The 57,301-nt window shown below is 74.0% G+C and carries 45 protein-coding genes (1 of these 45 only partly in view); 25 read left to right on the top strand and 20 right to left on the bottom strand.

Annotated elements, in window-relative coordinates; translation table 11 throughout:
* Nucleotides 1-602: the 3' portion of a type ISP restriction/modification enzyme gene (locus C9F11_RS09300; RefSeq protein ID WP_171075678.1), read on the top strand. The gene continues 598 nt to the left of window position 1, outside the view; the window shows 602 of its 1,200 coding nt (coding positions 599-1,200); the start codon falls outside the window, past its left edge; it ends in the stop codon at nt 600-602.
* Between the two features lie 3 nt (nt 603-605).
* Here the strand turns inward: C9F11_RS09300 and C9F11_RS09305 are convergent, their stop codons facing one another.
* Nucleotides 606-1,982, bottom strand: a complete 1,377-nt coding sequence (locus C9F11_RS09305; protein ID WP_138958809.1) for an MFS transporter — start codon at nt 1,980-1,982, stop codon at nt 606-608.
* A gap of 217 nt (nt 1,983-2,199) precedes the next feature.
* Here C9F11_RS09305 and C9F11_RS09310 point away from each other — a divergent pair, with 217 nt between their 5' ends.
* The 3 genes from C9F11_RS09310 to C9F11_RS09320 all read left to right on the top strand — a co-directional run bounded on the left by C9F11_RS09310 (nt 2,200) and on the right by C9F11_RS09320 (nt 7,081).
* A complete protein-coding gene (locus C9F11_RS09310) occupies nt 2,200-3,252 on the top strand; it encodes a zinc-binding dehydrogenase (protein ID WP_138958810.1) in 1,053 nt (350 codons plus the stop codon).
* On the top strand, nt 3,249-4,166 hold the full coding sequence (locus tag C9F11_RS09315; RefSeq protein ID WP_249401654.1) for an NADP-dependent oxidoreductase: 918 nt from the start codon (nt 3,249-3,251) through the stop codon (nt 4,164-4,166). The genes C9F11_RS09310 and C9F11_RS09315 overlap by 4 nt, the downstream gene beginning before the upstream one ends.
* A 71-nt stretch (nt 4,167-4,237) precedes the next feature.
* On the top strand, nt 4,238-7,081 hold the full coding sequence (locus C9F11_RS09320; protein ID WP_138958811.1) for a LuxR family transcriptional regulator: 2,844 nt from the start codon (nt 4,238-4,240) through the stop codon (nt 7,079-7,081).
* A 111-nt stretch (nt 7,082-7,192) separates the two neighbouring features.
* Here C9F11_RS09320 and C9F11_RS09325 read toward each other — a convergent pair whose 3' ends face one another.
* From C9F11_RS09325 to C9F11_RS09335, 3 genes are all read right to left on the bottom strand, one after another.
* The gene (locus C9F11_RS09325) at nt 7,193-7,462 is read right to left on the bottom strand and encodes a hypothetical protein (RefSeq protein ID WP_138958812.1); all 270 of its coding nucleotides are present in this window, start codon (nt 7,460-7,462) and stop codon (nt 7,193-7,195) included.
* A gap of 116 nt (nt 7,463-7,578) precedes the next feature.
* On the bottom strand, nt 7,579-8,322 hold the full coding sequence (locus C9F11_RS09330) for an anti-sigma factor (RefSeq protein WP_138966264.1): 744 nt from the start codon (nt 8,320-8,322) through the stop codon (nt 7,579-7,581).
* A 77-nt stretch (nt 8,323-8,399) separates the two neighbouring features.
* Nucleotides 8,400-8,942, bottom strand: a complete 543-nt coding sequence (locus C9F11_RS09335; RefSeq protein WP_171075679.1) for a sigma-70 family RNA polymerase sigma factor — start codon at nt 8,940-8,942, stop codon at nt 8,400-8,402.
* Nucleotides 8,943-9,149: 207 nt separating this feature from the next.
* On the opposite strand from C9F11_RS09335, the gene C9F11_RS09340 reads away from it, so the two are divergent.
* From C9F11_RS09340 to C9F11_RS09355, 4 genes are all read left to right on the top strand, one after another.
* Nucleotides 9,150-10,691, top strand: a complete 1,542-nt coding sequence (locus C9F11_RS09340; protein ID WP_138958814.1) for a DUF4331 domain-containing protein — start codon at nt 9,150-9,152, stop codon at nt 10,689-10,691.
* Nucleotide 10,692: 1 nt separating this feature from the next.
* The gene (locus tag C9F11_RS09345) at nt 10,693-12,036 is read left to right on the top strand and encodes a tetratricopeptide repeat protein (RefSeq protein WP_138958815.1); all 1,344 of its coding nucleotides are present in this window, start codon (nt 10,693-10,695) and stop codon (nt 12,034-12,036) included.
* Nucleotides 12,033-13,451: a sulfite exporter TauE/SafE family protein gene (locus C9F11_RS09350; protein ID WP_249401655.1), complete on the top strand. Its 1,419-nt coding sequence runs from the start codon at nt 12,033-12,035 to the stop codon at nt 13,449-13,451. Before C9F11_RS09345 ends, C9F11_RS09350 begins: the two co-directional genes overlap by 4 nt.
* Nucleotides 13,452-13,559: 108 nt before the next feature.
* Complete coding sequence (locus tag C9F11_RS09355) at nt 13,560-15,191, top strand: serine/threonine-protein kinase (protein WP_249402154.1); 1,632 nt, start codon at nt 13,560-13,562, stop codon at nt 15,189-15,191.
* A gap of 40 nt (nt 15,192-15,231) precedes the next feature.
* On the opposite strand, the gene C9F11_RS09360 is transcribed toward C9F11_RS09355, so the two are convergent.
* Entirely contained in the window at nt 15,232-16,053 is an 822-nt protein-coding gene (locus C9F11_RS09360; protein ID WP_138958817.1) for an SGNH/GDSL hydrolase family protein, read from the bottom strand.
* A 234-nt stretch (nt 16,054-16,287) separates the two neighbouring features.
* On the opposite strand from C9F11_RS09360, the gene C9F11_RS09365 reads away from it, so the two are divergent.
* From C9F11_RS09365 to C9F11_RS09390, 6 genes are all read left to right on the top strand, one after another.
* Nucleotides 16,288-16,644, top strand: coding sequence for a hypothetical protein (locus tag C9F11_RS09365; protein WP_171075681.1), 357 nt, complete (start codon nt 16,288-16,290; stop codon nt 16,642-16,644).
* 34 nt (nt 16,645-16,678) lie between these two features.
* Nucleotides 16,679-17,782, top strand: coding sequence for a GNAT family N-acetyltransferase (locus tag C9F11_RS09370; protein WP_138958819.1), 1,104 nt, complete (start codon nt 16,679-16,681; stop codon nt 17,780-17,782).
* A gap of 537 nt (nt 17,783-18,319) precedes the next feature.
* Entirely contained in the window at nt 18,320-19,108 is a 789-nt protein-coding gene (locus C9F11_RS09375; RefSeq protein ID WP_138958820.1) for a glycosyltransferase family 2 protein, read from the top strand.
* Entirely contained in the window at nt 19,105-20,112 is a 1,008-nt protein-coding gene (locus C9F11_RS09380) for a glycosyltransferase family 2 protein (protein ID WP_138958821.1), read from the top strand. The genes C9F11_RS09375 and C9F11_RS09380 overlap by 4 nt, the downstream gene beginning before the upstream one ends.
* The gene (locus C9F11_RS09385) at nt 20,109-20,912 is read left to right on the top strand and encodes a polysaccharide deacetylase family protein (RefSeq protein WP_138958822.1); all 804 of its coding nucleotides are present in this window, start codon (nt 20,109-20,111) and stop codon (nt 20,910-20,912) included. The genes C9F11_RS09380 and C9F11_RS09385 overlap by 4 nt, the downstream gene beginning before the upstream one ends.
* A gap of 148 nt (nt 20,913-21,060) precedes the next feature.
* On the top strand, nt 21,061-24,858 hold the full coding sequence (locus tag C9F11_RS09390; RefSeq protein ID WP_249402155.1) for a lipopolysaccharide biosynthesis protein: 3,798 nt from the start codon (nt 21,061-21,063) through the stop codon (nt 24,856-24,858).
* Nucleotides 24,859-24,907: 49 nt separating this feature from the next.
* On the opposite strand, the gene C9F11_RS09395 is transcribed toward C9F11_RS09390, so the two are convergent.
* Entirely contained in the window at nt 24,908-26,329 is a 1,422-nt protein-coding gene (locus tag C9F11_RS09395; RefSeq protein ID WP_138958824.1) for a xylan 1,4-beta-xylosidase, read from the bottom strand.
* A gap of 133 nt (nt 26,330-26,462) precedes the next feature.
* Here C9F11_RS09395 and C9F11_RS09400 point away from each other — a divergent pair, with 133 nt between their 5' ends.
* Nucleotides 26,463-27,557, top strand: a complete 1,095-nt coding sequence (locus tag C9F11_RS09400; protein WP_138958825.1) for a DUF5925 domain-containing protein — start codon at nt 26,463-26,465, stop codon at nt 27,555-27,557.
* A gap of 41 nt (nt 27,558-27,598) precedes the next feature.
* Here the strand turns inward: C9F11_RS09400 and C9F11_RS09405 are convergent, their stop codons facing one another.
* Entirely contained in the window at nt 27,599-27,982 is a 384-nt protein-coding gene (locus C9F11_RS09405; protein ID WP_138958826.1) for a GntR family transcriptional regulator, read from the bottom strand.
* A 69-nt stretch (nt 27,983-28,051) separates the two neighbouring features.
* Between C9F11_RS09405 and C9F11_RS09410 the strand changes: the two genes are divergently transcribed.
* From C9F11_RS09410 to C9F11_RS09425, 4 genes are all read left to right on the top strand, one after another.
* The gene (locus tag C9F11_RS09410) at nt 28,052-28,984 is read left to right on the top strand and encodes a GNAT family N-acetyltransferase (RefSeq protein ID WP_138958827.1); all 933 of its coding nucleotides are present in this window, start codon (nt 28,052-28,054) and stop codon (nt 28,982-28,984) included.
* Nucleotides 28,965-29,495 (top strand): DUF402 domain-containing protein, encoded by a 531-nt coding sequence (locus tag C9F11_RS09415; RefSeq protein ID WP_138958828.1) that lies wholly within the window; start codon nt 28,965-28,967, stop codon nt 29,493-29,495. The genes C9F11_RS09410 and C9F11_RS09415 overlap by 20 nt, the downstream gene beginning before the upstream one ends.
* Before the next feature lie 62 nt (nt 29,496-29,557).
* Nucleotides 29,558-30,127 (top strand): TetR/AcrR family transcriptional regulator, encoded by a 570-nt coding sequence (locus C9F11_RS09420; RefSeq protein WP_138958829.1) that lies wholly within the window; start codon nt 29,558-29,560, stop codon nt 30,125-30,127.
* Between the two features lie 197 nt (nt 30,128-30,324).
* Entirely contained in the window at nt 30,325-31,503 is a 1,179-nt protein-coding gene (locus tag C9F11_RS09425; protein ID WP_171075682.1) for a GDSL-type esterase/lipase family protein, read from the top strand.
* A gap of 20 nt (nt 31,504-31,523) precedes the next feature.
* Here the strand turns inward: C9F11_RS09425 and C9F11_RS09430 are convergent, their stop codons facing one another.
* Genes C9F11_RS09430 through C9F11_RS09445 form a run of 4 tightly spaced genes read right to left on the bottom strand, consistent with a single transcriptional unit; the run spans nt 31,524 to nt 35,107 of the window.
* Nucleotides 31,524-32,009: a GNAT family N-acetyltransferase gene (locus tag C9F11_RS09430; RefSeq protein ID WP_138958831.1), complete on the bottom strand. Its 486-nt coding sequence runs from the start codon at nt 32,007-32,009 to the stop codon at nt 31,524-31,526.
* Nucleotides 32,006-33,553 (bottom strand): tripartite tricarboxylate transporter permease, encoded by a 1,548-nt coding sequence (locus tag C9F11_RS09435; RefSeq protein WP_138958832.1) that lies wholly within the window; start codon nt 33,551-33,553, stop codon nt 32,006-32,008. Before C9F11_RS09435 ends, C9F11_RS09430 begins: the two co-directional genes overlap by 4 nt.
* A 1-nt stretch (nt 33,554) precedes the next feature.
* Nucleotides 33,555-34,115 (bottom strand): tripartite tricarboxylate transporter TctB family protein, encoded by a 561-nt coding sequence (locus tag C9F11_RS09440; protein ID WP_138958833.1) that lies wholly within the window; start codon nt 34,113-34,115, stop codon nt 33,555-33,557.
* Entirely contained in the window at nt 34,112-35,107 is a 996-nt protein-coding gene (locus C9F11_RS09445; protein ID WP_138966269.1) for a tripartite tricarboxylate transporter substrate binding protein, read from the bottom strand. The genes C9F11_RS09440 and C9F11_RS09445 overlap by 4 nt, the downstream gene beginning before the upstream one ends.
* A gap of 163 nt (nt 35,108-35,270) precedes the next feature.
* Here C9F11_RS09445 and C9F11_RS09450 point away from each other — a divergent pair, with 163 nt between their 5' ends.
* Entirely contained in the window at nt 35,271-35,957 is a 687-nt protein-coding gene (locus C9F11_RS09450) for a response regulator (protein WP_138958834.1), read from the top strand.
* A 152-nt stretch (nt 35,958-36,109) separates the two neighbouring features.
* Complete coding sequence (locus C9F11_RS09455; RefSeq protein WP_138958835.1) at nt 36,110-37,036, top strand: lytic polysaccharide monooxygenase; 927 nt, start codon at nt 36,110-36,112, stop codon at nt 37,034-37,036.
* A 3-nt stretch (nt 37,037-37,039) separates the two neighbouring features.
* On the opposite strand, the gene C9F11_RS09460 is transcribed toward C9F11_RS09455, so the two are convergent.
* The 3 genes from C9F11_RS09460 to dnaE all read right to left on the bottom strand — a co-directional run bounded on the left by C9F11_RS09460 (nt 37,040) and on the right by dnaE (nt 42,626).
* On the bottom strand, nt 37,040-37,912 hold the full coding sequence (locus C9F11_RS09460; RefSeq protein WP_138958836.1) for an alpha/beta fold hydrolase: 873 nt from the start codon (nt 37,910-37,912) through the stop codon (nt 37,040-37,042).
* A gap of 260 nt (nt 37,913-38,172) precedes the next feature.
* Nucleotides 38,173-39,141, bottom strand: coding sequence for a hypothetical protein (locus C9F11_RS09465; protein ID WP_138958837.1), 969 nt, complete (start codon nt 39,139-39,141; stop codon nt 38,173-38,175).
* Entirely contained in the window at nt 39,138-42,626 is a 3,489-nt protein-coding gene (gene dnaE, locus C9F11_RS09470; RefSeq protein WP_138958838.1) for a DNA polymerase III subunit alpha, read from the bottom strand. Before dnaE ends, C9F11_RS09465 begins: the two co-directional genes overlap by 4 nt.
* A 150-nt stretch (nt 42,627-42,776) precedes the next feature.
* Here dnaE and C9F11_RS09475 point away from each other — a divergent pair, with 150 nt between their 5' ends.
* The 3 genes from C9F11_RS09475 (at nt 42,777) to C9F11_RS09485 (ending at nt 45,835) form a co-directional block, all read left to right on the top strand.
* On the top strand, nt 42,777-43,805 hold the full coding sequence (locus C9F11_RS09475) for a DUF3533 domain-containing protein (protein WP_138958839.1): 1,029 nt from the start codon (nt 42,777-42,779) through the stop codon (nt 43,803-43,805).
* Nucleotides 43,806-43,911: 106 nt separating this feature from the next.
* Nucleotides 43,912-45,060, top strand: coding sequence for an AAA family ATPase (locus C9F11_RS09480; RefSeq protein WP_138958840.1), 1,149 nt, complete (start codon nt 43,912-43,914; stop codon nt 45,058-45,060).
* 340 nt (nt 45,061-45,400) lie between these two features.
* Entirely contained in the window at nt 45,401-45,835 is a 435-nt protein-coding gene (locus tag C9F11_RS09485; protein ID WP_138958841.1) for a subtilase-type protease inhibitor, read from the top strand.
* Nucleotides 45,836-45,939: 104 nt separating this feature from the next.
* Here the strand turns inward: C9F11_RS09485 and C9F11_RS09490 are convergent, their stop codons facing one another.
* Nucleotides 45,940-47,043: a hypothetical protein gene (locus C9F11_RS09490; RefSeq protein ID WP_249401656.1), complete on the bottom strand. Its 1,104-nt coding sequence runs from the start codon at nt 47,041-47,043 to the stop codon at nt 45,940-45,942.
* Between the two features lie 162 nt (nt 47,044-47,205).
* Between C9F11_RS09490 and C9F11_RS09495 the strand changes: the two genes are divergently transcribed.
* Complete coding sequence (locus tag C9F11_RS09495) at nt 47,206-50,010, top strand: M4 family metallopeptidase (protein WP_138958842.1); 2,805 nt, start codon at nt 47,206-47,208, stop codon at nt 50,008-50,010.
* A gap of 128 nt (nt 50,011-50,138) precedes the next feature.
* Here the strand turns inward: C9F11_RS09495 and C9F11_RS09500 are convergent, their stop codons facing one another.
* From C9F11_RS09500 to C9F11_RS09520, 5 genes are all read right to left on the bottom strand, one after another.
* Nucleotides 50,139-51,818 carry an ABC transporter ATP-binding protein gene (locus tag C9F11_RS09500; RefSeq protein ID WP_138958843.1) on the bottom strand — a complete coding sequence of 560 codons (1,680 nt, stop codon included), beginning with the start codon at nt 51,816-51,818 and terminating at the stop codon, nt 50,139-50,141.
* A complete protein-coding gene (locus C9F11_RS09505; RefSeq protein WP_138958844.1) occupies nt 51,815-52,807 on the bottom strand; it encodes an ABC transporter permease in 993 nt (330 codons plus the stop codon). Before C9F11_RS09505 ends, C9F11_RS09500 begins: the two co-directional genes overlap by 4 nt.
* A 3-nt stretch (nt 52,808-52,810) precedes the next feature.
* Entirely contained in the window at nt 52,811-54,586 is a 1,776-nt protein-coding gene (locus tag C9F11_RS09510) for an ABC transporter substrate-binding protein (protein ID WP_138958845.1), read from the bottom strand.
* 56 nt (nt 54,587-54,642) lie between these two features.
* Entirely contained in the window at nt 54,643-55,599 is a 957-nt protein-coding gene (locus tag C9F11_RS09515) for an ABC transporter permease (RefSeq protein WP_249401657.1), read from the bottom strand.
* A 418-nt stretch (nt 55,600-56,017) separates the two neighbouring features.
* Nucleotides 56,018-57,103 carry a S1 family peptidase gene (locus tag C9F11_RS09520; protein WP_138958847.1) on the bottom strand — a complete coding sequence of 362 codons (1,086 nt, stop codon included), beginning with the start codon at nt 57,101-57,103 and terminating at the stop codon, nt 56,018-56,020.
* Nucleotides 57,104-57,301: the final 198 nt, after the last annotated feature.

Consider the following 57,301-nt stretch of genomic DNA (forward strand, 5'->3'; position numbering starts at 1 on the left):
TGGCCTGGACCCTGGTCGCCGCGCGGGCCACGCCCGCGGGCCCCGTCGTGCCGCTCACGTCCGCCGCCGACGCCTGGGCGCGGGGCGTGGAGCTGGGGCGGCGCGCGCTCCGGCTCCAGCTGCGCGGGGCCTCGGGCGAGCGGCCGAAGCTGCCCGGCGGGCGGCGGCCGTACGTGCGGGCGCCGCTGCCCGCACGGCCCTCCGGGCTCGCCTACGACGCCGGGGACGAGGCCCTGCGGGTCGGCGAGGGCGGGCTCATCTCGCCCGTGCCCGCGGGCGCGTGGGACTTCCGGGTCAGCGGGGTGCGGGTCATCGAGCTGTGGTTCGAGCGGCGGACGGCCCCGGCGGAGCCCGGCACCCTGGAGGCCGTCCGGCCCTCGGCGTGGCCCCAGGCCTGGACCTCGCAGCTCCTGGAGCTGATCACGGTCCTCGCCCTCCTCGCGGAGCTTCCGGCGCTCCCGGACCCCTCCCCCGCCGACGCGCTCACGGTCGCCGACCTGCACGCGGCGGGCGTCCTGCCCGTCCCGGCGGCGGCCCGGCGCCCGGCCTCGGTCCTCGACCACCACGAGGAGGGGCCGGAGGGGCAGTTCGCCCTGCTCTGAGGGCTAGGCGCGGCGGCGCCCCAGCAGCAGCGCGACCATGCCGAGCGCCTGGAGGACGGCGAGGAGCACGATCCCGGTGCGGAAGCCGGGCACTCCCGCGCCGCCCGTCCCGTAGGCGAGGGCGGCCACCGCGGGACCCACCGTGAACGCGAGGGTCCGGAAGGTGTTGGTGACACCACCGGCCGTGCCGACGAGCTCCGCCGGGGTCGCCTCCAGGATGCCGAGGTTCACCGGCGTGCCGAACAGCGCCTGCCCCACCCCGGTCACGGCGAGCCGCCAGCCGATGTCCCACAGGCCCGCGTCCGGTCCGAGCGTGAGCATGCTCAGCACCCCGAGCGCGGTCAGGGCGGCGCCCGCCGCGCCCACGCGCTCCTTGGGGAAGCGGTCGGCGAGCGACCCGCCGGCGGACGCGGTGAGCGCCACCGCGCCGATGAAGAACATCATCGCGAGGCCGGTCAGGGACGCCCCGGCGTCCAGGACGTCGGCGACGTAGTAGGGCAGCAGGAAGTAGGACAGGCCGGTGAAGGTGCCGCTGAGGAAGAGGGCGAGCACGGGCAGGCCCACGCCGGGCCGCCGCAGCAGGTCGAGGACGGGGCGGGCGGTGCGCAGCCGGGCCCACCCGAGGCCGCCCGCGACCGCGGCGGCCGCGGCGACGCCGGCGGCGACGGGCACGTCCGCGTCCACCCGGTCGAAGGCGACGAGCAGCGCCGTGACCGCGGCGCCGAGCACCACCCCGTCCGCGACCAGCGAACGGCTCGGCGGCGCGAGGCCCTTGTCGCCGCGCGGGATCAGCCGCGCGCCCAGCCACACCACCGCGATCAGCACGGGGACCTTCAGCAGGAACACCGGCCGCCACCCGTAGGCGTCCACGACGGCCCCGCCGAGCGACGAGCCGCCCATGGAGCCGAGCGGCATGATCGTGGCGATGAGGCCCATGGCGCGGCCCCGGCGCTCGGGCGGCACGCTCAGGGCGACCACCGGCAGGTACAGCGCGCCGACGACCGCGCCCGCCACGCCTTGCAGCACGCGGGCGGCGACCAGGACCGGCAGGTTCGGGGCCAGGGCCGCGAGCACGCTGGTCAGGCCGATCGCGGGCGTCGCGAGCAGGAAGACCGCGCGCAGGTCCACGCGGTCGCTCCAGCGCCCGGCGGGCAGGGCCAGGGCGGCGGTGGGCAACGCGTAGGCGAGCAGCACCCACTGGGTGGCGGAGGAGCCGACGCCCAGGTCGTCGCCGATCGCGGGCAGCGTCACGGCGGACAGGCTGAGCTCCAGGGTGACCATGAGCATGGCGAGGGCCATCACGACGACGGGCGCCCAGCGCGTCCGCCCACCGTCGTCGGCGGAGGGGGCACCGGTGGCCGCGGATATCTGCTGAGTCATGCCGCCGACGCTAGGAACGGCCCCGGCCGCGCCGCCTCTGTCACGTGACTGGGTTCCCCCGGCCGGGCTCCGGCGGGGGCGATCCCGGTCGCCGCCCCGGTCACCCGGCCCGGTCACCGGTCGCCCGACCCCAGTCACCCGACAGAGGCGACCCCGTGCCGCCCCCGCCTAGCGTCGGGAGCGTCATCGCCCCCTCACCGTCCGGGAGGAACCCTCCATGCACGCCATCCGACTGCACGCCTTCGGCGGGCCCGAGGAACTGCGCTACGAAGAGGTCGGCGACCCCGAGCCCGGCCCCGGCCAGGTCCGGATCGCCGTACGGGCGGCGGGCGTCCATCTGCTCGACACCGCCCTGCAGCGCGGCGCGGACGACGCCCTGCCCTTCCCGCTGCCCGACCTGCCCGTGACGCCCGGCCGCGAGGTCGCGGGGGTCGTCGACCGGCTCGGCGACGGGGTGGCGAAGGAGTGGCTCGGACGCCGCGTCGTCACGCATCTCGGCCTGGTCAACGCCGGGTACGCCGAGCTGGCCGTGCGCGAGACGGAGGCGCTCTTCCCGCTGCCGGACTCCGTGTCGTACGAGGCCGCGATCGCGATGGTCGGCACCGGCCGGATGGCGCTCGGCGTCCTGGAGGTGGCCGCGCCCGCGGCCGACGACGTGGTCCTGGTGACCGCGGCGGCGGGCGGCATCGGCACGCTGCTCGTGCAGGCGGCGCGGAACCTCGGCGCGACCGTGGTGGGCGCGGCGGGCGGCCCGGACAAGGCCGCCCGGGTCCGGGCTCTCGGCGCGGACGTCGCCGTCGACTACGACCGCCCGGACTGGGCGGACGAGGTGCGCGCCGCGCTCGGCGGCCGCGAGGTCGACGTCGTCTTCGACAGCGTCGGCGGGGCCGCGGGCCGGGCGGCGTTCGACCTCCTGGGCTACGGCGGGCAGTTCGTGATGTACGGCTGGTCGGCGGGGACGCCGACGGAGTTCACCTCCGAGGACCTGCACGCGCGCCTGCTCACGGCGACGTACGCGCTCGGCCCGCGTATCCTGCGGGTGCCCGGGGGGCTGCGCGCGCTCCAGGAGCGCGCCCTCGCCGAGGCCGCGAGCGGCACCCTCGTACCGGCCGTCACGACGTTCCCGCTGCGTGACGCGGCCGCCGCGCACACGGCGCTGCTCGGCCGCGCCACGGTCGGCAAGGTCGTCCTGCTGGCCGCCGCCGAGGACACGTCCGGCGGCAGCACCGGCAGCACCCACGACAACACGAAGGAGACGGTGGCGTCATGACCATGCGCGCGATGGCTTTCACGGAGTACGGCGGTCCCGACGTGCTCAGGCTCATGGACCTCGACGTCCCGGAGCCGGGGCCCGGGCAGGTGCGGGTGCGGGTCCGGGCCGCGGGTGTCATGCCCTTCGACACGGGCGTCCGGCAGGGGGCGATACGCCCGCCCGCTGCCGCCTTCCCGGTCGTGCCCGGCAACGAGTTCGCGGGCACCGTGGACGCGGTGGGCCCCGAGGTCACGGCGTTCGCGCCCGGCGCGGACGTGCTCGGCTTCTCGCTGCTCGGCGCGTACGCGCAGTACGTCGTCGTCGGCGCGGACCAGCTGGTCACCAAGCCGGACGCGATGGACTTCGTCAGCGCGGGCGGCTTCTCCGGCAACGCGCAGGGCGCGCACATGGCGCTCAGCGCGGTCGGCGTGCGCCCCGGCGACACGGTCCTGGTCAACGGCGCCGCGGGCGGATTCGGCACCTTGGCCGTGCAGTTGGCGCGGGCGTGGGGCGCCGCCACGGTCATCGGCACCGCGAGTCCGCGCAACCACGACCATCTGCGCGCCCTCGGCGCCGTTCCCGTCACGTACGGGGAAGGGCTCGAAGACCGGGTGCGCGCCCTCGCCCCGGGCGGCGTCGACGCGGCCGTCGACGCCGCGGGCGCCCAGGCCCTGCGCGCGTCGGTGGCCGTGGCCAAGGACCGCCACCGGGTGGCGACGATGCTCGCGGACGAGGAGGCGGAGCGCCTGGGCGTGCCCCCGCTGCGCGGCACGCGCACGGCGGAGCGCCTGGCCGAGGTCACCGCCCTGTACGCGAAGGGCCTGTTGCGGGTCCACCTCCGGGCGACGTACCCCCTTCAGGAAGCGGCGGCCGCCCACCACGCCGTGGAGTCGGGCCACGGCCGGGGCAAGGTCGTCCTGACGGTCGACTGAGACCGCCCGGCCCGGGGCGGCCCGAGCGCGGCCGGGGAATATCCACCGCCCCGGGACAGCTGACGTGAACCATGCTCGAAGGCCGCACCGAAGAACTGCACCAGCTGACGTCCCTGCTCGCCCTGGCCCGCACGGGACACAGCGCGGCCCTCGTCCTGCGCGGCGAGGCCGGAATCGGCAAGTCCGCTCTGCTCGGGGCGGTGGCGGCGGACGGCGCGGGGGCGGACGGCACGCCGTCGGCCGCCCCGTGGGGACGGGTGCTGCGCACCACCGGTGTGGAGGCCGAGAGCGAACTCCCCTTCGCGGGCCTGCACATGCTCCTGCACCAGGTGACCGACCGCGTCGACGCGCTGCCCGCCCCGCAGGCCGCGGCCCTGCGCACCGCGCTCGGCCTCGCGGGCGGGACGCACGGCGGCCCTGGCGACCGGTTCCTGACGGGCGTCGCCCTGCTGACCCTGCTGTCCGAACTCGCCGACGACGGGCCGCTGCTGTGCGTCGTGGACGACGCGCACTGGCTCGACCACGCGTCGGCGGACGCGCTGCTGTTCGCCGCGCGACGGCTCACGGCCGAGGGCGTGGTCATGCTGTTCGCGGCCCGCGAGCCGCACGCGCCGCCGTTCCCCGCCGCGGGCCTGCCCGAGCTGCGCCTGACCGGGATCGACGACGACGCCGCGGACCGGATCCTCGCCGCGCACGCCGCGGACCTGCCGCCGTACGTACGCCGTCAGCTGCTCGCCGAGGCGGGCGGCAACCCCCTGGCCCTGCGCGAGCTGCCCGCCGCCCAGCGCGAGGGGCAGCTCGTGGCGTCCGGGCCGCCGTCCGCGCCGGTGCCGGGCCCCTCCCGCGTGCAGCAGGCGTTCGCCGACCGCATCGCCGCGCTGCCGGAGGCCACCCGCACCCTGCTGCTCGTCGCGGCGGCCGAGGGCACCGGCGACCTGGAGACCACCGCGGCCGCCGCCGCCCGGCTCGGGGCCGCCGTCGCCGACCTGGAGCCCGCCGAGCGCAAGCAGCTCCTTCGGGCCGAGGCCGGGCGGCTCGTCTTCCGGCACCCCCTGATCCGTACCGCCGCCTACCGCGGCGCCCCGCTCGGCGCCCGCCTCGCCGCCCACGCCGCCCTCGCCGAGGCCCTGCCGTGCGTCGGCCAGGTCGACCGCCGCGCCTGGCACCTGGCCGCGGCCACCACCGAGCCCGACGAGCACGTCGCGTCCGTCCTGGAGCGGACCGCCGAGCACGCCCGGGCGCGCGGCGGCTACGCGGCCGAGGCCGCCGCCTTCGAACGGGCCGCGCAGCTCACCCCGGACAGCGCGGAGCGCGCCCGGCGCCTGGCGCTCGCGGCCTCGGCGGCGGCCGACGCGGGCCACGGCGACCACGCCGCCCGGCTCGCGGGCAGCGCGACCCCGCATCTGACGGACCCGGCGCTGCTCGCCCGCCTCGCACGGGTCCGCGCGGGCGTGGCCCGCGAGCGCGACCAGCTGGAGGCCGCGCACACGGTCCTCGTGGACACCGCGTCGGCCCTCGCCGAACGGGCCCCGGAGACGGCGGCGCGCCTGCTGTACGAGGCGATGACGGCGGCCTGGACGTCCGGCCACCGCACGGCGGTCGACGCCGTCGTGGAGCGGGCGGCCGCACTCGGCGTCGAGCCGTCGCCCTCGGCGCCGCCCTATCTGCCCGCCGTCACGGGCCTCGCGCGGCTCGCCGCGGGCGACACCGGCGCGGCCCTGCCCCCGCTGCGGCGCCTCTTCGACGCCGCGCGGAGCCGGGAACACGGCCTCGACCTGCGCGAGCGGGCCTCCGTCGCCGGGTGGTTCGCGCCGCTCGGCGACCTTCAGGGCGGCGTCGAGCTGGCCGCGGACCTGGAGCACGAGTGCCGCGAGCAGGGCGCGGTGGGGCCGCTGCCGCTGGTGCTGCTCCAGCGGGCCAGGGCGCGCGTGCTGCTCGGCCGCCACGGCTGCGCCCTCGCGGGCGCGGAGGACGGCGTCCGCATCGCCCGCGACAGCGGCCAGCACCACTACGCGCACCAGCTGACGGGCGTCCTCGCCCATCTCGCGGCGCTGGACGGGGACGAGGCCCGCGTCCGGGAGCTCGCCGGGCACCTCGACCCGCGGCAGGCACCGCCGGGGCGGGTGTGGGGCGCGGCCGCCCTGCCCCTGCTCGAACTGGGCCTCGGCCGCTACGAGGCGGCGCTGCGCGGCTACGAGGACCTGGCGGCGGGCCCCGCGGGCCACACGGTGGTGGCGCTGCACTGTCTGCCGGACCACGTCGAGGCGGCGGTGCGGGCCGGGCGGCCCGACGCGGCGCACGAGGCGGCACGGCGGTACGCGGACTGGGCGGAGCACACGGGCGCGGCATGGGCGCGCGCCATCGCGGCGCGCTGCCGCGCCCTGCTAGCCGACGAGGCGACGGCGCAGACGGCCCCGACGGCGACCTCGGCACCCTCCGCGCACTCCGCGTACTCCGCGTACTCCGCCTACGAGGAGGCCCTGACGCTGCACACCGGCGACGGCAGGCCCTTCGAGCAGGCCCGTACGCGACTGCTGTTCGGGGAGTGGCTGCGCCGGGCGGGCCGCAGGAGCGAGGCCCGTGCCCCGCTGCGCGCGGCCCTGGACGCGTTCGAGCAGATCGGGGCGGCGCCGTGGGCGGGCCGGGCCCGCGCGGAGCTGCGGGCCACGGGCGAGAGCCGGGCGCGGCAGGGCGGCGGGCGGGTGCCGCTGGAGCGGCTCACGCCGCAGGAGCGTCAGGTGGTGCGGCTCGCGGCGGCGGGGATGACCAACCGCGACATCGGCGCCCAGCTGTTCCTGTCCCCGCGCACGGTGGGCTACCACCTGTACAACGCGTATCCGAAGCTGGGGGTGTCCTCACGGGGCGAGCTGACCCGCCTCGGCTTCGGGGCGGAGGAGGAAGAGCTGAGCGCCTGAGCGCCCCGGAGGGGCGGAGTTGCCGGTACCCGCCGCGTGCCGGGAGTGACGGCGGGGAGAGGGGGAAGCGCGGGCACCCCAGGGCGAGGCCAGAGGCACCCGCGCCCGAGGTCAGTGGCCGCCGAAAAGCGAGCGGCGCAGTCTGCGCAGCGGTGCGAACAGCGAGACACGGCGCACCTGCGCGCGCTTGCCGCCCCGGTCGTGCGCGGCGCCACGCGAGGTGAGCTCACGCATCAGCAGGGTCGCCTCGGCCGCCTCGCGCTGCGGGACGGCGGGGCCGCCCAGCACCGAGAGATGGCGGTCGAGACGCGAACTGCTCGCGCCGCTCCCACATGTGATCGCAGGGACCCTCGCCCTGCTGCGCACTGTTATCTGTTCCATGTCACTCCCCACCCGTACGAGGGCACCCGGCCCAGGGCAGGTTAACCCTATCGCCCCACCATGACACTCGTGTATCCCGGTGGCGGGATTCACCTTCTCCACAAGGACGTTGACGGTTACTCTCCGAATCCAACTGATTCCAGGGTGAGTTGGACGAGGGGCTTACTTGTGGGCCGCGCGGAGCCGCCGTCGCGTTCGACGGTGACAGCGAGTGATTTCGCTCGCGTGCTGAGATCCTTCGCGACCACCGGCGTTTCGCCATCGAGCAGCCCGAGCGAACGGGGCGCGGCACCGGCGCGCATCACCCACAGTTGATGCGCGCGCCCGTCCGGAGGCCGGCCCAGGCCGGTGACGCTCACCACGGCCCGCCGCTCCGCACGGGACGCGATCACACCGATCCCCCGTCCCCGCGCGTCCCGGCCGGTGCTCGCGCGGGCGTCGGGCGCGGCCAGGACGTGGGCGATCTCACGTGCGGCCGCCCGCTCGTCGGACAGCTCGCCGTCGGTGCGGACCAGCGCGAGGGCGAGGAAGGCGGCCGCCACGAGGGCGAGCACCACGCCGGACGCGGCGAGGGCCAGCGGAGCCCGGCCGGTGCCGCGGCGCCGCGGCACCACCAGGGGCTCGGGCGCGGCCCGCGGCCCGGCGGGCTCCTGGGCCGTGGTGCGCACGGCGGCGAGGATGCGCTCCCGCAGATCCTCGGGGGCGGGAACGGAGGCCGCGCGCGCCAGGCGCACGGTGTCGGCGGCGAGCGCGCGCACCTCCCGCGTGCATCGGTCGCAGGTGGCCAGATGCCTCTCGAAGCGGCGCGTCTCGTCCGGGTCGAGGGCGTCGAGCGCGTACGGCACGGCCAGGGAGTGCATGGAGTGCAGCGGGCCGCCCGGCCACCGGCCGCTCGCGTACCGGCGCAGGCGGCTCAGCGGTCCGGGTTCCGCAGGGCTCATGCGGCGGCACCCAGACAGTCGCGCAGGCGCAGCAGGCCGTCCCGCATGCGGGTCTTGACGGTGCCGAGCGGCACGGACAGGCGCCGCGCCACCTCCCGGTAGGTGTAGCCGTCGTAGTAGGCGAGGGTGAGTGCCTGGTGCTGGAGGTCGGTCAGACGCTCCAGACAGCGGCGCACCCACTCGCGCTCCAGGCTGCCCTCCACCGCCTCCGCGACCTGGTCGAAGGCCGGGCCCTCGCCGCGGTGGGCCAGGCGCCGCTCGCGGTCACCGGCCGCGCGGGCGCTGCGCACCCGGTCGACGGCCCTGCGGTGGGCCAGCGTCAGGATCCACGACAGGGCCGTGCCGCGCGCCGGGTCGAAGCGGCCCGCCGTGCGCCACAGTTCGAGCAGCACCTCCTGGGCCACCTCCTCGGACTGCGCCGGATCGCGAAGGACGCGCCGCACCAGGCCGTAGACCGGCCCGGACACCAGCGCGTACAGCTCCTCGAAGGCCTGGTGGTCGCCGTCGGCCACCCGTGGCAGCAGTGCGTCCGCGTCCACAGCCGTCCCCCCACTCTCCCGGCATCCCGGGCGCTCAATTCTGGACTCGGCGGAGATTCGGGGCGAGCCCCCGGGCCGGATTGGCGCGTCGCCGCGGAATTCACCGGCCGCGGGCCAATCCACGGCCGCCCCGGCGCCGAATGGCATGCGTCAGCCGGGCCGTGCGGTCAGCGCGCGGCCCGTACCGCCGAACTGAGGACGGACGCGATGACAGCAGTCGTCACACGCCGCGCGCAGCGCCGCAGGATCCGGGGCGTCGCCGCGCTGGTCTGTGGGGCGCTGGCCGCTGGGGGGCTCGCAGCCGCCGGGGTCAGCACGCTTCGACCGGAGGCCGCGAGCGCCTCCAGCCACCGGGAGGCCCCGCTGATCTCGGGGCAGCCGCAGTACGACAACACCGATGTGTACGCCTTCGTCAGCCCCGACAAGCCCGACACGACGACCCTCGTCGCGAACTGGGTGCCGTTCGAGGAACCGGCGGGCGGGCCGAACTTCTACCCGTTCCCCGAGGACGCCCAGTACGACGTGCACATCGACAGCGACGGCGACGCGCAGGGCGACCTGCTCTACCGCTGGACCTTCGACACGCGCACCAGGAACGGCGACACCTTCCTCTACAACACCGGTGAGGTCACGAGCCTGGACGACCCGGACCTGAACGTGACGCAGACGTACGACATCGACCTGCTGCGGCTGAAGGACCAGAAGGTCGTCTCCACCAAGAAGATCGCCGACGACCTGCCGATCGCGCCCTCGCACGTGGGCAAGGCGTCCATGCCCGACTACGGCAAGCTGCGCGACCAGGCCGTGCGCAAGCTCCCCGGCGGCGGCACCTCCTTCGTGGGGCAGGCCGACGACCCCTTCTTCCTGGACCTCAGGGTCTTCGACCTGGTGTACGGCAAGGACCTGTCGGAGGTCGGCCGGGACACGGTCGCCGGGTACAACGTGAACTCGGTGGCGCTCCAGGTGCCGACCGCCGAGATACGGCAGTCCAAGGACCAGCCGACCGTCGGCGTCTGGTCGACGACCCAGCGCAAGAACGCGGCGGGCAAGTGGACCCAGGTGTCCCGGCTCGGCGCGCCCCTGGTGAACGAGGTCGTCGTCCCGATGAAGGACAAGGACAAGTTCAACGCCTCCGCGCCGTGGGACGACGCGCAGTTCCTGCCGTACGTCCAGAAGCCGGAGCTGCCGCGGATCATCGAGAAGCTCTACAAGATCAAGGCGCCGAAGGAGCCGCGCAAGGACCTGGTCTCGGTGTTCCTCACCGGCGTGAAGGACCTCAACCAGCCGCCGAACGTACGGCCCGCCGAGGCGCTGCGCCTGAACACCTCGATCAAGCCCGCCGAGACGCCCAAGCGGCTCGGTGTCCTCGACGGCGACAACGCGGGCTATCCGAACGGGCGGCGCCTGAGCGACGACGTCCTGGACATCTCGCTCCAGGTCGTCGAGGGCGAACTCCTCGGCCAGAAGAACGACTTGGGTGACGCGGTCGACACCAACGACAAGGCCTTCGGGCGCTCCTTCCCCTATCTGGCGCTGCCCACGGCCGGGTCGCGGGGACCGGTGGCGGGCAAGGACGGCACCGGTGCGCGCACCGCCCTCAGCGGTGGCGCGCCGCCCGTGGACTCCGGCTCGTCCGGCTCCACCGACACCGTGCTGATCACGTCCGCGGCCGTGGGCGGCGCCGGGGTGCTGCTCGTCGGCGGCGGCCTCCTGTGGTGGCGGCGCCGGGCCACGGCCGGGGGTGCCTGAGGTGAACCACGTCTCCGGCCGCGGGCTCCTCGCCGCCGCCGTCCTCGCGGTCGCGCTGACCGGCGGGGCGCTGGCGCTCGGCGGGGTGCCGTCGGACTCGGACAAGGGGCGGCCGTCAGCGGCGGCCGCCCCGCCCGCCGCGCGGGGCGGCGTGCCGGACGCCCTCGGGAACCGGCTGCTCGCCTCCGACCTGGACCGCGGCGTTGCCGCGCTGCGGGCTCGGCTGCGCACCCAGCCCCAGGACGTCCGGTCCTGGGCCGCGCTCGGCACCGCGTACGTCGAGCAGGCCCGGCTCCGCGGCGACCCGTCCCGCTACGCGGAGGCCGAGCGCGCCCTGGACCGCGCGCTCGCGCTGCGCCCCGCCGACGACTCCGCGCTCGCCGGGCAGGCCGCCCTCGCCGCCGCCCGGCACGACTTCGGGGGCGCCCTGCGGTACGCGGAGCGGGCGCTCGCCGTGAACCCCTACAGCGAGGGGGCGCTGGCCTCCCGCGTCGACGCGCTCGTCGAGCTCGGCCGCTACGACCGGGCGACGCGGGCCGTGCGGGAGGCCGACGCGCGCCGCCCCGGCATCCCGGTCTTCACGCGGTACGCCTACGTACGCGAGCTGCACGGCGACGTGGCCGGCGCCCGGAGCGTGCTGCGCCGGGCCGCCACGGCGGCGCGGTCCCCCGGCGACGTCTCGTACGTCGCCACGGCGCTCGCCCAACTGGCCTGGCGCCAGGGCGACTACGCCGCGTCCCTGCGCCACTGCGCGGCCGCGCTGCGAGCCGACCCCGGGAACCTGCCCGCCCTGGAGGCGCGCGGCCGGGCCCGGGCGGCGCGCGGCGAGACGGACGCCGCGATCGCCGATCTGCGCGCCGTCGTCGCGCAGCGGCCGCTGCCGGGGACGCTCGTGGCCCTCGGGGAGCTGTACGACGCCCAGGGGGAGCCGGCGCGCGCCCGCGAGCAGTACCGGCTCATCGACTCCTGGGTGCGGCTCGCCCGCGCGCACGGGGTCAATCCCGACCTCGACACCGCGCTCGCCGCGGCGGACCACGGCGACCGGGCCGTGGCGCTGCGCGCGGCGCGGGACGAGTGGAAGCGGCGGCACACCGTGCACACGGCGGACGCGCTGGCCTGGGCCCTGCACGTCAACGGGCACGACCGGGAGGCCGTGCGGTACGCGCGGCGCGCCACGAGCACGGGGGTGCGGGAGGCCTCCTTCCTCTACCACCGGGGGGCCATCGAGTCCGCCCTCTCCCCCGGCGCGGGCCACACCTGGCTGCGGGCCGCGCTGAACCTGAACCCCGGCTTCTCACCCCGGGGCGCCGGGGAGGCGCGGCGGCTTCTGGGGGTGCCGCGATGACCGCGCCCGCGGCCCGGCGCCCCCTCTCCGGCGCCCGGCGCTGGGCCCGGCGCGGCCTCGTCGTGCTCGCCGTCGTGCTGGGCACCGCCGCGCCCGCCCACGCCCACCCCCTCGGCAACTTCACCGTCAACCAGTACGACGGCCTGCTCCTGGCCCCGGGCCGCCTCCGCGTGGAGCACGTGGAGGACCTCGCCGAGATCCCCGCCGCGCAGGCGGAGCCCGCCATCGACCGCGAGGGAAAGGAGCGTTGGGCACGGGAGCGGTGCCGTGCGGCGGCCGTGCGCGGCCGGGTGGACGTGGGCGGGCGGAGCGTCGCCCTGCGCGCGGCGGCGGCCACGGCCCGCGTGCGTCCGGGCCAGGCGGGCCTGCCCACCGTCCGGGTCGAGTGCCGTCTGACCGCCCCGCTGCCGCCGGGCGCCCTGACGGTCCGCTTCCGCGCCGCGCCCCAGGCCGCCCCGGGCTGGCGGGAGATCACCGCGCGCGGCGACCGCATGACCCTCAGCGGATCGAGCGTGCCGCGCACGTCCCGCTCCGAGCGCCTCACCCGCTACCCGTCCGGCGCCTCCTCGCCCGAGGCGACCACCGCCTCGCTGCGGGCCCGCCCCGGCGGCCCCGCCCTCGCCGACGAGCCGCCCCCGGCCCCCGGCCCCGCCCTGCCCCGCGCCGCGACCGACGCGCTGACCGGCCTGGTGGCCCGGCACGACCTCACCCCGGCCTTCGCGGCGCTCGCGCTCGGCACCGCCCTGCTGCTCGGCGCCCTGCACGCGCTCGCGCCCGGCCACGGCAAGACCCTGATGGCCGCGACCGCCGCCGCCCGCGGCAGCGCCTCGGCGCGGGACGTGCTGCCCCTGGCCGCGTCCGTGACGGTCACGCACACCCTCGGCGTGGTGGCGCTCGGGCTGCTGGTGGCGGGCGGCTCGGCGGCCGCGCCCTCGGTCGTCGCCTGGCTGGGCGTGGCCAGCGGGGCCCTGGTGACGGGCGCGGGCGCGCTGCTCGTACGGCGCGCCTGGCGCCGCAGGCACCGGCCCGCGCACCACCACACACACCACCACGCGCACCCGCACCACCACGCGCACCACCACCCGCCGCCCACCCTGCGCGGCACCCTCCTGCTCGGCTTCGCCGGCGGCCTGGTGCCCAGCCCCTCCGCCGTCGTGGTGCTTGTGGGTGCGGCCGCCCTGGGCGAGGCCTGGTTCGGCCTCCTGCTCGTCCTCGCGTACGGGGCGGGTCTTGCCGTCACGCTGACGGCGGCCGGGTTCCTCGTCGTACGGCTCGGCGCGGTGGCGGGACGGCGCCTGGCTCACGGCCGCACCCCCGGCCTCGCCCGCCGCTTCGCACCGCTCGGCTCCGCCTGCGTGGTCCTCGCCCTCGGGTGCGGATTGGTGGTCAAGGGGGCTGCAACCGCGCTCGGTTGAGCTACTTTTGTGGAGAATCGCACGGCTGCGAATGGGGGGACCGTGACCGGTCAGGCGCGCGTGATCGCGGGGCGTTACCGCCTCCTCTCCCCGCTCGGCGAGGGCGGCATGGGCACGGTGTGGCGGGCCCGGGACGACGTGCTCGGCCGTGAGGTCGCGGTCAAGGAGGTCCGCGCGCCCGCGGGCCTCCCGGCGAGCGAGGTGGAGCGGCTGTACGCGCGCCTGGAGCGCGAGGCCTGGGCCGCCGCCCGCATCGCCCACCGGAACGTGGTGACGGTGTACGACGTGACGCGCGAGGAGGGCCGCCCCTGGATCGTCATGGAGCTGGTGCGCGGCCTGGCCCTGTCGGACGTCCTGGAGGCCGAGGGGCCGATGACGCCGCAGCGGGCCGCGCGCGTGGGCGCGGAGGTCCTCGGCGCGCTGCGGGCCGCCCACGGCGCGGGCGTCCTGCACCGCGACGTGAAGCCGGGCAACGTCCTGCTCGGCAACGACGGCCGCGTCGTCCTCACGGACTTCGGGATCGCGATGGTGGAGGGCAGCTCGGCCCTGACGATGACGGGCGAGGTCGTCGGGTCGCCCGAATTCCTCGCGCCGGAGCGGGCGTTGGGGCAGCGGCCGGGGCCCGAGTCCGACCTGTGGTCCCTCGGGGTCCTGCTGTACGCGGCGGTGGAGGGCGTGTCGCCGTTCCGGCAGGAGACCCCGCTGAGCACGCTGCGCGCGGTCGTCGACGAGGAGCTGCCGCCGCCGCGCGACGCCGGACCCCTGGCGCCGGTCATCGAGGGCCTGCTCCGCAAGGACCCCGCCGAGCGCGCCACGGCCGCCGATGCCGAGCGCGATCTGCGCCTGATCGCCGAAGGCCGCCCGCCGAGCGGCGGACGGGACGTTCCGTACGCGCCGACGGCGGTCTCCCACCAGCCGCCGGCCCCCGTGCCGCCGCCGCCCGGCGGCCACGCGGCCGCGCCCACGGCCGCAGCGGGCACCCCGTACGGCACTACGACCTCGACGGCCACGCCCGAGAGACCCCGCTCGCGGCGCGCGGCCGCGGCCCTCGTCGCGGGCGCCGCCGCGCTGGTGCTCGCCATCGGCGGCATCACGTACGCCCTCGTCAACGACGGCGACGGGAACGACGGCGGCAAAGACGCCGGCAACAACTCCGACGCGGGCGGCGGCAGCGGCGGCAGCACCGGAGGAAAGGACGGCGGCGGGAGCGGCGGCGGGGGCTCCGACGGCGGCGGCAGCGGCAGCGGTTCGAGCGGGGGCGGCGGCACCAACGGCGGGGGCGGCAAGGGCGGTTCGACGGACGGCGGCTCCACCCACGGCGGGGGCACGGGCGGCTCCACCACCAAGCCCCCGCCCCAGTCCGCGCGCGTCTCCCTCACCGGCAGCGGCACGGCGTACACGGGGACCTGCCCGCCCACGCAGGCGGCCTCGTTCACGGCGACGTTCACCGTCGGGCGCGTCCCGGTGACGGTCGAGTACCGCTGGGTCACCGCCGAGGGCGAGTCCGGCGACCCGGGCTGGAAGTCGCTCTCCTTCCCGGCCGGGAGCGGGAAGGTCAAGCAGGTGAACCACACGGAGCAGCCGGGCACGACGAGCGGGACGTACCACAACGAACTCAGCGTCGAGGTCCGCTCCCCCGTGACGACCGCGTCCAACGCCGTGGCGTACTCGGTGACGTGCGAGGAGGAGCCCACCACGGGCGGGGGCTCCTCCTCGTCCTACGAGGCCTTCGCGCCCTGAGGGCGCACCGGCCGCGCCGCGCTCCGGCGCGCGTCGGGCCTCAGGAGGCGTTCCTGCTGAAGACGGGCAGATAGCCGCCGGACTGTCCCGCGGCGGTCGGGTGGTACGACTCGCCGATGTTGGTCCAGACGACGCTGTTCAGCCACGGGGCTCCGGAGCAGATCTCGTGGCCCGCGAACGTGGTGGTGACGTCGCCGAAGGCGAAGCCGTGGTCGGCGGCGCGCTTGGCGACGGCCGCGTTGAGGTAGTCGGCGCCGCCGTTGATGGCGGTCCGCTCGCGCTCGGACAGACCGGCGAGGCAGCTGCCGCCGAGCTTGTAGAAGCGGGGGTAGCCGAGGACGACGACCCGGGCGGACGGCGCCTTGCTCTTGATCGCCGCGTACACGCGGTCGAGCTTGCCGGGCAGCGTCGTGTCGACGTAGGCCTTGGCCTGGTTGACGCGCGCCACGCAGGTGTCCTCGGACTGCAGGACGCAGGTCGTCATCACGTCGCTGAAGCCCGCGTCGTTGCCGCCGACGCTGATCGAGACGAGGCCGGTGCCGGAGTTGAGCGGCCCCAGCTGGTTGGCGAGCACGTCGTCGGTGCGCGCGCCGGAGCAGGCCGTGAAGCTGAACCCGGAGGGCGAGTTGGCGGCGGCCCACAGCGCCGGGAAGGCCCGGGTGCTGCGTTTACAGCCGCCGCTGCCGCTGTCGTAGCTGCCGGCCCCGACGCCGGACGAGTAGGAGTCCCCGAGCGCCACATAGGCGGGGGCCGCGCTCCGCCGGTCGCCGGAGTCGGCGTGCGCGGCGCCCACGCCGGTGAGGGTGGCGGCCGCGGCGAGGAAGAGCGACGCCGCACAGGCCGTGAAACGGGACAATCTCATGGTGCCTCCTTGAGCAGGATTTCCGCCTGGACAGTGGTAGCACCGCACCACCACCGTCGATAGTGTTCATGACAATCAATTCTTCAGTAATTCCCTTGCCCGCTCCACGAGTTCACCGATCATCCGACGGGGTGACGGCGAACAACTGCGCGCTCCCTGCGCGTCTTGACGAGCCGCCGCCGACTGCGCCACATTGAAGCCCGGCATCCGGCGCGTCGGGGGGCAAAGTCGCCAATGCAGACCATCAGGTTCAAGTCGTCGCACAGGGATCTGAGCCCGTTGCTCACGGGCGCGGCCGTCACGGCCGGGTGCGTCGGGGCGCTGTTCGCGCTGCTCGACCTCTCCTCACCGGTGCGCGGGCCCCTGACTCTCTTCTTCCTCGTCGCCGCCCCCGCCGCCGCGCTCGCGCCCTGGCTGCGGGGGCTCGACCCCTGGGGCCGTGTCCTCGCCTCCGTCTCGGCGGCCGTCGTGGTCAACCTGCTGGTCGCCCAGGCCATGCTGGCCCTGCACGTGTGGTCGGTCCGCGGTGGCGTCGCGGCGGTGGCGGGGATCAGTTCGGTCATCTTCCTGTCGGCACTGGCGCGGCGCTAGCGCCCCCGCGCCCCGAGGAGACGGACTTGAAGACGTGGAGATCACCGTCCACCGTCCCGGCGAACTCACCGCGGCGGACCGGGTGGCCTGGACCGCCCTGCAGTCCAAAGCGCATCTGAACGGCTCACCGGGCCTCGCGAACCCCTTCCTCGCCCCCGAGTTCACGCTCGCCGTGGCCCGGGTGCGGCGCGACGTGCGGATCGCGGTCGCCCGGGAGGACGGCGAGCCCGCCGCGTTCTTCCCGTACCAGAGATCCAGAACCGGAGTGGGCCGGGCCGTCGGCCTCGGCGTCTCCGACAGCCAGGGCGTCGTGCACCGGCCGGGCTTCACCTGGGACGCCCGCCGACTGCTGCGCGCCTGCCGCCTGGTGATGTACGAGTACGACCACCTCGTGGACGGCCAGCCGGCGTTCGAGGAGGGGGCCACCGGCTCCTACCCCTCGCCCGTCATGGACCTCGACCAGGGCTACGAGGCCTACCTCGACCATCTGCGCGCGTACTCGCCGAAGTTCCTGCGCAGCACCCTCGCCAAGGGCCGCAAGCTCGACCGCGCCCACCGCGAGGTGCGGTACGTGCACGACGAGCGCGACCCCGAGGCGCTGCGCACGCTGATGGCCTGGAAGTCCGCGCAGTACCGCAGGACCGGCCGCAGCGACCGCTTCGCCCAGGCCTGGATCACCCAGCTGGTGCACCAGCTCTTCCACACCCGCTCGGAGACCTTCCAGGGGCTGCTCTCCGTGCTCTACGTCGACGGGGCGCCCGTCGCCGCGCACTTCGGCCCGCGCACCGAGCGCGTGCTCTCCTGCTGGTTCCCGGCCTACGACCCGGCGTTCGCGAAGTACTCGCCCGGCCTGCTGCTGCATCTGCACATGGCCGAGGCGGCCGCCGCCGACGGCATCGCCTACCTCGATCTCGGGCGTGGCCAGAAACAGTACAAGGACTCCCTCAAGACACGGGAGCTCGCCGTGTCCGAGGGGTGGGTGGCGCTGCGCCACCCCATGGCTCTCGGACATCGTGCGCATCGCGCGCCGGTCCGGGCGCTGCGCAACACGGTCGTATCCCGACCGGAATTGTTCGAACCGGCAGACCGCCTGCTCAAGGGCCTGGGAAAGATCCGTTCCCGGCGCCGAAAAGAGTGAGAAGCGCGCAAGAAGCGCCAGGGAACGTCAGAGAAGAACCAGTGAACAGGGCACATCCAAAGTGTCCTAAGACAACAGTCAATTTATCGAAAACGCGAGACCTCGTTCCAGGTCTTGCCATACGGTCGCAAGCATCAATACCGTCGTACATCCACCCGCAACGGTTCATCGGCAGTCGGTCTAGGGGAGGGCTCAAGACCGCGATGATCCCGGTGCGGGGCGCGGTAGGGGGGTGCCCGTGCCCGGTGACCACAAGTCGTCCGGGTCACGTGCCGCGCAGTCATGCCAGCTCACCCGGGCGTGTCCCGGAGCTCACAGCACGGTGTGGGCTCCGCCATGGCCGGACGTGAGAACCCCCTCTTTCGAACCGGACCCACAACCGGACCGCCCGGGGGCGGGCGGTCCACCGGACGAGAGGGACCTAGACTCATGAGTTCTGTCGTGCGCCCGTTCAATTCGGGCCAAGATCCTTTAATCGACCCGTCACAGAACGGCTCCACCGCGAAGTCGGCACGGCCGTCGCTGACCAAAGCTGGAATGGCCGCCATTCCGAGCCAGCAGCAATACCGGCCGGTCTCCTCACATCTGGCGATTGCGCCTCCGGTGAGCGTCGTGATTCCCGCGATGAACGAAGCGGAGAATCTTCCCTATGTGTTCAAGACCCTGCCCGAGTGGATCCATGAAGTCGTGCTCGTGGACGGCAATTCCACGGACGACACGGTCAAGGTCGCGCGCGAGCTGTGGCCGGACGTGAAGGTCGTCAGGCAGCTCGGCAAGGGCAAGGGCGACGCGCTCATCACCGGCTTCGAGGCGTGCACCGGCGACATCATCGTGATGGTCGACGCGGACGGCTCCGCCGACGGCCACGAGATCGTCTCCTACGTCTCCGCGCTCGTCTCCGGCGCCGACTTCGCCAAGGGCTCCCGGTTCGCCAACGGCGGCGGCACGGACGACATGACGCTCATCCGCAAACTCGGCAACTTCGCCCTGTGCGCGGTCGTGAACGCCAAGTTCGGCGCCCGGTACACGGACCTGTGCTACGGCTACAACGCCTTCTGGCGGCACTGCCTCGACAAGATCGAGCTCGACTGCACCGGCTTCGAGGTCGAGACGCTGATGAACATCCGCGTCGTCAAGGCGGGGCTCAAGGTCCAGGAGATCCCGAGCCACGAGTACCTGCGCATCCACGGCGTGAGCAATCTCAGCGCGGTGCGCGACGGACTGCGGGTGCTCAGGGTGATCCTCACCGAGCGCTCCAACAGGCGCACCCAACGGCGGGTCACACGCACCGCCGCCGTCTCGGCGCGCCAGGGAGAGGTTTCTTGATCACTATCTCAGTGGTCATCTGCGTGTACACCGAGGACCGCTGGGAGGACATCCTCTCGGCGGTCGCCTCGGTCCGGGCCCAGTCCCGCGCGGCCCACGAGACCCTGCTCGTGGTCGACCACAACACATCACTGGGAGAACGCCTCTCCAAGGAGTACAAGGAAGCGCCGGACGTGCGGGTGCTCGCGAACGCGGGCCCCCGCGGCCTGTCCGCGGGCCGCAACACCGGCATCGCCGCGTCCGGCGGGGAGGTCATCGCCTTCCTCGACGACGACGCGGTCGCCGAGCGCGACTGGCTGCTGCGCTTCGCCGAGGCGTACGACGACTCGCGGGTGTTCGCCGTCGGCGGCGCCACCCGGCCGGTGTGGGCCTCACGGCGCCGCCCTGCCTGGTTCCCCGAGGAGTTCGACTGGGTCGTCGGATGCATGTACCGGGGCCACCCGACCGGCCGGGTGCGGGTGCGCAACGTGCTCGGCGGCAACGCCTCGTTCCGGCGCACCGCCTTCGAGCTCGCCGGGGGCTTCGCCAGCGGCATCGGCCGCGACGGCGACAAGCGCCCGCTGGGCGGCGAGGAGACGGAGCTGTGCATCCGGCTCACCCGGGCCCGGCCCGACGCCGTGCTGCTCATCGACGACCGCGCGGTCATCCACCACCGGGTGCCCGCGGCCCGCGAGCGGTTCCGCTACTTCCGCTCCCGCGCCTACGCCGAGGGGCTCTCCAAGGCCCTGGTCGCCCGCAGCGTGGGCGCGGACAAGGGCCTGGAGTCCGAGCGCCGCTACACCACGCGGGTGCTGCCCGCCGGGGTCGGGCGCGGCCTGCGGGACGCGGTCCTCGGCCGCCCCGGCGGCGCGGGCCGCGCGGGCGCCATCGTGACAGGCGTGCTGGCGGCGGCCGGTGGGTACGTCGTCGGAAGCGTTCGCGCACGCAGGGCGGGGACGGAGTTCGCCGTCGTGGACGTGACGGAGGGCCCCGAGGAGAGACGCGTGGAGGGGGCGACCGGATGACCCGAAGAGGGATCCCCATATTCATGTACCACTCGGTCTCGCAGCTGCCGAACGACGCGACACACGAGCTGTCCGTGTCGCCCGAGGCGTTCGCGGAGCAGATGGAAGTGCTCCGCGCGCTCGGCTGCACCCCGCTCACCACCGCGCAGCTGGCCCGGCTCTGGCGCCACCCGAGCCGGCCGCTGCCCACCCGGCCCGTCGTGATCACCTTCGACGACGGCTACGAGGGCGTGCACCGGCACGCCCTGCCGATCCTGACCAAGCAGGGGTTCGGCTCGACGCTGTTCATCGCGACGGGCTGGCTGCGCGGCACGTACAACACCGGCGGTGGCCTCGACACCATGCTCACCTGGGACCAGGTGCGCGACCTCGCCGACTCCGGCGTGGAGATCGGCGGCCACAGCCACACCCATCCGCAGCTCGACCAGCTCTCGGACGACGCCCTGTGGTTCGAGGTGGTCCGCTGCAAGGAGATCCTGGCCGGTGAACTCGGCGCCCCGCCCGTGTCGTTCGCCTACCCGTACGGCTACTCCAGCCGGCGGGTGCGGCGCGCGGTGCGCGGGGCCGGCTTCTGCCAGTCGCTCGCCGTGGGGAACACCCTGGCGCGCCGATGTCAGGGCCCGTACGCACTGCGCCGGGTGACGGTGCGGCGCAGTACGGGCCTGGAGGAGTTCGAGCGGCTCGCCGAGGGCCGTTCGGTCACCCGGACCTTCGCCAGGGACCGGGTCCTCACCAAGGGTTATGCGATAGTCCGCCGTTGCCAACAAGCCCGCCGGAAGGCAGCTCGCTCCCGTGTCTGACACGACCACCGCACAGGCAGAGGTCACTGGGACCACCAGCAGTACCGGCGGCACACCGTCGTCCGGCGGAAAGGAGAGAAGGTCCCGGAGGGTGCGTCTGCCAGGCGCGGGCGGGGGCAGCCCGCTGTTCCGCAACGCCTACGCGTTGATGCTGAACACCGGTATTTCCGGCGTCCTCGGCCTGGGCTTCTGGCTGGCCGCCGCCCGGTACTACTCGGAGTCGGCGGTCGGCCAGGGCTCGGCGGCCATCGCGGCGATGAAGCTCCTCGCGGGCGTCACCGCCGTGACGCTGACGGGCGCCCTCGCGCGCTTCATCCCGGTGGCGGGCCGCGCCACCGGGAAGCTCATCTTCCGTACGTACGCGGGAAGTTCGATCGTCGTCGGGTTCGCCGCGCTGATCTTCCTGAGCACGCTCGACCTGTGGGGGCCCTCGTACCGCTTCCTGCACGGCCCGCTCGCCGGGGTGGGCTTCGTCGCGGCGGTCGTGGCCTGGTGTCTGCTCACCCTCCAGGACGGCGTGCTCACCGGCCTGCGCAGCGCGGTGTGGGTGCCGGTGGGCAACACCGTGTTCTCCGTGGTCAAGCTCGTCCTGCTGATCGTCTTCGCGGCGGCCGTCCCCACGGCCGGGGTGTTCGTGTCGTGGGTCGCCGCCATCGCCCTGTCGGTGGTGCCGCTCGGCTGGCTGGTGTTCCGGCGCCTCGTGCCGCGCCACGTGCGGGCCACCGAGGGCAAGGCGAAGCCGCCCTCGCTGCGCGAGATCGGCCGCTTCCTGGCCGGTGACTACACGGGCTCGCTGTTCTCGCTCGCCGTGGTGTACCTGGTCCCGGTGATCGTCGCCTCGCAGGTCAGCTCCGAGGACAACGCGTACTTCTACATCACCACCACGATCGCGGGCACCACCAACCTCCTGGCGATCAACATGGGCGCCTCGCTGACCGTCGAGGGGGCGCACGACCCGGCGCGGCTCGCCGCGAACACCCGCGCGGCGCTGCGCCGCATGCTGCGGATCATGCTGCCGGTGTGCGCGGTCATCTTCCTGGGCGCGCCCTACATCCTGCACGTGTTCGGGCAGGGCTACTCGGAGGCGGCGACGCCGCTGCTGCGCTGGTTCGCCGTCGGGTCCGCGCTGCGGGTCGTCATGGAGACGTACTTCGCCGTCCTCAGGGCGCAGAGCCGCACGTCCGGCCTCGCCTGGCTGCAGGGCCTGCTGTGCGTGCTCGTCCTCGGTCTGACGCTGGTCCTGCTGCCGCGGATGGGCCTGACGGGCGCGGGCGTCGCGGAGATCTCCAGCCTCGCGGTGATCGTGGCGATCGCCGCGCCCAAGCTGTACGCGATCACGCACCGCACGGCCCCGGAGGCCGCGCCGGACGGCGACCTCGCGGACCTCGGCACCCCGGACGTCCCGCCGTCACCGGTGGCCCGCGCCCAGAGCACCGCCCTCAGGAAGGCCCCCGGGCACCGCCTCGGCCCGGCGTGGGCATTGCGTGACTCCCTCGACTCGGACACCCTGCAACTGGCGATCCACCGGGCCGACCTGGACCACCAGGAGCGCAGGCCGGACGTGCGGCCCGGCCCGGCGACGCCGGTGTTCGGGACGCGGCCGCGCCCGGGCTCGGGGAACGCGGACGGGGGCGGCATGGACGGGCACCGGCCCACGTGGGCCGTGGGGCGGCCGTTCGGCGGCACGCCGTCGCACGGGGCACCGGTGGAGCGCCCGGGCCCGGGCCGCGCGCCCGGTTCCGCCACGGGTGCGGCCGCCGTGCCGTCACCGGCCCCGGCCTCGCCCGGTTCACCGGGCATGAAGACACCGACACCCGTCACGGGCTCCCCGGCCGCCCGGGGCGCGTCCGGGCCCGCCACGGCGAAGCCGCCCGGGCCGTCCGCCGGTTCACCGGCGTCCGCGGCGCCCGCTCCCCCGTCGCGCCCCGCCCCGGCCCCGGACCGCACCCCGCCGGTCCTCGCGCTGCTCCTGGCGCTGGCCCTCGGCCTGTACTGGGTGCCCGCGCTCGGGCTCGGCGAGGGCGACCTCGACGCGATGGGCGGGCTCGGCCTCATCTCCGTCCTGCCGGTGCCCACGCTGGTCGGCGCGGTGCTCCTCGTGGTCGTGTTCGCCTCGCTGCTGCGTCTGGACCGGCCCCGCACCCGGCTGCTCGCGGTGACGCTCGTGGCCACCGTCGTGTCGCTGCACGCGCTGCCCGCCGTCATCGAGACCGAGCCGCGGTTCGCGACGGCCTGGCAGCACCTGGGCTTCATGGAGTTCATCGACCGGACCGGCACGGCGGCGCCCGACCTGGACGCGCGCTGGAGCTGGCCCGGGTTCTTCGCGGGCGCCTCGTTCCTCGCCGAGGCGTGCGGCGTCTCGGACCTGACCGAGCTCATCCGCTGGTGGCCGCTGACCGTCCAGCTCCTGTACCTCCCGCCGATGTTCCTGCTCACCCGGCACATGCGGGCGAGCTGGCGGGCCAAGTGGACGGGCCTGTGGCTGTTCGTCCTGAGCGGCTGGGTGGGCCAGGACTACTTCTCCCCGCAGGGCTTCACCTATCTGCTGTACATCGCCTTCGTGGCGATCCTCCTGGTGTGGTTCCGGGCGCCGCGCGTGCTCTGGTCGAAGCGGCGGCCCGGCGAGGCCGAGGTGGAGCCCGCGAACCGGCGGCAGCAGGCGGTGCTGCTCCTGGTCCTCATGGGCCTGTTCGCGGCCACGGTGCCCGCGCACCAGCTGACGCCGTTCGTGATGCTCGGCGTGGTCACGGTCCTCGTGCTCGTGCGCCGCTGCGAGCTGCGGGGCCTGCCGCTGCTCTTCGGCGTCCTCGTGGTGCTGTGGCTGGGCTTCCTCGCGGAGCCGTACTGGTCGGGGCACTTCGACGAGCTGTTCGGCGGCGTGGGCGGGGTCGGCGGCAATGTGTCGTCGTCCGTCTCCGGCCGCATCGAGGGCGGCGACCCCACGCACAAGCTGGTCCTGTACACGCGGGTGGCGCTGGCCGGGAGCGTGCTCGCGCTGGCCTGCTGGGGCTGGCTGCGCAGGCGCAGGCTGAAGTACCGCGAGGTGTCCCTCGTCGTCCTGGCCTTCGTGCCGTTCCTGGGCTTCGGCATGCAGAGCTACGGCGGCGAGATGGCGCTGCGCGTCTTCATGTTCGCGCTGCCGGGGGTGGCCCTGCTCGGCGGGCTCGCGCTGTTCCCGCGCACCGGGGCGACCGCCAAGGAGCGGGACCGCGACCGGGTGAGCCTCGCGCCGTACGCCGCGCTGCTCGCGGGGCTCGTCCTGGTGGGCGGCTTCCTGGTGGCCCGCTGGGGCAACGAGCCCTTCGAGCGCGTCCGCACGGGCGAGGTCGCCGCGATGGAGTACGTGTACGCGCACGACGACCCGACGGTGCGGCTGCTGTGGATGAGCAACGACACCGTCACCAACGTGACGCCCGCGATCCCCTGGGGCAAGCAGGACCCGGAGAAGGTCGAGTACCTGCCCACGCTCGCGCCGCCCGACCCGCGCCTGGTGTCGGGCCTGGTGAAGGCGCTCAAGGACGCGGGGCCCAACTCGTATCTGATGGTCAACCGCGGCCAGACGGTGTACCTCCAGATGGACTCGGGCTATCCGGAGCACTGGGACACCCGGCTCGTGCGGAACCTGGACCGGCGCGCGGACCTGAAGAAGGTCCTCAGCAACGCCGACGCGACGCTCTACGCGCTGCGCGAGCAGCCGAAGGGCGCGGTGCCGAAGGCGGATCCGGGAGCGGTCGGCCCCAAGGTGACGTGGACCCCGTGGTCGGTGGTCGGCGGCCTCGCGGTGCTGGCGCTCGTCCTGCTGCTCGCGGCGCGCGAGGTGGTGCGCGTCGCGGTGCCGCCGAGCATGGCGCAGCAGCGCTGGCTGCAGAGCAGCTTCTGGTTCTCGCTGCCGCTGCTCGCGGTGTTCCTGGCGTCGCTGATCCAGCGGTTCCTGACGATGGCGTAGGCCCGGTGGGCCCCGTGGGCCCACCGCTCGCGGGCGGGCGTGGAGCGGCTCAGCGCTTGAGCCACTTCACCCCGTACCCGGCGAGGTCGAACCGCTTGCCGTCCACCAGCGCGCTGATGGGCCGGTCGAGCGTGTTCACCACGAGGACGGTGGCGTCGTCGGCGAGGACCCGGACGTTCGGCACGTCGTCGTCGGCGACGGTGACCTTCTCGTACCGGGTGCCGGGCGGGAAGGCCGCGGAGAACTTCCCGAGCAGGTCCAGTATCGGCTTCCCGCGGCCGCCGTCGGCGAGCTGCGTCGAGCTCCACAGACAGCCCGCGCACTCGCCGCGCTTCTGCGGGTTCCAGTAGAAGCCGCTGGTGGTGCCGCCGCGGGCCAGGGCCATGAGTCCGGCGGCGTGCACGGCCACGCGGTGCGCCTCGGACCAGCCGTCGCGCTCGTCCTCGCCGTCGCCGGGCTCCACGTAGTACTCGGCCCACCACAGGGGCAGGTCGCCGGAGCGCTCGCGCAGCCAGCGGCTGACGTCGGTGAACTTCTCGGTGGCCGTGAACGCGTCGGGGACCAGCTCGTCGTCGACCGTGTAGGAGGCGCCGTCGACGACGACGAAGTCGGCGCCCTTCTTGTGCTTGTTCCAGTAGTCGAAGGCGTCGAGCGAGCGCTGGTCCATGGCGCCCCAGGGGCCCTTCAGCTCCTTGGAGACGCCGTCGGTCTGGCGCGGGTCGACGCTGTTCAACACGACGTACGGGCCGCCGACCATGATGTCCTTGTTGACGGCCTTCAGCGCTGTGTAGACGCGGTTGTACAGCTCGGTGTAGCCCTCGTAGTCCCAGCGGTGCTCGGTGCTGTTCCAGAAGCCCTTCAGTTCGTTCCAGACGATGAAGTGCCGTACGTCCGGATAGCGCTTGGCGACGGTGGCGGCGAGCCGGGCGAAGTCGTCGAAGTGCTCGGGCTCCGGGGCGGTCTCCAGGGAGCTCTTGCTCCAGTTCGTGTGGTCGGAGCCGGGCGTGCCGCCCTTCATCCAGTCGGGGGCGCAGCACAGGGTGACGACGGGCGTGCCGCCGGTGGCGCGGATGAAGTCGACGCGGCGGTCCATGGCGCCGAAGTCGTAGCGCCCCTGCACCGGTTCGGGGTTGCCCGAGCCCCAGCCCATGATGTGCTGGATCTGCGGCAGCGGGCGCGGCTGGCCCTTGAGCAGCTTCTCGGCGCGCGCGACGGCGGCGTCCTCGCCCTGGTCCGCGCTGTGCTGGGTGTGCGTGAAGCCCCAGCCGACCTGGGCCTCTCCCCGGGGCGGCGGGTCCATGGGCGTGCCGTGCACCTTGTCGCCGTCCTTGGTGGTGCCCGCGGTGCTGCCGCCGCGCTCGTCGGGCAGCGTGAGCACGGTCAGGACCAGGGCCAGAGCGGCCGCACCAACGCCGAGCAGAGCGGCGAGACGCCACTTCCGCGCATCCGAGTTCCACCCATGCCGTCGCATCGAGGGTCAGCGTAACGGCGACGATTCCCGGTCGGGCGCGTTCCGTACGAGTGTCCGGGACTGGCGCGTGGCGTTCGGGCGGAGTACCGAAACCGGGGTGCACAGGGGCGCGTCCGTGGCGGATCATGGCGGCATGTCTGCGAACCCTCAGGACGCCCTGCCGATCCGGCTCAACGTCGACGACAGCGACTCCCCGTCGGACGTCGTCGACGCGCTGTTCCTCGGCCGCTTCGCGACGGGCGAGCAGCCGTACTCGCACAGTGCGAACATCGACCGGGTGAAGGCGGGCTCGACGCTGCTGCCGCCGGACGCCCGCGTGCTGCGGGCCGCCCGCGACGACGACCGCAGCGCGACGCTCGCCGAGGGCGAGGGCTGGACGCTGCTCGTCTCGCGATGGAACCGGGGCGCGGACGTCACGGTCACGGCGACCACCGCGGAGCTCGCCGAGGACGTCCTGAAACGGGCCACGGACGGCGCGCAGGACGACCCGGAGCCCCAGCCGGAGAACGTGACCATGGGGTTCTGGTACGTCTCACCGCGGCGCGGCCCGTACCGCACGACGCGGCAGATCTCCGCCGGCACGTGGTCGGAGGTGCGGCAGAACTACACCGCGCCGGTGGCCGACGCCATGGACAAGCTGATGAAGACGACGCCGGAGGACATCTCCGGGCGGCTCCTGCTGCTGCACGGTCCGCCCGGCACGGGCAAGACGTCGGCGCTGCGCACGCTCGCGCGCTCCTGGCGCGACTGGTGCCAGGTGGACTGCGTCCTGGATCCGGAGCGCCTGTTCACGGACGTCGGCTATCTGATGGACATCGCCATCGGAGAGGACGAGGGCACGGCGAAGGGCCGCTGGCGGCTGCTGCTCCTGGAGGACTGCGACGAACTGATCCGCGGCGAGGCCAAGCACACGGCGGGCCAGGCCCTCTCGCGCCTGCTCAACCTCACGGACGGACTGCTCGGCCAGGGCCGCAACGTGCTGGTGGGGGTCACCACCAACGAGGACCTGGAGCGGCTGCACCCCGCGGTGGTGCGGCCCGGGCGGTGTCTGGCCCGGATCGAGGTGGGGGCGCTCACCCGCGCCGAGTCGGTGAGCTGGCTCGGCACCACCGAGGGCGTCTCGCGCGAGGGCGCGACCCTGGCCGAGCTGTACGCCCTGCGCCGGGGCACGACCCCGCCGTCCATCCCGTCCACCCGGGACAGCACGGACGCGGGGCTGTACTTGTAGCCCTGAGCGCCTTCCTGCTGTGGGCAACCGTTGCACCGGGCTCAGGCAGGGGAGCCGTAAGCCGCACGCAAGGCATCGCGGACCGCCGAGGCCGCCTCGGTCTCGGAGAGGCCAAGGCGGCGGACCTGCTCGGCATAGGCCTGCGCGGCCCCGGCCGCCGCACGAGCCCCGGCTTCGCGTGCCGCCGCGACGAACGTCCCGTGCCGCCCCCGCGTCTCGACCGCCCCGTCCGCCTCCAGCGCCCGGTACGCCTTGGCCACGGTGTTCGCCGCGAGCCCGAGCTCCTCGGCGAGCCCGCGTACCGTCGGCAGCTTGTAGCCGACGGGCAGCAGCCCGCCCCGCGCCTGCTCGGCGATCTGCGTCCGCACCTGTTCGAACGGCGGCGCGGCGCCCGCGCCTTCCTTGATGACGATCTTCAGAGCCACCCGCCGATTGTCCCGCACCGGCGGAAATTCGGAGGCACCCGGGCCCGCCTCGCGCGTACCGTCCGGGCCATGACTGAGATCCGGGTGCGTGACCTGCGCACCTTCGACCCGCGGGACACCGCCGCCTACGCGGCGGTGCGGCGCGCGGCGGTGCCCGCGCTGCTGGCCACCGCCGCGTCCGTGGCGTACTCCTGCGCGTACGCCCACCCCGACGCCCGCTACCGCGCGCTGGTCGCGGAGGCGGACGGCGAGGTCGTCGGCACGGCCCAGGTGGGCATCGCGCACGACAGCCCGGAGCCGGGCCAGGGCTTCCTCAACGTCTATGTGCACCCGGAGCGGTGCGGCCTGGGCGCGGGCTCGCTGCTCGTGCGCACGGCGGAGGAGCACCTCGCGGCCGAGGGCGCGACGGCGCTGTACTCGTGGGTCCTCGACACGCCGCGCGACCGGGCGTTCGCGGCCCGGCGCGGCTACCGTGCGAGCCGTACCGCGCACTTCCTCCGCCTCGACCTGGCGCGGGGCGGACTGCCGCCGCTCGCCGAGCCGCCCCCGGGGGTCGAACTGCGCTCGGCGGCCGACTTCCGGGACGACCCGCGCCCCCTGTTCGCCCTGGACGCGGAGACCGTGGCGGACGAACCGGGCGACGTGACCGCGCAGTTCACGGACTACGCGCACTGGCTCACCGAGACCTGGCGCCACCCGCTCCTGAACCACGAGCTGACCACGGTGGCCGTGGTGGACGGGGAGCCCGCCGCGTTCACGCTGGCGCACACCGACGACGCGTCCCGGTACGCGTCGGGCATGACCGGCACGGCCCGCGCCCACCGGGGCCGCGGCCTGGCCAAGCTCGCGAAGAACGCCTCGCTGCACCGGGCGCGGGCGGCGGGCTTCGCGGAGGCGTTCACGGGCAACGACAGCGAGAACGGCCCGATGGCCGCGATCAACCAGTGGTTCGGTTACGAGATCCATGACACGGAGGTCCGTCATGTCCGTTCTGTCGACTGACGTCGAGCCCTCGGCCGACGTCGAGGTCGAGCTGCGCAAGGCGGGGCGCACGAAGATCCGCTATCCGGCCCGGCTGCTCGCGGACGACGGCACCCGCGTCACGGTCCGCGCGCCCTGGGCGGGCGCGGGCGTACGGGACTTCGGCTTCGTCCGCTTCGAGCCGGGCGACACGTTCGTGGAGCACTACTGGCGCGACCGCTGGTACGCCGTGAAGGAGGTGTACGCCGCGGACGGCGCGCTCAAGGGCTGGTACTGCGACGTGACCCGGCCCGCCGTCCGCGGCGGCGCCGTCCTCACCGTCGAGGACCTGGACCTCGACCTGTGGTGCGCGGCGGACGGCAGTGCCGTGCTGCGCCTGGACGAGGACGAGTTCGCGGCGAGCGGCATCACCGCGGCCGACCCGACCGCGGCCGCCGCGGCCGTGCGGGCCCTGGACGAGCTGGAGCGGCTCGCCGAGCGGGGGCTCCTCCCGAGGTCGTCCGCGGCCCTTCCGCCCCAGCCTAAGGAGTAATCCAGTTTGCCTAAAGCCTTTAGGTAACTGCATAATCGGTTCTGTCGAAGGAGAGGACCGATATGGCACGCGTGGGACTGACCCCGGAACGCCTGACCCGGGCGGGCGCGGAGCTGGCCGACGAGGTCGGCTTCGACCAGGTGACCGTCTCGGCGCTCGCCCGGCGGTTCGACGTCAAGGTCGCGAGCCTGTACTCGCACGTGAAGAACTCCCAGGACCTCAGGACGAGGATCGCCCTGCTGGCCCTGGGAGAACTTGCCGACCGGGCCGCCGACGCGCTGGCCGGGCGCTCCGGCAAGGACGCGCTGACCGCCTTCGCGCACGTCTACCGCGACTACGCCAAGGAGCACCCCGGGCGCTACGCCGCGGCCCGGCTGCGGCTCGACCCCGAGACGGCGGCCGCGAGCGCGGGCGTCCGGCACGCGGCGATGATGCGGGCGATCCTGCGCGGCTACGACCTGGCGGAGCCGGACCAGACCCACGCGGTCCGGCTGCTCGGCAGCGTCTTCCACGGCTACGTCAGCCTGGAGACGGCGGGCGGATTCAGCCACAGCGAGCCGGACCCGCAGGAGAGCTGGGTCCGGATCCTGGACTCCCTCGACGCCCTGCTGCGGAACTGGCCCGCGCCCTGAGACACGTGCTCCGGCCCCGCCGTGTCCCGCCCCGACCGGGGGCACGGCGGCCGCGTCCTGCCCGGAGACACCGTGCCCCTCGGACCCTGCCCTGCCCGGAGGCACCACGCGGGCGCGCCCTGCCCCGCCCTGGATCACCGCGCGGCTCGCGCCCCGCCCGGACATCACTTCCCCACCCCACCCCAACAGGCTGAGACATGCGTACCGAGCACCCCTTGACCACCATCCCTCTCACCGCCGGCCTGCTGCGCGGCGCCCTCGACCTGGAGCGCACCGCGCACGGGCTGCTGCCGCACCGGCTGCCCGCGCGGGCCCGCGCCCAGTGCGCCGACGGCCAGCTCGCCATGGCGGAGTCCCAGCCCTCCGGCGTACGCGTCGCCTTCCGCAGCCGGGCCACGGTCGTGGAACTGGACGCGCTGCCCACCAAGCGGGTCTACGCGGGCGCGCCGCCGCGGCCCGACGGCGTCTACGACCTGCTCGTCGACGGCGACCTCGTGGGCCGGGAGAGCCTGGCCGAGGGCAACACCCTGACCATCGACATGGCCGCCGGGTCCGCCGAGACGCGGCCGGGTCCGGCCGGCACCCTGCGCTTCGCGGGCCTGCCGGACCGCGACAAGGACATCGAGATCTGGCTGCCGCACAACGAGACCACCGAGCTCGTCGCGCTGCGCGCCGACGCCCCGGTCGCGCCGCTGCCCGAGCGCGGCCGCAAGGTGTGGCTGCACCACGGCAGTTCGATCAGCCACGGCTCCGACGCCGCGAGCCCCACCACCATCTGGCCCGCGCTCGCCGCGGCGCTCGGCGGCGTGGAGCTGATCAACCTGGGCCTCGGCGGCAGCGCGCTGCTCGACCCGTTCACCGCCCGCGCCCTGCGGGACACACCAGCCGACCTGATCAGCGTCAAGCTGGGCATCAACGTGGTCAACGCCGACCTGATGCGGCTGCGCGCCTTCGGACCGGCCGTCCACGGCTTCCTCGACACCATCCGTGAGGGCCACCCCGACGCCCCGCTCCTCGTCGTCTCGCCCATCCTGTGCCCCATCCACGAGGACACGCCGGGACCCAGCGCGCCGGACTTCAGCGGCGTCGGCGAAGGCAGGCTCCGGTTCGTGGCCGCGGGCGACCCCGCGGAGCGCGCCGCCGGGAAGCTGACGCTCACCGTCATCCGCGACGAGCTGTCCCGCATCGTGCGGCAGCGGGCCGCCGAGGACCCGAACCTGCACTACCTCGACGGCCGCGCCCTCTACGGCGAGGCCGACGCCGCCCGCCTCCCCCTGCCGGACAACCTCCACCCGGACGCCGCGACCCATCAGCGCATGGGCGAGCGTTTCGCCGCGCTCGCCTTCGCTTCCGACGGCGCGTTCACGGCCCTGTAAGGGGCGCGGGGAACCGGCCGTCAGGCCAGCACGGCCTTGCGGTAGTGGAAGCGGTCGTAGATCCCCTCGACGCGCCGCTCCACGAACTCGTAGCCGAAGCGCGGGTAGAGCTTCTGGTTCTCCCACATCATCGCGTTGGTGTAGAGCCGTATCTCGGGCAGGCCCAGGCCGCGCGCGTGCTCCTCGACGAACTCCAGGAGGCGCCGGCCGAGGCCGGTGCCCTTGGCGTCGGGGTGGACGGCGATGTTGTCCAGGTACAGATGGTCGTCGTACGCGTAGACGACCACCAGGCCGACGACGGCGCCCTCCGGGGTCTCGGCGACGTGCACCCGCCCCGCCGCCACGTTCTGGGCGTGGTCCGACTCCATGGGGGCGGGCACACGGCCGATGCGCTCGATGTAGTGGTGGTACGCCGCGTGCGTGATCGCCCGCACGGCGGGCACGTCGGCGGCGGTGGCGGGGCGGACGGCGGCCTGCGCGCCGGCCGGGGTGATCTTGTCGGTCATTCCCTCACCGTACGGCGGAAGTTCAGCAGGCGGCGCGCCGGTTTCCGCAGCAGGGGCCAGAGCAGGATCAGCCCGATCAGCGCGTAGACGCTGACCGAGAAGGGCGTGTCGACCAGGCCCCGGACGCTGCCGTCGCTGATCTGCAGGGCGCGGCGCAGCTGTTGCTCGGCGTTCGGGCCGAGGATGACGCCGATGACCGCGGGCAGGACCGGCAGGCCGTAGCGGCGCATGCCGAAGCCGATCAGGCCGATGACGAGCAGGATGACCAGGTCGAACGCCTCGCCGCCGACGGCGTACGCGCCGACCGCGGCGAAGAACAGGATCCCGGCGTACAGGTACGGGCGCGGGATGCGCAGCAGCTTCGCCCACACGGGCGCCAGCGGCAGGTTCAGGGCGAGGAGCAGCACCATGCCGACGAACAGGGACGCGATCAGGCCCCACACCAGCTCCGACTCGCGCTCGAACAGCAGGGGTCCGGGCTGGATCCCGTACTGCTGGAAGGCGGCGAGCATCACGGCGGCGACGGCGGTCGTGGGCAGGCCGAGGGTCAGCATGGACACGAGGGTGCCCGCGGCCGACGCCGACGCGGCCGACTCCGGTCCCGCCACGCCCTCGATGGCGCCCTTGCCCCACTCGTCCTTGTGCTTCGACAGGCGCTTCTCGGTGACGTACGAGAGGAAGGTGGGGATCTCCGCGCCGCCCGCGGGGATCGCGCCGAAGGGGAAGCCGATGAGCGGGCCGCGCAGCCAGGACTTCCAGGTGCGCTTGACGTCCTGCTTGCCGAGCCAGGGGCGGCCGACGGGGATCGCCCGGCCGCTGGTGCGGCGAAGTGGGGTCTCCCCTGTTCGAGCGAAGCCGAGAACTTGGGGACGGGCCGCCACCCATAGGGCCTCGCCGATCGCGAAGAGGCCCACGGCGACGATCACCACGTCGATGCCGTCGGCGAGTTGGAGCGAGCCGAAGGTGAGGCGCTGCTGTCCGGTCATCTGGTCGAGGCCGACCAGGCCGAGGGTCAGGCCGATCAGCAGGGACGCAAGGCCCCGGATGCGGGAGGAGCCGAGCACCGACGTCACCGCGATGAACGCGAGCACCATGACGGCGAAGTAGTCGGGCGCGCCGATGTCGACGGCGAGGTCCGCGACCTTGGGCGCGAGCGCGACGAGCAGGATCGTGCCGATCATCCCGCCCGCGAAGTGGCCGATGGCGGCGGCCGCGAGCGCCTGGGCGCCGCGGCCGGACTTGGCCATCGGGTTGCCCTCCATGGCGGCGACGACGGCGGCGCTCTCCCCCGGCGTGTTGAGGAGGATCGACGTGGTGGAGCCGCCGAACATCGCGCCGTAGTAGATGCCCGCGAACATGATGAAGGCGCCGGTGGGTTCGAGCCCGTACGTCACCGGGAGCAGCAGGGCCACGGCCATCGCGGGGCCGATGCCGGGCAGGACGCCGATGGCCGTGCCGAGGAGCACGCCGACCGCGGCCCAGAGCAGGTTGACCGGGGTGAGCGCGGTGCCGAAGCCGTCCATGAGGGAGGCGAAGGAGTTCATGTCACAGCACTCCCATCAGGGGGCCGCCGGGCAGCGGCACGCCGAGCAGGTTGTCGAAGACGGCGTAGGTGACCAGGGAGAGCGAGGCCGCGATGAGCGGGTCGCGGTGGACCGCGCGGCTGCCGAGAGCGTAGGCGGCGCCCCAGAAGAGCAGGGCTCCGGCGACGGGGAAGCCCACCGGCTCGATGAGGACGGCGGTGGCGAGGAAGACCCCGGCGAGCAGCAGCACGGTGCGCCAGTCGGCGGGTTCCGACAGGTCGACGTCCTCGCCGCCCTCGGCCGTGCCGCGACCGCCGCGCAGGACGTCCACGGCGAGCAGGACGGAGATGAGGAGCAGACCGCAGCCGACGGCGATCGGCACGGTGCGCGGGCCGATGGGGCCGCGCTGGGCGATGGCGACGTCCATGGTGAGGGCGTCGGTGAGGACGACGGCGCCGAGGGCGAGCAGCAGGACGCAGACGCCGAGTTCGGAGTGGTCGCGCAGCCAGGCGCGGCGGTCGCGGGCCGCGGGCGCGGGTTCGGCGGGCGTGGGTTCGGCGGGCGTGGGTTCGGCGGGGGTCACAGGCCGAGCTCCTTCAGGACGGAGACGACGCGCCGGTCCTGGGCGTCGAGGAAGTCGCCGAACCGGTCGCCGACGAGGAACGCGTCGTCCCACCCGTTCTTCTTGAGGGACGCGCGCCACTCCGTGGAGCCGTGGAGCGCGCGGACGAGCCCGATGAGCTTGTCGCGCTCGGTGTCGGAGAGGCCGGGGGGTGCCACGATGCCGCGCCAGTTGGTGAAGTCCACGTCGTAGCCGGACTCCTTGAGGGTGGGCCCGTCGAGGCCCTTGACCCGCTTCGGCCCGGTGACCGCGAGCAGGCGCAGCTCCCCGGACCTGATCTGGTCCAGGTACTCGCCGACGCCCGAGACGCCGAAGGCGACCTTGTCGCCGAGGATCGACGCGAGCAGTTCGCCGCCGCCGTCGAAGGGCACGTAGTTGACGTCCTTCGGCGGGATCCCGGCGGCGCGGGCCATCAGCATGGGCGCGATGTGGTCGGGCCCGCCGGGGGCCGAACCGCCGCCGACGGGCATCTTCCCCGGCCGCTCCTTCCAGGCCGTGACGAGCTCGTCGATGGTGTCGTACGGGGAGTCCTTCGACACCACGACGACGTCCTGCTCCTCGGTGAGCCGGGCGATGGGGGTGGTGTCGGCGAGGGACCTGGGCGCGTCGTTGGAGCGGACGGCGCCGACGACGCCGAGGCCCATGGACATGGCGAGCCGGCCGTTGCCGTGCTCGCCGACGAGGCGGCTGAGGCCCACGGTGCCACCCGCGCCGGGCAGGTTGAACACCTCGATGTTGTGGGTGAGCCCGGCGTCCTCGGCGTTCTTCGCCGCGGTGCGGGCGGTGATGTCGTAGCCGCCGCCGGGGGTGTTGGGGACCATGAGGCGCAGGCCGGGGATCCGGGTGCCGGAGTCGTCGCCGTCGCCCGTGGTGAGCAGCGGCGGCCCCACGAGGACCAGGAGCGCGGCCCCGCACAGGGCCAGGGGGGTGCGGAGTCGCCTGGGGGCGCGCAGTCGCACGGGAGCCACCGCCTTTCGGCCGGGTACGTGGGTGAGGTGGCCCACATGTTGCCGACGCGTGCGGAACCTGTCTCCCTTCCGGAATCAACGGACGTTGTGGTCGTTGTGGTCGCGCTCGTACCCTGCGGCGACGACGAGGGGCCGAGGGGGCCGGGCGATGACGAAGGTGCTGGTCGTCGACGACGACTTCATGGTCGCCAGGCTGCACAGCCGGTACGTCGCCGCGGTGGACGGGTTCGTGGTGGCGGGCGTGGCGCACAGCGGCGCCGACGCGCTGCGGGCGGTGGAGCGGCTGCGGCCCGATCTGCTGCTCCTGGACGTGTACCTGCCCGACATGGACGGGCTCGCGGTGCTGCGGGAGGTGCGGGCGGCGGAGGAGCTCGACCCCGGCCGGGCGCCGGTGGACGCCCTGTTCATCACCGCCGCCCGCGAGGCCGGGGTGATCCGCGCGGCCCTGCGCGCCGGGGCCCTGCACTATCTGATCAAGCCGTTCAACCAGGCCGCGCTGCGGGAGCAGTTGCGGCACGTGGCGGCCCTGCGGGCCCGGCTCGACGGCCTCGCCGAGGCCCGCCAGGAGGACGTCGACCAGCTCTTCGGCGGCCGTCCGCCCGGCTCCCGCGAACTCCCCAAGGGCCTCGCCCCGCACACCGCGGACCTGGTGGAGCACACCCTGCGCGCCCACCCCCGGGGCCTGTCCGCGTCCGAGTGCGCGGCGGCGGGCCGCCTCTCCCGCGTCAGCGCCCGCCGCTATCTGGAGTTCTTCGCGGTGACGGGCCGCGCGGAGGTGACCTTGAAGTACGGCGGCACGGGGCGTCCGGAGCGGCGGTACCGGTGGGTGACCTGAGGGGAGGCTGAGGGGGTCCTTAACGGGAGCATAAGGATCGCCCGCGGCCCCTTTCGGCAGGGGGGTTCGGGCCGGGCGGGGGCTAACTTGCTGATCGCCGCGGGGTTTTCGCCCCGCTTCCCCCACCCCGTACGTCGGCTAGGAGATCCCCCATGACTGCTGCCCGCAAGGCCGCCGCGATCGCCACGGCAGGTGTCGTACCGCTCGCCCTCACCGTGTTCACCGCCGCGCCCGCCGCCGCGCACGGGTCGATGACGGATCCGGTGAGCCGGGTGGCCGCGTGTTTCCAGGAGGGGCCCGAGGCGCCGAAGTCGGCGGCCTGCAAGGCGCTCGTCCGGGCGGGCGGCACCCAGCCCCTGTACGACTGGAACGAAGTCAACATCGCCAACGCCGCGGGCAGGTCGAAGGAGATCATCCCCGACGGCAAGCTGTGCAGCGCGGGCAACGCCAAGTACAAGGGGCTCGACCTGCCTCGCACCGACTGGCCCGCCGCGAGGCTCAGCGCCGGGAAGCACACCTTCCGCTACCGGGCCACGGCCCCGCACCGGGGCTCCTTCGAGCTGTACGTCACCAAGGCCTCGTACGACCCGGCCAAGCCCCTGAAGTGGTCGGACCTGGAGCAGCGGCCCTTCGCGAAGGTCACCGACCCGAAGCTGGTGAGCGGCTCGTACGAGTTCAGCGGCACCGTTCCTGCCAGGTCGGGGCGGCACCTCGTGTACTCGATCTGGCAGCGGTCCAATTCCCCCGAGGCGTTCTACACCTGCTCGGACGTGGTCTTCGGCGCGGGCAAGAGCGCTGTCGCCCCGGCCGCCGCCGCGCCGTCGGAGAAGGACATAGCCGCCGGTGCCCGGAAGTCCACCGTGGAGCACCACGGCCACGGCGACCTCGGCGGCGGGGCGGAGGGGCCCTCGGCCATGGGCGGCGCCGCGAAGCCGGTGGCGGCCACCGGCGAGAGCCTCGCCGAGACCGGCGGCGACGGCTCCGGCGCGTGGTACGCCGTGGGCGGGGCCGCGGCGATCGCGCTCGGCGCGGGCACGCTGTTCGTGGCGGCACGGCGACGGGCCGCCACGAACAGCTAGGCCCTAGGACAGACAGGTCGTCGGGGTCGCGTGGGCCGGGTCGAGCGCGTTGGCCACCTCGTGGTGGGCGACCCGGTCCAGGACCCCGATGGCCACGTGCTCGGAGAGGTCCACGGGGCACAGGTCCTGCAGCAGGACGTTGCGCACGTTCGGCCCGTCGAGGAACTGCGAGCGGTACGGCGTGACGACCTCGTCGTACCGCGTGGCGATGACGGTGTAGCGCACGCCGGGCACGGTGTCGCCGCCCGCGTTCAGCCTGGTCAGGAACTTCGAGCCGGCGATCTGGTCGGCCAGGCCCGGGGTGGCCGTGGTGAGCAGGGCCTCGACGCCCGGGAAGTACGGCAGGAGCCTGGTCAGGCCGAGCAGGGTCGTGCCGTGGTTGTCGGGCGCGAGGCCGACGAGCGCGTTCACCTTCGCGGCGCCGCCGAGGAACTTGAGGTAGTGGCGGGGCATCAGGCCGCCCTGCGAGTGCCCGACGAGGTCGACCTCCTCGGCCCCGGTCGCCGCAAGGACCTTGTCGACGTAGGTGTCGAGCTGTTCGGCGGACTTCGCGAGGGGGCCGAGGCCGTGGACGAGGGGCACGAGCGGCAGTTGGCCGTAGTCGAGCGAGAAGACGCAGTAGCCGCGGCCGACCAGATAGGGCGCGAGGACGAGCCAGTTGTCCACGGAGTTCGCGAAGGTGCCGTGGACGAGGACGACCGGGCGGGGGTGGGCGGCGGACGGGCGGCAGTCGTAGTCGTTCCAGCCGCGCGTCGGGGCGGACGCGGCGGCGGGAACGGGGGACGCGGCGGCCGTGGCGGTGGGGGTGAGCGTGGCGGCGCCCGTGATCAGCAGGGCGGCGGTGAGCGCGCGCAGCGCTCGTCTCCAGGGCAGCATCAGGCGATCTCCTCGCGGATCGGGGCAGGTGCGATGACCGGCTAACGATCGACTGTGACCCGGATCACGGCATTGACGCGTACACGCTAAATTACGTGCCGGTAGGTGAAGTGTGAAGTTGCGCGCGGGCACGACTTCCCAGCGATCACTGGCCCGGGCACGACTTCCCAGCGATCACTGGCCCGGGCACGACTTCCCGGCAATCACTGGCGCGGTCGCGAGCCGCGGACGGGCGGGGCGGCCCGCTCGGGCGCCGCGCCCTACGCCGCCAGCGACCCCGGCACGATCGCGGTCGCCCCGAACTTCCGCCGGGCCCGGTCCGCCACCGCCTCGATGCGGCGGGCCCGCTCGTCCGCCGGGTCGAAGGTGAGCTGGTGGGCGGCCTGGTCGGCGGGGCCGAGGCCCTCGGCGCGCAGGGCGATCGCGCGGACCCGGGCCCGCTGCAGACCGAGCGCCTCGTACAGGCCGTACGCCGCCCGCGTCAGCTCCGCCGAGTGCGCGGTCGGCTCCTTCAGGGTGCGGCCGCGCGTGGTCGCGGAGCGGTCGGCGTAGCGGACGGTGAGGGTCAGGGTGCGGCAGACCTTATCGAGGGCGCGCAGCCGGGTGCCCAGCTCCTCGGCGGCCGAGAGCAGGGCGCGGCGGTGCCTGCCGGGGTCGATCTCGTCGTGGGAGAAGGCGCGTTCGGTGGCCAGGGAGCGGGAGACCGCGTTCGGCACCACCCGGCCCCGGTCCACGCCGCCCGCCCGCTCGCGCAGCTCGCGGCCCGCCTTGGCGCCGATCAGGCGCTGGAGCGTGGACAGGGGCGCGGCGGCAACCCGGCCGAGGGTGTCGAGGCCGTACTCGCACAGGGTGCGGGCGGTCGCCGGGCCGACGCCGGGCAGCACGGCGACGGGCTTCTCGGCGAGGAACTCGGCGGCGGCGTCCACGGGCACCGCGCACGGCACGCCGGGCCGGGCGTCGCGCAGCGCGACCCGGGCGAGCGTCGGGCCGGGGCCCGCGCCGATCAGGCAGTCGACGCCGTGCAGCGCGAGGGCGCGCACGCGGATCACCGACGCGAGGGCGACGGCGTCGCGCCCGAAGTACCGTTCGGCGCCCCGCAGATCGGCGAGGGCCCCGTCCGGCGGCAGCGCCTCGACGACCGGGGTGAACTCCTCCAGGAGTCCGAGCAGGCCCGGCAGGGCCGCCTCGTACATCGGCGGCAGCTGGAAACGTACGCAGAGGATGGTCATCCCGCACTCCCCGGGCTCTGGTGCCACAACTTCCGTCCCGTGGGCGCCCGTTCGCCGGGCGGCTGGAGGTCGGCCCACGGGTGCATCTCGTATCCGGTCTCCATCCGGATGCGGCGGCCGCCTCCGGGGTCGCCGCCCCGGCCCGCCGCCGCGACCGCCCCGGACGCCCCGGACCCCGCGGACGCCCCGGTCGCCGCGCCGCCCTCGGCCAGGCGTGGCGCCACCGCGTCCAGGCCGCCCGCGCGGCGCAGCTCCACCAGGTCCGCGAGGTTCCACGCCGCCGAGCCGACGACGCTGAGGCTGCGCGGGCCGCGCCGCTGCACCACGCCGCGGACGAGGAGCAGCCAGGAGTGGAAGACGGTGTGCGCGCAGGCGGCGTGGGCGTCGTCGAAGAAGGCCAGGTCGACCAGGCCGGTGCCGTCGTCGAGGGTGGTGAAGATGACGCGCTTGCCGGAGCGGATCGGCGGGGTCTGCGTCGCGGCCTTGGCGCCCGCGACCAGGACGGCGTCGCCGTGCCGCGCGGTGCGCAGCCGGCGTGCGGAGGTGACGCCCAGCTCGTCGAGGAAGGCGCGGTGGTCGTCCATCAGGTTCCGTGAGGCGTCCATGGAGAGCACGCCGAGCTCGGCGCTCAGCCGCTCCGCGTCGTCGAGGTCGGGCAGGCCCGCGGGCGCGGTGCCCCGGCCGCCGGTCAGCGGCAGCTGGGGGCCGCGCCCGCCGCGGGCGCCGCGCTGCAGCTCCGTCAGGTGCAGTTGCAGATCACGGCGGTTGGCGCCGAAGGCGTCGAGGGCGCCCACCTGGGCGAGCCGGCCGGCGAGCGGGCGGCTCGGCCGGGCCCGCTCCCAGAAGTCGAGCAGCGAGGAGTAGGGCTGTCCGGCCGCGATGCGGGCCGCCTCGGCCTCGCTGATGCCGTGCACGTCACAGAGCGCGAGCCGTACGCCCCACGCTCCGGATTCGGACTCCAGTTCGATGCGATGGGCCGCCGCGGACCGGTTCACGTCGAGGGGCAGGATCGGCACCCCGCGCCGCCGCGCGTCCGCGAGCAGCAGCCGCTTGGGGTACATCCCCGGGTCGTGCGTGAGCAGGCCCGCGTAGAAGGCCGCCGGGTGGTGGGCCTTCAGCCACGCCGACTGGTACGTGGGCACGGCGAAGGCCACGGCGTGCGCCTTGCAGAAGCCGTAGCTGCCGAAGGCCTCGACGATCTCCCAGGTCCGCCGGATCGTCTCGGCGCCATAGCCCTTCGCGGCCGCCGTCTGCGCGAACCAGTGGCGGATGCGGCCCTGCGACCCGGGGTCGGACAGACCGCGGCGCACCCGGTCCGCCTCGTCGCGCCCGCAGCCGGTCATGATGTCGACGATGTGGATGATCTGCTCGTGGAAGACGACGACCCCGTACGTCTCCCGGAGCGGTTCCTCCAGGTCGGGGTGCGGATAGCGGATCGGCGCGCGGCCGTGTCTGGCCTCGATGAACGGCCGCACCATGTCGGCGGCGACCGGCCCGGGGCGGAACAGCGAGATGTCCACCACCAGGTCGTGGAAGGTCGCGGGCTGGAGGCGTCCCACCAGGTCCCGCTGGCCCGGCGACTCGATCTGGAAGCAGCCGAGCGTCTCGGCGGAGCGGATGAGCCGGTACGTCGCCGCGTCGCCCTCCGGCACCCGGCGCGGGTCGTCCAGATCGACCCGCTCCCCCGTGGCCCGCTCGACCTCGGCGACCGCGTGCGCCATCGCCGACTGCATCCGTACGCCGAGCACGTCGAGCTTGAGCAGACCGAGGTCCTCCACGTCCTCCTTGTCGAACTGGGACATGGGGAAGCCCTCGCCGCTGGTGGGCATGACGGGGGTGCGGCGGAACAGCGAGGCGTCGGAGAGCAGCACGCCGCACGGGTGCATGGCGACGCCGCGCGGCAGCGCGTCGAGGCCCTCGACCAGCTCCCACAGCCGGCCGTGCCGGTCCGCCTCGGCCGCGATGCCCTTCAGCTCGGGCAGCTCCGCCATCGCCGCGCGGGCGTCGCGGGCGCGGATGTGCGGGAAGGCCTTGGCGATCCGGTCGGTCTCCGCGGGGTCCATGGACAGGGCCGCGCCCACGTCGCGGATCGCGTGCCGGACCCGGTACGTCTCCGGCATCGCGACCGTCGCCACCCGCTCCTGGCCGAACCGGCCGAGGATCGCGCGGTAGACCTCCAGGCGGCGCGCGGACTCCACGTCGATGTCGATGTCCGGAAGCACCTGCCGCCGCGTGGACAGGAACCGCTCCATGAGCAGCCCGTGCGCGACCGGGTCGGCGTGCGCGATGCCGAGGAGGTGGTTGACCAGGGACCCGGCGCCGGAGCCGCGCGCGGCCACGCGGACGCCCAGGGCCCGTACGTCGTCGACGACTTGGGCGACGGTCAGGAAGTACGAGGCGTAGCCGTGGTGGGCGATGATGTCCAGCTCGTGGTGCATCCGCTCCCAGTACGCCCGCCGGTCGGCGCGCCCGTCGTAGCCGCGCAGCACCATGCCCGCGGCCGCCCGGGAGGCGAGGACGCGCTGCGCGGTGCGGCGCCCGGCGCCGACGAGGGCGGGCTCGGGGAAGCGCACGGAGCCGATGCCGAGGTCGTCCTGGGGGTCGACCAGGCACGCGGCGGCGGCCGCCGCCGTCTGTTCGAGCAGCCGGTGCGCGGCGTCGCGGCGGAACCCGGCGGCCTCGACGATCCGCTCGGCGGCGCCCAGCATGGCGGCCTCGCCCTTCAGCCAGCGCTCGCCGCCGTCGTGCTCCCCGCGCGGGTCGATGGGCACCAGGCGGCGCGCGGCGTCCAGGACGTCGGCGACGGGGCCCTGGCCCGGGTCGGCGTAGCGGACGGCGTTGGTCAGGACGGGGCGCAGCCGCTGCTCGGCGGCGAAGCCGACGGTGCGGGCGGCGAGCCGCAGCGAGCCGGGCCCGGTGCCCGAGCGGCCGTGCCACACCGCTTCGAGACACAGCGCGTCGCCGTACCGCTCGCGCCAGGGGACGAGCAGACGGGCCGCGCGGTCGGGGCGCCCGGCGGCGAGCGCCCGGCCGACGTCGGAGGCGGGGCCGAGCAGCACGGTCAGTCCCTCGCCGTGGTTCCCGTCCCAGGGCAGCACGGGCCCGCCGTCGCGGTGGGCGGCGCTGACCAGGCGGCACAGCGCCGCCCAGCCCGTGGCCCCGTCCCGGGCGAGGAAGGTCACCCTCGGGGTCGACTCGTCGATGAAGGCACCGCCGCGCACCGGGGCGCGACGGCGCGCGCCGCGCGCGCCGTCCTCCCGGGGCGCGGGCGGGTCCACCGCGAGCTCCGTCCCGAACAGCGGCCGCACGCCCGCCTTCTCGCACGCCTTGGCGAAGCGGATCGCGCCCGCGAGGGTGTCCCGGTCGGTGAGCGCGAGCGCGTCCATGCCCCGCTCGGCGGCGCGCTCGGCGAGCCGCTCCGGGTGCGAGGCCCCGTACCGCAGGGAGAACCCGGAGGCGGTGTGCAGATGCGTGAACCCGGGCACACGCACCTCCTGAACCTTCCGCTTCCTGTCCCCCGCCTCCACCATAGACCACGTTCGAATATTAGTTCGACCGCACGCGCGGAGCACCCCCTTCAGCCATTCGGCCCCGCCCCGCCTGCGCCCCCCGCGGGCGCCTCGGAGCGTGGGGGCATGACCTTCGCCGACGAGTTGAAGAGCGCCGTCACACCGCGAGCAGCCCTGCTGGTCATCGGCGTCCTGGCCCTGCAGCTGCTGTTCATCACCTCCTACGTGGGGGCGCTGCACCACCCGAAGCCGACGGACGTGCCCTTCGGAGTCGTCGCGCCGGGCCCCGCGGCCGAGCAGACCAAGGAGCAGCTGGCCCGGCTCCCCGGGGATCCGCTCGACCCGCGCGTGCTCAAGGACGAGGCCGCGGCCCGGAAGCAGATCGTGGACCGGAAGATCGACGGAGCCCTGGTCGTCGATCCCCGGGGCACGAACGACACCCTCCTGGTCGCCTCCGGCGGCGGCAAGGCGCTCGCCAACGCCCTGGAGACGATCAGCACCGGGGTCGCGGGCGCCGAGAAGCGCACCGTGAAGACCGTGGACGTGGCCCCGGCGTCGGCCCAGGACTTCAACGGCCTGTCGTCCTTCTACCTGGTCGTCGGCTGGTGCGTCGGCGGCTATCTGTGCGCGTCGATCATGTCGATCAGCGCGGGCTCCCGGCCCGCGACCCCGCAGCGCGCGGCGATCAGGCTCGGCGCCATGGCCCTGCTCTCGATCGCGGGCGGCATCGGCGGCGCGGTCATCGTCGGCCCGATCCTGGGCGCCCTGCCCGGCTCGGTCCTGGCCCTGTGGGGCCTCGGCTCGCTGCTCACCTTCGCGGTCGGCGCGATCACCCTCGCCCTGGAGGCGCTCACCGGCATCGTCGGCATCGGCCTCGCGGTGCTGCTCATCGTGGTCGCGGGCAACCCGAGCGCGGGCGGCGCCTTCCCGCTGCCGATGCTGCCCCCGTTCTGGGAGGCGATCGGGCCCGCGCTGCCCCCGGGCGCGGGCACCTGGGTCGCCCGCTCGATCGCGTACTTCAAGGGCAACGCGACCACGGGCCCGCTGCTCGTCCTGTCGGCGTGGGCGGTGGCGGGGACGGCCGTCACCTTGGCGACGGCGAAGCTCAGGCGCCGGGCCGAAAGCCCGTCAAGGGGGCCCCGCCCTGCTCCTTAAGAGCTTGGGGGAGTTTGAGGACGAGGCGCGAAGCGCCAACAAAGGGGGAAAGGGGCGAAGCCCCACATACACCCCACTGTCACACCCACCTGCAACCCTGAAAAGCATGATCCGCACACTCGCCGTCGAAAACTACCGCTCGCTCCGCAAACTGATCGTCCCTCTGGACCGGCTGAACGTGATCACGGGGGCGAACGGCACGGGAAAGTCCAGCCTGTACCGGGCCCTGCGGCTGCTCGCGGACTCCGGCCAGGGAGGCGCCGTGGCCGCCCTGGCCCACGAGGGCGGCCTCCCCTCCGCCGTCTGGGCGGGTGACAAGAAGCAGGAGCCCGCGGGCCTGAAGCTCGGCTTCGCCGGGGACGAGTTCGGCTACGCCGTGGACTTCGGCGTCCCCCAGTCGAGCGGAGCGCAGCCCGGCGGCGCCCCGTCCATGTTCGCCCTCGACCCGGAGATCAAGCGGGAGTGCACCTGGGCGGGCCCGGTGCTGCGCACCGCCGCGCTGCTCTGCGACCGCGCGGGCCCCGCCGTGCGCACCCGCACCGCCGACGGCGGCTGGCACCGCTCGCAGGGCATCCGCCCGTACGACAGCATGCTGAGCGAGTTCGCGGACCCCCAGCTCGCGCCGGACCTGCTCAGGCTGCGCGAGCTGATCCGCTCCTGGCGGTTCTACGACCACGTCCGCACGGACGCCGGGGCGCCCGCCCGCGCGGCCCGCGTCGGCACCCGCACCCCGGTGCTCGCCCACGACGGCGCCGACCTCGCGGCCGCGCTCCAGACCATCCGCGAGACCGGTGACGACGAGGCCCTGGACGCCGCCGTGGACGCCGCGTTCCCGGGCAGCCGGGTGCGGATCGCCGACAACGGTGGGCGGTTCGAGATCCAGCTCCACCAGCGCGGACTCCGGCGCCCCCTCGGCCCGGCCGAGCTGTCCGACGGCACCCTGCGCTATCTGCTGTGGACGGCCGCGCTCCTGACGCCCCGGCCGCCCGCGCTGCTGGTCCTGAACGAGCCGGAGACCAGCCTCCACCCCGACCTCCTGCGCCCCCTCGCGGACCTGATCCTGACGGCCGCCGAGGACACCCAGGTCGTCCTGGTCACCCACGCCCAGGACCTCGCGGACGCGATCGCCGAGGGCGCGCGCCGCCACCGCACGGACGTCAACTCCATGGAGCTGGTGAAGGAGCGGGGCGAGACCCAGGTGGCGGGCCGCGCCAGCATGCTGGACGAGCCCCTCTGGTACTGGCCCAAGCGCTGACCCCGTGCGCACCCCGCCCGCAGACGCGTTCGAGGTGCGCCCTCCGGCCAATCCCGTCCCCTCCGCGGGGCGCACGGCGCGGCACAGACCACCCATTCGCAGCCATGCGCCCCGCTTTGCGGCGATCGGGAGATTCCACCCCAATGCCCACTCCCCGCCGGTCGCAGGGGGTATCGGACGTCCCGGCGCGCCCGTCGGAGCACATCACTTCACGCCACTACCCTCAGTTCTCAACCAACGACTGAAAGTAAGCGTCCGATGTGCTTTCAGTGACGCCCTGAGCAAGACTCGCTTCCGGTTCCGTTCGTTATCCGGGAAATCAAGCAAGGGAGTGTTCGAAATGCGGTACATCACTGGGGGGATCGCGCTGGGCGCCGCCCTCGCGCTCGGCGGTCTGTCCACGGCGGCCATGGCGGGCTCCGCGCCCGAGCCCGCCCGGGCCCAGGGTTACGCGCCCTCCGAGCTGGTGCTCACCATCGGCTACGGCGAGAAGGCCGAGACCGCGGACATCCAGCGTGCCGTGACGCTCGGCTGTTCCTCCGGCGGCGTCGGCAGCCACCCCGACGCGGCCGCCGCGTGCGACCAGCTGCGCTCGGTGGGCGGCAAGTTCGACGTCATCACCAAGAAGTCGTCGTCGCGCTCCTGCACCAAGGAGTGGAACCCGATCGTCGTCACCGCCCAGGGCGTGTGGGAGGGCCGCCGGGTCTCGTACGCGCACACCTTCGCCAACCCCTGCGCCCTGAAGATCGGCCAGGGGCAGGTCTTCTCCTTCTGAGACCTGCTGAGGCCTTCTGAGACCGCGCGACCCGCCGCGGCCGCCGCCTCTTCCGAAGCCCCGTCACGCCGGGACGAGTTCCCCGCGCGGCGGGGCTCACGCCGTCACGGGCCCGCGAGCCAGCCCCGCAGCGCCGCCTGGGCGCCCGCCTGGAAACGGGTGTCGGCGTCCAGCTCGTCGAGCAGCCGGCTGATGCGGCGGCGCGCGGTGTGCACATGGACGCCGAGGCGGCGGGCGATCGCCTCGTCCTTGAGGCCCCCGGCGAGCAGCCTGAGCAGGTCGCGGTGTTCCTCGGGCGGGCGTCGCGCACCGCCGCCGAGCGGCAGGGACCGCTCCCAGAGCGCCTCGAAGAGCGGCCCGAAGACCTGCCGGGGCAGCGTGCCGCGCACCACCACGGCGGCACCGTCCCCCGCGTCCCCCGGGGCGTCCCCGGCGGGCAGCAGCAGCGCGGCGCGGCCGTCCACGGCGATGAGCCCGGTGGGCAGATGGGCCGCCGTCCGCACCTGGAGGCCCCGCTCCAGGAGCGGGGGCAGCGGCCTGAGCAGGCCGGGCGGCGCGACGCCCTCGCGGGCCAGGACCGCGCGCACCGCCACCCCGCGCTCCAGGAGCGCCGCGACGCCCGCGCCGGGCAGGACGCCGTCCGCCGCCCGGGAGCCGGTGGCCGGGGCGGTGTCCCCCGCCGCCCAGAAGTCCAGGCCCGGCGGCCGGTCCAGGATCAGCACCTGCCGCTCGGCGTGGGCCAGCAGATGGTCGACGCGGCGCCGGACCGCGGCCGCCCCCCTGACCGTCTCGACCGCCGCGCCGGTGCCGGGCGCGGCGGCCGGGTCCGGCTCCAGGCGCTCGGCTATCTCGTCGGCCTCCCGCCGCAGGCGCTCCAACTCCGCCGCCCGGTAGTGCAGTTCCGCCTGTCTTCGGCGGATCAGGGCGCGCACGGCGGGCGCGGGCGGCACCGGGCGCGGCAGGGCGGGCCGCGCCTGCCCCGCGCCGGGCGCGGCATCCGGCTCCGGCAGGGTGAAGCCGTGCTCCCGCAGCCGCGCGAGGGACCGCTCCAACTCGCCCCGGGTGATCCCCAGTTCCCGCCGCAGCTGCTCCGGGTCCAGGGCCGCCGCGGCCCGGCGCCGCAGCAGCGCCCCGTACACCCGCTCGTCCGACTCCCCCAGGCCCAGGTCGCGCAGCGCGCTTCCCTTGCCGCTCCCCACCATGGTCATGACGGGAAGTCTCACGCCGCCCCTGGGTGCACACAAGTGTGCGGACCCACTTGTGACCCGTAGTTATTCCTTGATCAACACTCGGGCAACGACTTGCATGGCTAGCGCACGTACATGACGTGCGCTCTGTTGACGTGCGCCTTTCGGCGTGTGGAGGGGAACATGAGCAAGTCACGCAGACGGGCCCGCATATCCGGCGGCGCCGCGCTCCTGGGCGCGGCGGCGCTGCTCGCGTCCGGCGTTCCGGCGGCACAGGCCGCCGACGAGACGCCCCAGGGACCGGCCACCGAGGTCGTCCCGGGCACCGGCACCAGGACCCCGGCCCTGGTGGACGGGATCGAGGAGGCCGCCAAGGACTCGGGCAGCCCGGCCGCCGCGGCCCGCGGCCACCTCGCGGCCAAGAAGGACCGGTACGAGATCGCCGACCCGGCACGGGACCTGACGGCCGAGCAGACGCTGAAGCAGGGCGCCGACGAAACGGTCCGCTTCCAGCAGACCCACCGCGGGCTGCCGGTCCTCGGCGGCCAGTACCTGGTGCGGATGGAGAAGAAGGACGGCGACCGGGTCGTCACCGGCACCTCCGGCAAGTACTTCACGGGCCTGGCCGTGGGGACGAAGGCGCGGGTCGCGGAGAAGACGGCGGTCGCGCGGGCCGTCGCGGCGACCGCCGCCGGTGACGGCCGTACGGGCAGCCTGACCAAGCTGGCCCCCAAGTCGGCCGACGCCAAGGCGAACGCCAAGGCCGGCAAGCGCACCGCCGAGAGCGGCACCCCGCTCTCCGGCTCCTCGCACGGCCTGGTCGTCCTGCCCCAGGGCAAGGGCGTCCTGACGTACCACGTCACCGTCACCGGCACCGACCCCGTGAGCGGCGCGCCGGTCAAGCAGGAGGTGTACGTCGACGCCGCCTCCGGCTTCCCGGTGCTCCAGTACTCGGGCATCCAGTCCATAGCCGACGACGCCGACTTCCCCGGCACGACGGGCAGCGGCGTCAAGCTGGACGGCAAGAAGGTCGACCTCGACCTGACCCAGGACGCGGCCTCCGGCTCGTACCAGCTGCGTGACTACCGCCACCAGTGGAACGGCAGCAAGAACGCGCTGACCACCTGGGACGCGCGCGGAGTCGACGCCAACGACGCGTCCGGCAGGTGGCCGAGCGGCATCGCCGAAGTCGCCTCCAAGACCAAGGACTTCGGCAAGGACGCCACCGAGTCGGGGGCCGTGGACGCGCACTGGGCGGCCGGGCAGGTCTACGACTACTACAAGCAGAAGCACGGCCGCGACAGCCTCGACGGCAAGGGCATGGCCATCAACTCCCTGGTGGGCGTGACCGACGGCGGGTTCCCGTTCGTCAACGCCTTCTGGGACGGCCAGAAGATGGTGTACGGCGGCGGCGACGAGGAGACCAAGACCCTCTCCGCCGACCTGGACGTGGTGGGCCACGAGATGACGCACGGCGTCGTCGAGCACACCGCGGGCCTCGTCTACGTCGGCCAGTCCGGCGCCCTGAACGAGGCGGTCGCCGACTACTTCGGCAACGCCATCGACGTGACCGCGTCCAAGACCCCGATGAGCGACCCGAAGGCCGCCCTCATCGGCGAGGACCTGTGCCGCACCAAGGCGCCCGAGGACTGCGCGTTCCGCAATCTGAACGACGGGCGGACCACCGCCAAGGACTTCCTCGGCGTCACCATCGGCACCGACAGCGGCGGTGTGCACCTCAACTCGACGATCTTCTCGGGCGCCCTGTGGGACATCCGTGAGGACCTCGGCGGCACCCTGGCCGACCGGATCGTCTACAAGGCCCTCGCCGAGTACCTGACGCCGCTCGACGGCTACACCGACGCCCGCAACGCGGTGGTCGCCGCGGCCAAGGACCTCGGGGTCAAGGGCGCGAAGCTGCGGGCCGTGAACCGGGCCTTCGACGCGCACGGCATCACCAAGGGCTGGGAGAAGGCCATCGGCGCCGACTCCGACAAGCTCCTCGGCGACGTGAACGCCACCCGCGTCGGCGGCCGCCTTCCGAACACCGGCGCGGGCGCGGGCGGCGGCTGGTGGGCCGCGTCGAAGTCCGACGACGAGGGCCAGGAGGCCTTCTCCGTCTGGGCGGGCCGCACCGACGGCAAGGGTGCTGAGAAGCTGATCAGCCCCAACGACGGGCGCTACCACGTCTACCCGGACACCGACGGCAGGACCGTGGCGTGGGTGGCGTACGGACCGACCAGCGTCGAGGTGCTCTCCCGGCCGCTGGCCGGCGGCCCGGTCAAGAAGCTGTGGTCGGCGGGCACCACCGTCGCCAACGTGCACGTCTCGGGCGGGACCGTGACCTGGCAGGAGTCCAGCCCGCACGGCCAGCAGCGGGTCGCGTACCTGCGCAAGGGCGAGCGCGAGCCGGTGTTCGTGGACGGCGGCCGCTACGACGTGGTCACCGCGCTGCCCACCCTCAGCGGCGACAAGCTCGGCTACGCGAAGGTGTACGTCGACAAGGACGGGCAGCAGCAGGTCTCCACGGAGATCACCGACGTGCGCAGCGGCAAGCAGACCCTGGTCCCGGCCAAGGGCGCCTACCTCGGTGTCGCGACCCCCGCGATCAACGGCAAGTACCTCTACTGGCTGGTCGACGACATCGCCGACGACAACCGCATGGGCCTGCGCCGCGCCAACCTGGACGGCACCGGCCTGACGGACGTCATCCCCGAGAGCTCGGCCACCGCGTACTTCTGGAACGTGGACGCCTCGGACTCCGCGGTGACCCTCACCCAGTGGAAGCCGCAGCGCGGCTGGAGCAACGGCAACCTCACCAAGCTCGTCCAGACCGACCTGGACGGCAAGGGCCTGAAGCGGGTCTCCTGCAACCGCGGTGAGCAGACCGGCCACGCGGCCGACACCGGCAAGCGCGTGGTGTGGATCGACGGCACCACGGGCCACACGGACCTGGTGACCCGGGCCCGCCCGGCGGGCACCTGCTGATCCCGGTACGCGAAACGGCGGTGCCCCGCTCCCCCCTCGCGAGGGGGGAGCGGGGCACCGCCTTCGGGTGTCCGGGTCCGCCGTCCCGCCCCCTCCACGGGGCGGCGGACCCGGACGCGTCGGGCCGCTCAGACCACGGCGGCGAGCAGTTCGCGGGTGTACGCGGCGCCCGGCGCGTCGAAGACCTCGTCACGGGTGCCGGTCTCGACGACCTCCCCGTGCCGCATGACCGCGACCCGGTCGCAGAAGTGCCGGACGACGGCCAGGTCGTGCGAGACGAACAGGAGCGAGAGGCCCAGCTCGTCGCGCAGGTCCATCAGCAGGTTCAGGACCTGTGCCTGCACGGACACGTCGAGCGCGGAGACCGGCTCGTCCGCGATGATCAGCCGGGGGCGCAGCGCGAGCGCGCGGGCGATGCCGATGCGCTGGCGCTGGCCGCCGGAGAACTCGTGCGGGTAGCGGTCCAGGTGGTCGGCGGACAGGCCGACCTGTTCGAGGAGTTCCGCGGCGCGCTCGCGGCGCTCGGCCGCGTCCGCCCGGGTGTGCACCCGCAGCGGCGTGGTGACGATCTCCTGCACGGTGCGCCGCGGGTTCAGCGAGGCGTACGGGTCCTGGAAGACGAGCTGCACCTCGCGGCTGAGCTCGCGGCGCAGCGCGGCGGACCCGGCGGCGCCGGAGATGTCGCGGCCGTTGAAGCGGACCTCGCCCGAGGTGGGGCGCTGGAGTCCGGCGAGCACCCGGGCCGTGGTGGACTTGCCCGAGCCGGACTCGCCGACCAGGCCGAGGGTCTCGCCCTCGCGCACCTGGAGGCTGATGCCGCGCACCGCGCGGGCGGGCTCGCGGCGCCGCCCGAGCAGGGTGCGGCCGCCGCCGAACTCCACGCGCAGGGCGGTGACTTCGGCGAGGGGCCGCTCGGGGGGCGCCACCAGCGCCCGGGCCGCCGTGCGCGGCTTGGGATCCGGCTCCTCGACCGTCGGGAGGCGGGTGCCGGGGACGGTGGTGAGCGTGGGGGCCGCGCCGATCAGGGCGCGGGTGTAGGGGTGTTCGGGGGCGGTGAGCACGCGCTCGGTCGGCCCCAGTTCCAGCTGCTGGCTGTGGCGCATCACGAGGACGCGGTCGGTGGCGTGCGCGACGACGCCCACGTCGTGGGTGACCAGGACGACGGCGGTGCCGTGCTCGTGCCGCAGCTCGTCGAGCAGGTCGAGGACCTGGCGCTGGACCCGGGCGTCGAGCGCCGTCGTGGGCTCGTCCGCGATCAGCACGTCCGGGCTGTTGATCAGCGCCATCGCGATCATCACGCGCTGGCGCATGCCGCCGGAGAACTGGTGCGGGTAGTCCCGGGAGCGGGCGGCGGCGATGCCCACCCGCTCCAGCATGTCGACGGCCCGGTCCCGGGCCTCCGCGCGCGACGCGCTCCGGTGGTGGATCCGGTAGGCCTCGGCGAGCTGGGTGCCCACCGCGTGGAAGGGGGACAGGGCGGCGAGCGCGTCCTGGAACACCATCGCCACCTTCGAGCCGCGCAGCGCGCGCAGTTCGGCGTCGGACGCGCCGACGACCTCCGTGCCGCCCGCCACGACGCTGCCGGTGATCCGGGTCCGCGCCGGGTCGTGCAGGCCCATCGCGGCCAGGCCCACGGTGGACTTGCCCGAGCCGGACTCCCCCACCAGGCCGAGCACCTCGCCGCGCGCCAGGTCGAAGGTGACGCCCTCGGCGGCGGTGACGGCGCCGCGCGGCCCGGTGAACGTCACGCTCAGATCGCGGACGCGCAGCGCGGGAGCAGTCGTCGGAGCAGGAGCAGGGGCGGTCATGCGAGCCTCACCCTCGGATCGAGCCACGCGACCACGAGGTCGGCGACGGCGACGAACACCACGACGAAGAACGCGGCGAGCAGCACGGTGCCCACGACGGTCGGCAGGTCGTTCTGGACGACCGCGTCCACGGCGAGCTTGCCGACGCCGCTGAGCCCGAAGACGGTCTCGGTGATGAACGCGCCGCCGAGCAGCGCGCCCACCTCCAGGCCGAGGAGCTGCACCAGGGGTGCCGCGGCCCCGCGCGCGGTGTACTTGAGATGGGCGCGCAGCGGGCTGAGGCCCTTGCCGCGCGCGGTGCGCACGTACCCCTCGTGCATGACCTCCAGCATCTGGGCGCGGGAGAGCCGGGCGAAGACGGCCGCGTTGACGAAGCCGAGCACGAGCCAGGGCAGCAGCAGGCCCGCGAGCCAGGCGCCGGGGTCCTCGCCGGGCGAGGTGTAGCCGGGCAGCGCGAACCAGCCGGTCTGGTAGACGAGCAGGTACTGCAGCGCGTAGCCGAGGAAGTAGATCTGCACGCTGGCGCCGACCAGGGTGAAGGCGGACAGGAGCCGGTCGGAGAGCCGGCCCCGGCGCAGCGCGGACACGAAGCCCGCGCCGACGCCGACGACGAGGATGACGGCGAGCGCGCCCGCCGCGAGCGAGAGTGTGACCGGGAAGCGGCTGGTGATGGCCGCGCGGACGGGCTCGTGCAGGGCGTAGGAGTAGCCGAGGCAGGGGGCGTCGCAGGCGATCGGGGTGCCGTCGACGTCCGCGATGGTGCGGCCCGCGAACAGGCCGCGCACGTAGTCGGCGTACTGCGCGAGGACCGGCTGGTCCAGGCCCATGGACTCGCGCACCGCCGCGACCTGGGAGGCGTCGCACTTGGGGCCGCAGGCGATGACGGCCGGGTCGGACGGCGCCGCGTAGAAGAGCGCGAAGGCGGTCGCGGAGATCGCGAGGAGCACCACGACCGCGGTCAGCGCCCGTCGGAGGACGTAGGCGAGCATGGGTCAGGACTTCTTCAGGTACAGCCAGGCGGGGCTGATGGTGCCGTAGATCGGGTGGATGAAGGCGCCGCCGACGTTGGCGCCGCGGACCTGCTGGGTGCGCTGGTGCAGGAACGGCACGATCGGCATGTCCTTCATGATCGTGTTCTTCTCCAGGGCGATGAGCGCCTTGGCCTTCTTCGTCGCGTCGGTGATCTTCGCGATGCGGTCGAGCTCCTTGTCGACGGCCGGGTTCTTGTACCGCGGGTCGTTGTCCAGGGAGTCGCGGCGGCTGTCGAAGCGGTAGGGCACGCCGGTGGCCGGGGTCGGCCAGTCCACGGAGGAGCCGGACAGCCACAGGTCGTACTTCGGGTCGGTGCCGCGCAGGACCTCGTTGGTGAACGCGGGCAGCGGCAGCGGCTTGGTGACCAGCTCGATGCCCGCCTTGGCGAAGGCGTCGACGAGGACCTGCGCCATGCGGTCGTTGACGGCGTTCGACTCGTAGGCGTACGAGAGGCGCTTGACCTTCTTCTTGGCCTTGGCCAGGTGCTGCTTGGCCTTCTCGATGTCGCCCGTGGGCTTGACCGGGTAGGTGTCGTAGCTCTCCCAGCCGACGATGGCGGGCGAGGAGTACGTGGTGGCGATGTCGCCGACGCGCGGGCCGCCGAGGGCCTGGCGGGCCTGCTGGCGCGGCAGCAGGTAGTGGATGGCCTTGCGCACCTCGAGGTCGGCGACGCGGTCGTTGCGGACGACCAGGTGGTAGGTGAACGCGCCGCGGCGGCCGTCGACGATCAGGTCCTTCTTGTCCTGGTCGCGCTCGGCCTCGCCGATGAGCTCGGGCGGGAACTCGTTCTTGGTGGTGACGGTGTCCGCACCGTCGCCGCGCCCGTTGAGGATCTCCTGGGCGGTGTTGAGCTCCTTCTTCTCGAAGGTGAACTCGAACTTGTCGGCGTACTGGTGGCGGATCGGGTCGGTCGCCGCCTTCCAGTGCGGGTTCTTCTCCAGGGTCAGCGACTGGTTCTGCCGGTGGGAGACGATCCGGTAGGGGCCGGTCGCGAACGGCTTGAGGTCGTAGCGCGTGCCGGTGTCCTTGTCGGGGCGGACCGGCGACGAGGAGGACTGGGCGGCCATGAACGGCACGTCGGACTGCGGCTCGGCGAAGCGGAAGACGATCGTCTTGGCGTCGGGCGTCTCGATGCCCTTGAAGTCGCCGTCCTTCTTGGGGCCGCCGTAGACCTTGCGGGCCTGGGCGAGGTCGGGCTTGCCGGTGAGCCACTGCGGCCAGTAGGGCGGGCCGATCTCGAAGCCGGGCGCGAAGGTGCGCTCGATGCCGTACTTGACGTGCTGGGAGGTGATCGGCTTGCCGTCCTCCCAGGCGATGCCGTCCTTGAGCGTGTACGTCCAGGTGCGGCCGCCGTCGGAGGACTTGCCGATGTCGGTGGCGAGGTCGCCGACGAGCTTGGGCTTGCCGTCGATCACCTGGTACTGGGTGAGCTGGCGGCCCCACAGGAGCGAGGTGTTGTACGCCTCGCCCGCGTAGATCTTCTGCGGGTCGAGGTGGGAGTAGTCGCGCAGGTTGGCGACACGGATGGTGCCGCCCTTGCGCGCGCCCTCGACGGCGGGCGCCGGGCCCGTGCTGTCCTTGGCGCTGCCCACCCCGGCGACCAGGTCGTCCTCCTTGCGGGGCGCGGCCGCATCGCTCTTGGACCCCGCCCCGGCCGAGCAGGAGCACAGCACGAGCATGGCGGAAGCGGCGGCGACGACGGGGACGGCCACGGTGCGCGACGTGATCCTGGGCATGGTGAACTCCATTGCGGATGGTGCGGGTGGGGGTGGCGCGCGGGACGCGCCGGGTCTCAGCGGCCGGTACGGGGGTCGAGCGCGTCCCGTACGGAGTCGCCGAGCAGATTGAAGGCGAGGACGAAGAGCAGGATCGTCACGCCGGGGAAGATCATGTAGGTCGGGTCGTCGTAGAAGACCTCGGAGCCGCGGGCGATCATGCGGCCCCAGTCGGGGATGGGCTCGCTGATGCCCACGCCGAGGAAGGACAGGGCGGCCTCGGCGGTGACGATGCCCGGCAGGGCGACCGTGATGTGCACGAGGACGGGCGCCCACACGTTCGGCAGGAGCTCGCGCAGCACGATGTGGCGGCGCGAGGCGCCCACGGCCCGTGCGGCCTCGATGAACTCGCGCTCGCGCAGGGAGCGCACGGTCGTCCTGAGGACCATCGCCAGGGGCACCCAGCCGAAGGCGGCGAAGACGAGCACCAGGACGGTGAACTGCATCCAGGCGGGCTCGTTCTCGCCGGGGTCGACGAAGCGGGTCTGCACGATGGGGCTCAGCGCGAGGAAGAGCAGCAGCGTCGGGAAGGCGAGCAGCACGTTGCAGACGAAGGTGAAGACCCGGTCGGCGAGGCCGCTCAGATAGCCGACGGTCACGCCGAGGACGACCCCGAGGACCGCGATGACGGCGATGGCGGCGCCCGCGACGAGCAGCGAGGTGCGGATGCCGTACAGGAGCTGGGTGAACACGTCCCGGCCGAGGCCCGGCTCCAGGCCGAACCAGAACTCGCCGGACATGCCGCCGTTGGGCAGCACCGGCAGGCCCTCCGGGCTGAGGAGGCCCGTCTCGTTCTGGCCGTAGTGCTCGGTGGGGTTCTTGCCGTAGAGCGCGGCGACGAGCGGCGCGGCGAGCGCGAGCAGCACGAAGAACGCCACCACGCCGAGCGCGGCGAGGCCGACGCGGTCCCTGCGGAAGGCGCCGACGGCCGCCGCGAGCGGGCCGCGGGGCTCGGTTCGTGGCGCGTCGGCCATGCTGCCCAACTCCTGATGACGTGCGGACGCGGAGGTGTCCCGCGTCGGGGTGCGCATCATTAGAGCCAGCAATACGGCGCCCTTGCAAATCCTCCACAGAAGACATTTCCGAAATGCTGCGGGGATTTACAGGGGCGCAACATTCCAGGGCCCAATACAGGGACCAAACGGGCATCTCGCCCGCATTGAGATCTGCGCCACACACCCCCACCATGGAAGGCACATGGACGTCTCAACCTTGCTTCACAAGGCCATGCGCCGGATCCACCTGCGCATCACACATCAGTCTACGCGCGTAACCCCTTGGGAATTCAGGGCAGCGGATTTCTTCAACCCGCTTTCTTAAGTCCGGTCGGAAAAACCGGAAGACCCCGGAAACCGAAAGGTTCCCGGGGCCTTCGGGCCGCCGAACCAGGCGTCAGCCGATTTTCGCGCCAAAGGCCTCGAGGGCCTCCGGCACCGGCTGGAAGAACGTCTCGCCGCCGGCGGAGCAGTCACCGCTGCCGCCGGAGGTCAGACCGAGCGCGGTGTCGCCCGCGAAGAGGGCGCCGCCGCTGTCGCCGGGCTCGGCGCAGACGTCGGTCTGGATGAGGCCGTTGACGACGTCGCCGTTGCCGTAGTTCACGGTGGCGTCCAGGCCCGTGACCTTGCCGTCGTGCACCTGCGTGGTGGAGCCGCTGCGCCGCACCTGCTGGCCGACGGTCGCCGCGCCCGCCTTCGTGATCTTCTGGGTGCCGCCGCCGTAGAGGTTGACCTCGCTCGGGTGGGCGGTGTCGCCGCTGTACTTGACGATGCCGTAGTCGTTGTCGGGGAAGCTGGAGCCCACGTTCTCGCCGATGGCCGGGCCGCCCTGCTTCTCGGACCAGCTGGAGACGGCCTCCGTGCAGTGCCCCGCCGTCAGGAAGTGCGGGGCGCCGTCCTTGACCACGTTGAAGCCGAGGGAACAGCGGCTGCTGCCGCCGTAGATCGCGTCACCGCCCGCGATGAGGGGCTTGAACTCCCCCTTGGAGCGCTGGAGTTCGGCCTTGCCGCCGAGCTGCTTCACGACCGCGTCCAGCTTCTGGAGCGCGGCGCCGCGCACGGTGCGGTCCGCCGTCACCACGACCTTGTTGGTGGCCGGGTCGGTGGCCCAGGACGTGCCGGGTATCGACGCCTTGTCGCTGAGCGTGGAGCGGGCGCTCTTCAGCGCGGCCAGGGAGTTCTCCACGACTCTGGCCTTGGCGCCCGCCGACTCGGCGGTCTTCACCGCGTCCTTGTCCAGGACGTTCACGACGAGCTGCTTGGCCCCGGCGTCGTAGTACGTGCCCGCGGCGTCGGCGCCCAGCTCCCTGTCGAGCGACGAGGCGAGCTTTCCGGCCTGTGCCACCGACAGCGTGTCCGGTGTGGGGGTGGGGGTGTCGTCGCTCGCGTTCGCAGTCTGGAAGGTGACTGCCGCGCCGATCAGGGCGACGGCGCCCGCGCCTGCCACGGCGACGCGCCGCTTGGGTATGCGTCGGTGCTTCAACTCATGTCCTCCTGTGGGGGGTCCGCCCGCTCCGATGTGGGGACCTCGGCGGCCGGAAAGCGTGAGCGCATGGCGGCACGGCCCTGGTGAAGCCGCGTCCATGCCAATAGGACGCGGCCCACTATTCCCAGCCTCACAGGCAGCACACAAGGTCGACTTCAGGACGCCCGCCCGGTAACGCGCCTGCTCCCGCGGCCC

Origin of the sequence: Streptomyces sp. YIM 121038, assembly GCF_006088715.1 — a bacterium.
Classification (GTDB): Bacteria; Actinomycetota; Actinomycetes; order Streptomycetales; family Streptomycetaceae; genus Streptomyces.

What these genes read in the sequence shown, in the direction of transcription:
- C9F11_RS09305 (WP_138958809.1), bottom strand. Translation starts at nt 1,982, where the DNA reads ATGACTCAGCAGATATCCGCGGCCACCGGTGCCCCCTCCGCCGACGAC.
- C9F11_RS09310 (WP_138958810.1), top strand. Translation starts at nt 2,200, where the DNA reads ATGCACGCCATCCGACTGCACGCCTTCGGCGGGCCCGAGGAACTGCGC.
- C9F11_RS09315 (WP_249401654.1), top strand. Translation starts at nt 3,249, where the DNA reads ATGACCATGCGCGCGATGGCTTTCACGGAGTACGGCGGTCCCGACGTG.
- C9F11_RS09320 (WP_138958811.1), top strand. Translation starts at nt 4,238, where the DNA reads ATGCTCGAAGGCCGCACCGAAGAACTGCACCAGCTGACGTCCCTGCTC.
- C9F11_RS09325 (WP_138958812.1), bottom strand. Translation starts at nt 7,462, where the DNA reads ATGGAACAGATAACAGTGCGCAGCAGGGCGAGGGTCCCTGCGATCACA.
- C9F11_RS09330 (WP_138966264.1), bottom strand. Translation starts at nt 8,322, where the DNA reads ATGCACTCCCTGGCCGTGCCGTACGCGCTCGACGCCCTCGACCCGGAC.
- C9F11_RS09340 (WP_138958814.1), top strand. Translation starts at nt 9,150, where the DNA reads ATGACAGCAGTCGTCACACGCCGCGCGCAGCGCCGCAGGATCCGGGGC.
- C9F11_RS09350 (WP_249401655.1), top strand. Translation starts at nt 12,033, where the DNA reads ATGACCGCGCCCGCGGCCCGGCGCCCCCTCTCCGGCGCCCGGCGCTGG.
- C9F11_RS09355 (WP_249402154.1), top strand. Translation starts at nt 13,560, where the DNA reads ATGGGCACGGTGTGGCGGGCCCGGGACGACGTGCTCGGCCGTGAGGTC.
- C9F11_RS09360 (WP_138958817.1), bottom strand. Translation starts at nt 16,053, where the DNA reads ATGAGATTGTCCCGTTTCACGGCCTGTGCGGCGTCGCTCTTCCTCGCC.
- C9F11_RS09365 (WP_171075681.1), top strand. Translation starts at nt 16,288, where the DNA reads ATGCAGACCATCAGGTTCAAGTCGTCGCACAGGGATCTGAGCCCGTTG.
- C9F11_RS09375 (WP_138958820.1), top strand. Translation starts at nt 18,320, where the DNA reads ATGGCCGCCATTCCGAGCCAGCAGCAATACCGGCCGGTCTCCTCACAT.
- C9F11_RS09385 (WP_138958822.1), top strand. Translation starts at nt 20,109, where the DNA reads ATGACCCGAAGAGGGATCCCCATATTCATGTACCACTCGGTCTCGCAG.
- C9F11_RS09390 (WP_249402155.1), top strand. Translation starts at nt 21,061, where the DNA reads ATGCTGAACACCGGTATTTCCGGCGTCCTCGGCCTGGGCTTCTGGCTG.
- C9F11_RS09395 (WP_138958824.1), bottom strand. Translation starts at nt 26,329, where the DNA reads ATGCGACGGCATGGGTGGAACTCGGATGCGCGGAAGTGGCGTCTCGCC.
- C9F11_RS09400 (WP_138958825.1), top strand. Translation starts at nt 26,463, where the DNA reads ATGTCTGCGAACCCTCAGGACGCCCTGCCGATCCGGCTCAACGTCGAC.
- C9F11_RS09410 (WP_138958827.1), top strand. Translation starts at nt 28,052, where the DNA reads ATGACTGAGATCCGGGTGCGTGACCTGCGCACCTTCGACCCGCGGGAC.
- C9F11_RS09415 (WP_138958828.1), top strand. Translation starts at nt 28,965, where the DNA reads ATGTCCGTTCTGTCGACTGACGTCGAGCCCTCGGCCGACGTCGAGGTC.
- C9F11_RS09420 (WP_138958829.1), top strand. Translation starts at nt 29,558, where the DNA reads ATGGCACGCGTGGGACTGACCCCGGAACGCCTGACCCGGGCGGGCGCG.
- C9F11_RS09425 (WP_171075682.1), top strand. Translation starts at nt 30,325, where the DNA reads ATGCGTACCGAGCACCCCTTGACCACCATCCCTCTCACCGCCGGCCTG.
- C9F11_RS09430 (WP_138958831.1), bottom strand. Translation starts at nt 32,009, where the DNA reads ATGACCGACAAGATCACCCCGGCCGGCGCGCAGGCCGCCGTCCGCCCC.
- C9F11_RS09435 (WP_138958832.1), bottom strand. Translation starts at nt 33,553, where the DNA reads ATGAACTCCTTCGCCTCCCTCATGGACGGCTTCGGCACCGCGCTCACC.
- C9F11_RS09450 (WP_138958834.1), top strand. Translation starts at nt 35,271, where the DNA reads ATGACGAAGGTGCTGGTCGTCGACGACGACTTCATGGTCGCCAGGCTG.
- C9F11_RS09455 (WP_138958835.1), top strand. Translation starts at nt 36,110, where the DNA reads ATGACTGCTGCCCGCAAGGCCGCCGCGATCGCCACGGCAGGTGTCGTA.
- C9F11_RS09460 (WP_138958836.1), bottom strand. Translation starts at nt 37,912, where the DNA reads ATGCTGCCCTGGAGACGAGCGCTGCGCGCGCTCACCGCCGCCCTGCTG.
- C9F11_RS09465 (WP_138958837.1), bottom strand. Translation starts at nt 39,141, where the DNA reads ATGACCATCCTCTGCGTACGTTTCCAGCTGCCGCCGATGTACGAGGCG.
- C9F11_RS09475 (WP_138958839.1), top strand. Translation starts at nt 42,777, where the DNA reads ATGACCTTCGCCGACGAGTTGAAGAGCGCCGTCACACCGCGAGCAGCC.
- C9F11_RS09480 (WP_138958840.1), top strand. Translation starts at nt 43,912, where the DNA reads ATGATCCGCACACTCGCCGTCGAAAACTACCGCTCGCTCCGCAAACTG.
- C9F11_RS09485 (WP_138958841.1), top strand. Translation starts at nt 45,401, where the DNA reads ATGCGGTACATCACTGGGGGGATCGCGCTGGGCGCCGCCCTCGCGCTC.
- C9F11_RS09490 (WP_249401656.1), bottom strand. Translation starts at nt 47,043, where the DNA reads ATGACCATGGTGGGGAGCGGCAAGGGAAGCGCGCTGCGCGACCTGGGC.
- C9F11_RS09495 (WP_138958842.1), top strand. Translation starts at nt 47,206, where the DNA reads ATGAGCAAGTCACGCAGACGGGCCCGCATATCCGGCGGCGCCGCGCTC.
- C9F11_RS09500 (WP_138958843.1), bottom strand. Translation starts at nt 51,818, where the DNA reads ATGACCGCCCCTGCTCCTGCTCCGACGACTGCTCCCGCGCTGCGCGTC.
- C9F11_RS09505 (WP_138958844.1), bottom strand. Translation starts at nt 52,807, where the DNA reads ATGCTCGCCTACGTCCTCCGACGGGCGCTGACCGCGGTCGTGGTGCTC.
- C9F11_RS09510 (WP_138958845.1), bottom strand. Translation starts at nt 54,586, where the DNA reads ATGCCCAGGATCACGTCGCGCACCGTGGCCGTCCCCGTCGTCGCCGCC.
- C9F11_RS09515 (WP_249401657.1), bottom strand. Translation starts at nt 55,599, where the DNA reads ATGGCCGACGCGCCACGAACCGAGCCCCGCGGCCCGCTCGCGGCGGCC.